The 57,671-nt window shown below is 61.3% G+C and carries 48 protein-coding genes, 1 pseudogene and 1 riboswitch (1 of these 50 running past the window's edge); of the genes and pseudogenes, 17 read left to right on the top strand and 32 right to left on the bottom strand.

Features of this window, described 5'->3' with window-relative positions; genetic code table 11:
* The 7 genes from FFR93_RS22230 to pobA all read right to left on the bottom strand — a co-directional run.
* A protein-coding gene (locus tag FFR93_RS22230) for a VCBS domain-containing protein (RefSeq protein WP_138394812.1) crosses the window boundary here: on the bottom strand, positions 1–619 show its 5' portion. 209 nt of this gene lie to the left of the window's left edge; the window shows 619 of its 828 coding nt (coding positions 1–619); it begins with the start codon at positions 617–619; its stop codon lies beyond the left edge, outside the window.
* A gap of 304 nt (positions 620–923) precedes the next feature.
* Positions 924–1,640 carry an ABC transporter ATP-binding protein gene (locus FFR93_RS22225; RefSeq protein WP_138394811.1) on the bottom strand — a complete coding sequence of 239 codons (717 nt, stop codon included), beginning with the start codon at positions 1,638–1,640 and terminating at the stop codon, positions 924–926.
* Entirely contained in the window at positions 1,621–2,385 is a 765-nt protein-coding gene (locus tag FFR93_RS22220; RefSeq protein WP_138394810.1) for an ABC transporter ATP-binding protein, read from the bottom strand. Before FFR93_RS22220 ends, FFR93_RS22225 begins: the two co-directional genes overlap by 20 nt.
* Positions 2,382–3,383 carry a branched-chain amino acid ABC transporter permease gene (locus FFR93_RS22215; RefSeq protein WP_138394809.1) on the bottom strand — a complete coding sequence of 334 codons (1,002 nt, stop codon included), beginning with the start codon at positions 3,381–3,383 and terminating at the stop codon, positions 2,382–2,384. Before FFR93_RS22215 ends, FFR93_RS22220 begins: the two co-directional genes overlap by 4 nt.
* A gap of 1 nt (position 3,384) precedes the next feature.
* Positions 3,385–4,248, bottom strand: a complete 864-nt coding sequence (locus tag FFR93_RS22210; RefSeq protein ID WP_138394808.1) for a branched-chain amino acid ABC transporter permease — start codon at positions 4,246–4,248, stop codon at positions 3,385–3,387.
* Positions 4,249–4,314: 66 nt separating this feature from the next.
* Entirely contained in the window at positions 4,315–5,487 is a 1,173-nt protein-coding gene (locus FFR93_RS22205; RefSeq protein WP_138394807.1) for an ABC transporter substrate-binding protein, read from the bottom strand.
* 183 nt (positions 5,488–5,670) lie between these two features.
* The gene (gene pobA / locus FFR93_RS22200) at positions 5,671–6,843 is read right to left on the bottom strand and encodes a 4-hydroxybenzoate 3-monooxygenase (protein WP_138394806.1); all 1,173 of its coding nucleotides are present in this window, start codon (positions 6,841–6,843) and stop codon (positions 5,671–5,673) included.
* A gap of 118 nt (positions 6,844–6,961) precedes the next feature.
* Here pobA and FFR93_RS22195 point away from each other — a divergent pair, with 118 nt between their 5' ends.
* Positions 6,962–7,852, top strand: a complete 891-nt coding sequence (locus tag FFR93_RS22195; RefSeq protein WP_138394805.1) for a helix-turn-helix domain-containing protein — start codon at positions 6,962–6,964, stop codon at positions 7,850–7,852.
* 47 nt (positions 7,853–7,899) lie between these two features.
* Here the strand turns inward: FFR93_RS22195 and FFR93_RS22190 are convergent, their stop codons facing one another.
* The 5 genes from FFR93_RS22190 to FFR93_RS22175 all read right to left on the bottom strand — a co-directional run bounded on the left by FFR93_RS22190 (position 7,900) and on the right by FFR93_RS22175 (position 14,390).
* A complete protein-coding gene (locus FFR93_RS22190; protein WP_138394804.1) occupies positions 7,900–10,284 on the bottom strand; it encodes a phosphoketolase family protein in 2,385 nt (794 codons plus the stop codon).
* Between the two features lie 71 nt (positions 10,285–10,355).
* Positions 10,356–11,534 carry an acetate/propionate family kinase gene (locus FFR93_RS22185; RefSeq protein ID WP_138394803.1) on the bottom strand — a complete coding sequence of 393 codons (1,179 nt, stop codon included), beginning with the start codon at positions 11,532–11,534 and terminating at the stop codon, positions 10,356–10,358.
* Between the two features lie 263 nt (positions 11,535–11,797).
* Positions 11,798–13,366, bottom strand: coding sequence for a bifunctional diguanylate cyclase/phosphodiesterase (locus FFR93_RS22180; RefSeq protein ID WP_138394802.1), 1,569 nt, complete (start codon positions 13,364–13,366; stop codon positions 11,798–11,800).
* Positions 13,366–13,599 carry a hypothetical protein gene (locus FFR93_RS40980; protein ID WP_171049237.1) on the bottom strand — a complete coding sequence of 78 codons (234 nt, stop codon included), beginning with the start codon at positions 13,597–13,599 and terminating at the stop codon, positions 13,366–13,368. The genes FFR93_RS22180 and FFR93_RS40980 overlap by 1 nt, the downstream gene beginning before the upstream one ends.
* A gap of 236 nt (positions 13,600–13,835) precedes the next feature.
* Positions 13,836–14,390 carry a histidine phosphatase family protein gene (locus FFR93_RS22175; protein ID WP_064708847.1) on the bottom strand — a complete coding sequence of 185 codons (555 nt, stop codon included), beginning with the start codon at positions 14,388–14,390 and terminating at the stop codon, positions 13,836–13,838.
* 55 nt (positions 14,391–14,445) lie between these two features.
* A riboswitch (cobalamin riboswitch) is annotated at positions 14,446–14,596 on the top strand.
* Positions 14,597–14,621: 25 nt separating this feature from the next.
* On the opposite strand from FFR93_RS22175, the gene FFR93_RS22170 reads away from it, so the two are divergent.
* Genes FFR93_RS22170 through FFR93_RS22160 form a run of 3 tightly spaced genes read left to right on the top strand, consistent with a single transcriptional unit; the run spans position 14,622 to position 16,201 of the window.
* Positions 14,622–14,831, top strand: coding sequence for a CbtB-domain containing protein (locus FFR93_RS22170; RefSeq protein ID WP_138394801.1), 210 nt, complete (start codon positions 14,622–14,624; stop codon positions 14,829–14,831).
* A 12-nt stretch (positions 14,832–14,843) separates the two neighbouring features.
* Positions 14,844–15,578: a CbtA family protein gene (locus FFR93_RS22165; protein WP_138394800.1), complete on the top strand. Its 735-nt coding sequence runs from the start codon at positions 14,844–14,846 to the stop codon at positions 15,576–15,578.
* Between the two features lie 53 nt (positions 15,579–15,631).
* Positions 15,632–16,201 (top strand): hypothetical protein, encoded by a 570-nt coding sequence (locus tag FFR93_RS22160; RefSeq protein WP_246569382.1) that lies wholly within the window; start codon positions 15,632–15,634, stop codon positions 16,199–16,201.
* Here the strand turns inward: FFR93_RS22160 and FFR93_RS22155 are convergent.
* A complete protein-coding gene (locus FFR93_RS22155) occupies positions 16,186–16,848 on the bottom strand; it encodes a sulfite oxidase-like oxidoreductase (protein WP_064708851.1) in 663 nt (220 codons plus the stop codon). The genes FFR93_RS22160 and FFR93_RS22155 overlap by 16 nt on opposite strands.
* Before the next feature lie 109 nt (positions 16,849–16,957).
* Between FFR93_RS22155 and FFR93_RS22150 the strand changes: the two are divergent.
* From FFR93_RS22150 to FFR93_RS22125, 6 genes and pseudogenes are all read left to right on the top strand, one after another.
* Positions 16,958–18,830, top strand: a pseudogene (locus FFR93_RS22150) (sensor histidine kinase).
* Complete coding sequence (locus tag FFR93_RS22145) at positions 18,827–20,161, top strand: sigma-54 dependent transcriptional regulator (RefSeq protein ID WP_138394797.1); 1,335 nt, start codon at positions 18,827–18,829, stop codon at positions 20,159–20,161. Before FFR93_RS22150 ends, FFR93_RS22145 begins: the two are co-directional and overlap by 4 nt.
* 228 nt (positions 20,162–20,389) lie before the next feature.
* Positions 20,390–21,373, top strand: coding sequence for a tripartite tricarboxylate transporter substrate-binding protein (locus tag FFR93_RS22140; RefSeq protein ID WP_064694452.1), 984 nt, complete (start codon positions 20,390–20,392; stop codon positions 21,371–21,373).
* A gap of 221 nt (positions 21,374–21,594) precedes the next feature.
* Positions 21,595–22,056 (top strand): tripartite tricarboxylate transporter TctB family protein, encoded by a 462-nt coding sequence (locus FFR93_RS22135; protein WP_138394796.1) that lies wholly within the window; start codon positions 21,595–21,597, stop codon positions 22,054–22,056.
* Between the two features lie 9 nt (positions 22,057–22,065).
* A complete protein-coding gene (locus tag FFR93_RS22130) occupies positions 22,066–23,571 on the top strand; it encodes a tripartite tricarboxylate transporter permease (RefSeq protein WP_138394795.1) in 1,506 nt (501 codons plus the stop codon).
* Between the two features lie 91 nt (positions 23,572–23,662).
* Entirely contained in the window at positions 23,663–24,853 is a 1,191-nt protein-coding gene (locus FFR93_RS22125; protein WP_138394794.1) for a M20 aminoacylase family protein, read from the top strand.
* Between the two features lie 146 nt (positions 24,854–24,999).
* Here the strand turns inward: FFR93_RS22125 and FFR93_RS22120 are convergent, their stop codons facing one another.
* The gene (locus tag FFR93_RS22120) at positions 25,000–26,772 is read right to left on the bottom strand and encodes an SLC13 family permease (RefSeq protein WP_138394793.1); all 1,773 of its coding nucleotides are present in this window, start codon (positions 26,770–26,772) and stop codon (positions 25,000–25,002) included.
* On the opposite strand from FFR93_RS22120, the gene FFR93_RS22115 reads away from it, so the two are divergent.
* From FFR93_RS22115 to FFR93_RS22080, 7 genes are all read left to right on the top strand, one after another.
* Positions 26,729–27,958 carry an NAD(P)/FAD-dependent oxidoreductase gene (locus tag FFR93_RS22115; RefSeq protein WP_246569381.1) on the top strand — a complete coding sequence of 410 codons (1,230 nt, stop codon included), beginning with the start codon at positions 26,729–26,731 and terminating at the stop codon, positions 27,956–27,958. The two genes, FFR93_RS22120 and FFR93_RS22115, sit on opposite strands and share 44 nt — an antisense overlap.
* A gap of 640 nt (positions 27,959–28,598) precedes the next feature.
* Positions 28,599–30,140 (top strand): UbiA family prenyltransferase, encoded by a 1,542-nt coding sequence (locus FFR93_RS22105; protein WP_138394791.1) that lies wholly within the window; start codon positions 28,599–28,601, stop codon positions 30,138–30,140.
* A gap of 9 nt (positions 30,141–30,149) precedes the next feature.
* Positions 30,150–30,581, top strand: a complete 432-nt coding sequence (locus FFR93_RS22100) for a GtrA family protein (RefSeq protein WP_138394790.1) — start codon at positions 30,150–30,152, stop codon at positions 30,579–30,581.
* Between the two features lie 7 nt (positions 30,582–30,588).
* Positions 30,589–31,911, top strand: coding sequence for an FAD-binding oxidoreductase (locus FFR93_RS22095; protein WP_138394789.1), 1,323 nt, complete (start codon positions 30,589–30,591; stop codon positions 31,909–31,911).
* Positions 31,908–32,657 carry an SDR family oxidoreductase gene (locus tag FFR93_RS22090; protein WP_138394788.1) on the top strand — a complete coding sequence of 250 codons (750 nt, stop codon included), beginning with the start codon at positions 31,908–31,910 and terminating at the stop codon, positions 32,655–32,657. Before FFR93_RS22095 ends, FFR93_RS22090 begins: the two co-directional genes overlap by 4 nt.
* Positions 32,654–34,291: a hypothetical protein gene (locus tag FFR93_RS22085; RefSeq protein ID WP_138394787.1), complete on the top strand. Its 1,638-nt coding sequence runs from the start codon at positions 32,654–32,656 to the stop codon at positions 34,289–34,291. The genes FFR93_RS22090 and FFR93_RS22085 overlap by 4 nt, the downstream gene beginning before the upstream one ends.
* A 47-nt stretch (positions 34,292–34,338) precedes the next feature.
* Positions 34,339–35,871, top strand: coding sequence for a hypothetical protein (locus FFR93_RS22080; RefSeq protein WP_246661360.1), 1,533 nt, complete (start codon positions 34,339–34,341; stop codon positions 35,869–35,871).
* On the opposite strand, the gene FFR93_RS22075 is transcribed toward FFR93_RS22080, so the two are convergent.
* The 18 genes from FFR93_RS22075 to FFR93_RS21990 all read right to left on the bottom strand — a co-directional run bounded on the left by FFR93_RS22075 (position 35,850) and on the right by FFR93_RS21990 (position 57,256).
* On the bottom strand, positions 35,850–37,019 hold the full coding sequence (locus FFR93_RS22075; RefSeq protein WP_138394785.1) for a glycosyltransferase family 87 protein: 1,170 nt from the start codon (positions 37,017–37,019) through the stop codon (positions 35,850–35,852). The two genes, FFR93_RS22080 and FFR93_RS22075, sit on opposite strands and share 22 nt — an antisense overlap.
* A gap of 520 nt (positions 37,020–37,539) precedes the next feature.
* On the bottom strand, positions 37,540–39,327 hold the full coding sequence (locus FFR93_RS22070; RefSeq protein WP_138394784.1) for an adenine deaminase C-terminal domain-containing protein: 1,788 nt from the start codon (positions 39,325–39,327) through the stop codon (positions 37,540–37,542).
* On the bottom strand, positions 39,324–40,244 hold the full coding sequence (locus FFR93_RS22065; protein ID WP_138394783.1) for a nucleoside hydrolase: 921 nt from the start codon (positions 40,242–40,244) through the stop codon (positions 39,324–39,326). Before FFR93_RS22065 ends, FFR93_RS22070 begins: the two co-directional genes overlap by 4 nt.
* 4 nt (positions 40,245–40,248) lie before the next feature.
* The gene (locus tag FFR93_RS22060; RefSeq protein WP_138394782.1) at positions 40,249–41,274 is read right to left on the bottom strand and encodes an ABC transporter ATP-binding protein; all 1,026 of its coding nucleotides are present in this window, start codon (positions 41,272–41,274) and stop codon (positions 40,249–40,251) included.
* Entirely contained in the window at positions 41,267–42,046 is a 780-nt protein-coding gene (locus FFR93_RS22055) for an ABC transporter permease (protein WP_138394781.1), read from the bottom strand. Before FFR93_RS22055 ends, FFR93_RS22060 begins: the two co-directional genes overlap by 8 nt.
* A complete protein-coding gene (locus tag FFR93_RS22050) occupies positions 42,043–42,870 on the bottom strand; it encodes an ABC transporter permease (RefSeq protein WP_138394780.1) in 828 nt (275 codons plus the stop codon). Before FFR93_RS22050 ends, FFR93_RS22055 begins: the two co-directional genes overlap by 4 nt.
* Before the next feature lie 62 nt (positions 42,871–42,932).
* Entirely contained in the window at positions 42,933–43,955 is a 1,023-nt protein-coding gene (locus FFR93_RS22045; RefSeq protein ID WP_138394779.1) for an ABC transporter substrate-binding protein, read from the bottom strand.
* A gap of 1 nt (position 43,956) precedes the next feature.
* Complete coding sequence (locus FFR93_RS22040) at positions 43,957–45,000, bottom strand: LacI family DNA-binding transcriptional regulator (RefSeq protein ID WP_138394778.1); 1,044 nt, start codon at positions 44,998–45,000, stop codon at positions 43,957–43,959.
* Between the two features lie 167 nt (positions 45,001–45,167).
* The gene (locus FFR93_RS22035) at positions 45,168–46,604 is read right to left on the bottom strand and encodes an efflux transporter outer membrane subunit (RefSeq protein WP_064708874.1); all 1,437 of its coding nucleotides are present in this window, start codon (positions 46,602–46,604) and stop codon (positions 45,168–45,170) included.
* Positions 46,605–46,754: 150 nt separating this feature from the next.
* Entirely contained in the window at positions 46,755–49,865 is a 3,111-nt protein-coding gene (locus tag FFR93_RS22030) for an efflux RND transporter permease subunit (RefSeq protein ID WP_138394777.1), read from the bottom strand.
* A gap of 47 nt (positions 49,866–49,912) precedes the next feature.
* A complete protein-coding gene (locus FFR93_RS22025) occupies positions 49,913–51,124 on the bottom strand; it encodes an efflux RND transporter periplasmic adaptor subunit (RefSeq protein ID WP_138394776.1) in 1,212 nt (403 codons plus the stop codon).
* Between the two features lie 157 nt (positions 51,125–51,281).
* Complete coding sequence (locus FFR93_RS22020) at positions 51,282–51,884, bottom strand: TetR family transcriptional regulator (protein WP_064712057.1); 603 nt, start codon at positions 51,882–51,884, stop codon at positions 51,282–51,284.
* A gap of 106 nt (positions 51,885–51,990) precedes the next feature.
* Positions 51,991–52,935, bottom strand: a complete 945-nt coding sequence (locus FFR93_RS22015; protein ID WP_138394775.1) for a phosphoribosylaminoimidazolesuccinocarboxamide synthase — start codon at positions 52,933–52,935, stop codon at positions 51,991–51,993.
* Positions 52,936–53,020: 85 nt separating this feature from the next.
* Positions 53,021–54,763: an SLC13 family permease gene (locus FFR93_RS22010; protein ID WP_138394774.1), complete on the bottom strand. Its 1,743-nt coding sequence runs from the start codon at positions 54,761–54,763 to the stop codon at positions 53,021–53,023.
* 142 nt (positions 54,764–54,905) lie between these two features.
* Complete coding sequence (locus FFR93_RS22005) at positions 54,906–55,619, bottom strand: phosphoribosyltransferase (RefSeq protein WP_138394773.1); 714 nt, start codon at positions 55,617–55,619, stop codon at positions 54,906–54,908.
* Entirely contained in the window at positions 55,616–56,419 is an 804-nt protein-coding gene (locus FFR93_RS22000) for a pseudouridine synthase (protein ID WP_138394772.1), read from the bottom strand. The genes FFR93_RS22005 and FFR93_RS22000 overlap by 4 nt, the downstream gene beginning before the upstream one ends.
* Before the next feature lie 152 nt (positions 56,420–56,571).
* A complete protein-coding gene (locus tag FFR93_RS21995) occupies positions 56,572–56,778 on the bottom strand; it encodes a hypothetical protein (protein WP_064708881.1) in 207 nt (68 codons plus the stop codon).
* A gap of 139 nt (positions 56,779–56,917) precedes the next feature.
* Positions 56,918–57,256 carry a hypothetical protein gene (locus tag FFR93_RS21990; RefSeq protein WP_064708882.1) on the bottom strand — a complete coding sequence of 113 codons (339 nt, stop codon included), beginning with the start codon at positions 57,254–57,256 and terminating at the stop codon, positions 56,918–56,920.
* Positions 57,257–57,671: the final 415 nt, after the last annotated feature.

The following is a 57,671-nucleotide window of genomic DNA, read 5'->3' as shown; positions in this document are numbered from 1 at the left end:
GGACGTTGTCATAGTCGGACGTTCCGTTCGCGACTTCGAACTGCTTGATCTGGAAGGGGCCGCCATCGGCCGAGTAGATCGGCGTCCAGAAGACGCCGCCCGACAGGTAGTGATTGCCGTCGGTCTCCTCGCGCACGGCCGCGTCGTCGCCGTCACGCCAGGCGCCCCAGTCGAAGCCCTTGTAGCCTGTCGGGAAGTCGTGATTGCCGACGTCCTCGAAACTGACGAAGACATCGCCGCGTTCCGGCAGATCGACCGCGATGTTGAGCAGCCCGAAGTCGGTTGCGCCCTTGCCGTCGGAAATCTTGAAGTTGAACTGATCGACGAGTTGATCTCCAGGCCCGAGCGCCGCCACCTCCGGCTTTGAATAGTCGAGCGCATAGGTGTAGCTACCGTCGGAGCTGATGGTGAGCGTGCCGTATTTGCCTTCGATGATCGTCGTCGTAGCGGGATCGTCCGCATCCGCCGGCTGCTTGATCCGCTGTCCGTTGACGAAATTCAGGCGCAGCTGATCTCCGTCGGTATCGTAGGAATTCTCAAGAATGTCGCCGCTGATTGGATCGTTGATATCGAAAACAGGCAAGTATACGTCGCCTGCGAACGGCTTGTGATTTGCCATCTCTCCCTCCCGTCTAATGTGTTGTCGGACTATGCAACTCTATCGAGTGTCTGGCAACGAAAAATGACCGGTCCGGCGATCAACTCTACAGGTCAGATCGCGTGGATCCAGATATCTGCAGCTCACTAGTCAAACACAGAGATCGCTGCCGATTATTTCGCAAGGATAAATCGACGGCGGGATAATAATGCCGCGTAACCGATGACGTCATCATGACGATATATTGTATCTGTTGTTCTGCGCTCCTCGCAGACTGAAGCTGAACTTGATTTGATCGGCAGCGCCGATCGTTCTTCAGCGCATGTCAATGAAGGCCGCCGACGCCGAGCAGGCGCTCAAGGGCCTGCTGATCTCTGGCCAGAGTTTCCGGCGTTCCCGTCCAGGCCAGCCGCCCTCGTTCGAGGATGATGACTTGATCGGCAAAATCGAGCGCGCTCTGAATGCGCTGCTCGACAAGAAGGATGGTCATATCGCCTTTTTTGGCAAGATCGGCGAAGGCGGCCATCAGTTCCTCGCAAATGACAGGCGCAAGGCCCTCGAGCGGCTCGTCGAGCAGCAGAACGGAAGGCAGGCCGAGAATGGTGCGGGCCGTTGAAAGCATCTGCTGCTCGCCGCCGGAGAGCTGGTTGCCGAGGTTGCGGCGGCGCTCCTTCAGTCGCGGGAACAGGGTATAGGCTTCCTCCAGCGCCGTCTTCGGCCGCCCCTTCAGGCCGACGAAAAGGTTCTCTTCGACCGTCAGCGTCGGAAAGACGCAGCGTGTCTGAGGCACATAACCGAGACCCTTACGGGCGCGCGTTGCGCTCGGTGCTGCGGAGACATCCGAGCCGCCGAGGCGGATCTGGCCTTCATATCTCCTGGTCTGGCCGGCAAGGGTTGCCAGGAGCGTGGTCTTGCCCATGCCGTTGCGGCCGAGCACGGCAAGGCGGGCGCCTGCCGAGACGGAGAGGGAGATACCTTCGAGCACCCGCGTCGGCCCGTATCCGGCCGAGAGATTGTCGACCTCAAGCGACAGGGCTGGCATTGGCATAACTCCCGAGATAGGCCTCGCGCACGCGCGCATCCTTGGTGACGTCGGCTGGCAGGCCATCGAAGATGATTGCGCCCGCCGCAAGTACGATGACGCGTTTGGCGAAGCGGAAGACGAGATCCATGTCGTGTTCGATCATCAGCACGGCGAGATCGCCGGGAAGGTCGGCAAGCGCCTGCTCGATGCGGCCGGTATCACTCTGCGGCACGCCGGCAGCCGGCTCGTCCAGCAGCAGCACCTTCGGCTTCAGCGCCAGCGCCACCGCGATTTCGAGCAGCCGTTGCTGGCCATAGGCTATCTCGCTCACCCTGCGATGCATCAGCGACGCCAGCCCGAGTTTTCCCAAGAGTTCTTTGACCTCTGCCATCACCTCAGGCATCGCGAGGAAATCTCCGAACATCCGCTTAGTCTTTCCGTCGCGTTGAAGGACCGCAAGTCCCACATGTTCTGCGGGTGTCATGTCCTGGAAAAGCCGCGTCACCTGAAAGGATCGCACGAGGCCGCGCTTGACCCTCCCGATCGCATCGATCCTCGTCACCGCCTCGCCGCCGAGGCGAACCTCGCCGGAGTCCGGAGAAAGATTGCCGGTGACGAGGTTGACGAAGGTGGTCTTGCCGGCGCCGTTCGGACCGATCAGCGCGATGCGATCGCCCGGCGCCATCGCCAGCGAGACATCGTTGGTGACGGCCAGGCCGCCGAAGGCTTTCCTGAGGTTGGAGACTTCGAAGACCGGGCTCATGCGCGCGCTTCCTTCCGGCGGCTGACGAAGGCGGCAGTCGTGCCGAACAGGCCTTTCGGCGCAAACAGCACGACGGCGATCAGCAGCGCCCCGACCATGGTCAGCCAGTGGAAGGGATTGGCGGCGGAGACGTAATCCTCGAAGAGTATGAAGATGACGGTGCCGGAGAGTGCGCCGAAGAGGGAGCCGGTGCCGCCGAGCACGAGCATGACCAGCGCCTCCGCCGATTGGGTGAAGGACAGGCTGTCGAGGCCAACGACCTGGGTCGAGATTGCATTCAGAGCGCCGCCGACACCGGCAACGGCGCCGGAGATGACGTACATCCTGATGAAGGCCGCCTTCGGCGAGCCACCCATGGCGCGGATGCGCAGCGGATCTTGCCGGATGCCGCGGCAGAGCATGCCGAAGGGCGAGCGGACCAGCCATCGCAGCAGCACGAAGACGATCAACAGCAGTGCCATTCCGAAGAAGAAGGCGGTTTGACTGTAGAGGTCGAATTCGAAAAGCCCGAAGATCGGGTCCGGCGCGATGCCGGAAAGCCCATCACTGCCTCCCGTCCAGGACGAGGCCTTGTTGGCGAATTCATGGAAGAGGTGGATGAGGGCGATCGATAGTACGAGCTGCGGCAATCCATGTGCGCGCAGGATGATTGCGCCCGACAGCAGTCCGCCAATCGCACCGGCAGCAACGCCGGCAAGCATCATCAGCAGCGGGTCGTTAATGCCGTAATGCGCCGATAAGATCCCGGCGGCATAGGCGCCGGAGCCGAAGAGCGCGGCATGGCCGAGCGTGGCGACGCCGCAATAACCGGTAACAAGGTCGAGCGACAGGACGAGCAGGGCGATCGTGATCATCCGCGTCAAGAGCGCGAGATTGTCGGGTAACGCGAAGTAGCCGATCGCGCCGATGGCCATGATGGCTGTTATTCCGACGAGATCGCCGCTGAAGCTGCGCTGATGCTGGACACGTTCGTTTTCGCTGTTCATGACAAGCGCCATCTCATTTCATCCTTCCGGCAAGGCCGCGCGGGAAGACGCAGATGATGGCAATCACGGCGAGGTAGAAGAAGAATTCACCGAATTCCGGCATCAGATATCGTCCCGTCGTGTCAATTGCTCCGAGCAACAGGCAGGCGATCAGCGCTCCCGGAATGGAACCAGCGCCGCCGACCGAAACCACGACCAGGAAGGTGACCATGTATCGCAGCGCGTAATAGGGTTCGACCGGCAGGAGTTCGGCCCCGACCACGCCGCCGAAAGCGGCAAGCCCGACTGCGACGGCAAAGCTCACCGCATAGATGATTTCGGTACGCACGCCGAGTGCCGCAGCCATCGCCGCATCATCCACGGAGGCACGCAGTTTGACGCCGAAGCTGGTTCTCTCGATTGCGAACCAGAGCGCGAGTGCAACGGCGAGGCCGCAAAGGATCGCGAAAAGCCGGTGAATGGGAATAGTGCGAAAGCCGAGATCGGCAGAGCCCTGCAGGGCACCGGAAAGCGGTATGGTTTTCAGCGTCGGTCCCATTGCGTAGTTTGCAATGCCAATGATGCAGAAGGTGATTCCGATGGTCATCAGCACCTGGGTCAATTCAGGGGCGCCATAGATGCGGCGGTATAGAAAACGCTCGAGCGGGATCGCGATGATGATGGTGGCGACGACGGCGGCGACGACCGCGACCGCATAACCAAGGCCGAGGTCGCGTGCGGCATAGGAGGCTATATAGCCTCCGATCATGGCGAAGGCGCCGTGCGCCAGGTTGACGACACGCATCAGCCCCATGGTGACGGATAGTCCGATCGATATCACGAAGAGCACCATGCCATAGGCAAGCGCGTCGACGGCTATGCTGAAGACTGTCTGCATGGAAATACCCACTTCAATGCAACGCGCCTCTGATGTCCAAGCCCGCCGCAGGTTCTGAGGCTCGATTTATTTGGCCGCCGCAAGGCCCGGATCGCCCTGCTTCTCGAACGTCTGGATTTCCTTGTTGATGTAGGTTCCGTCATCGGCCTTGGTGACTTCGCGCAGATAGATGTTCTGCGTGATATGGCGGCTTTCCGGATCGATCGACACCGGACCGCGCGGGCTTACCCAGGCAAGACCCTTCACCGCATCGACGGCCTTCTCAGCATCCTGTTTGCCGCCGGTCGCCTCGATCATCTTGTAGATGACATACATGCCGTCATAGGCGCTGACCGAGGGGAAGGAGAGTTCGGCTTTGTTGCCAATCGCCTTGGCGGCAGCCTCGACGAAGGCCTTGTTCTCCGGGGAGTCGTGGGAAACAGCATAGTGGAACGTCGTCTGGATACCGAGTGCGGCATCGCCGAGGGCGGGCAGATCGGATTCCTGCGTCAGGTCACCAGGCGCGAAGAACTTGATGCCGGCGGCCTTTAAGCCGTTCTCGTTATAAGCCTTGACGAAGCCAAGCGTCGTCGGGCCCGATGGCAGGAAGGCGAAGACGCCCTCGGCGCCGGAATCCTTGATGCGCTGCATGATCGGGCTGAAGTCGTTGGTCGCGAGCGGCATGCGGATCGCCTCGACTACCTCACCGCCGGTCTTCTCGAAACCGGCCTTGAACGCATTCTCGGCGTCGATACCCGGCCCGTAATCGCTGACGACCGAAATCACCTTCTTGACGCCGGCGTCGAAGGCAACCTTGGCGATCGGCGTCGAGGTCTGCCATGTTGTAAACGAGGTGCGTACGACGAGCGGGCTCTTGGTGACGATCGCCGAGGTGGCGGCGTTCATGATGACCATCGGCACGTTGCCCTGCTTCAGGATCGGCGTCACCGCCATGGCGTCGGGGGTGAAATAGAAGCCGGCGAGATACTGGACCTTTTCCTTGACGATCAGTTCCTGCGCGAGTGCCTTCGATTGGGCTGGATCGGCCTGCGGCACGTCGCGATAGACGATCTCGACCGTGTCGCTGCCGACCTTGTTGCCGTTGACAGCCATATACGCGTCGATGCCGGCCTTGAAGTTCTTGCCCTGCAGCGCGAACGGGCCAGAGAACGGCCCGATGACGCCGACCTTGATGGTGTCGGCATAGGCGCTAGCGCCCATGGCGATAGCCGCCGCGGCGGCCAGAAACAGCTTCCTCATTCTTCTCTCTCCCTTTTCGGCGTACTCCAGCGCCGTATTGAATTTCAGGTTAGCTTGTCATGCGAAATGGTGATGTAAAATGAAATAAATCCCCAAACACATGATTTGCCGGTTATGGTTCTGTGTCGTCCTGAATGTCGCTGTTCACCGGCGTATCGCAGCTTTCTTCCCGCAACCTCCGTGTCAGAACGGCAATCCCACGTAGTTTTCCGCGAGCACCGTGGAGGCTGCACGAGAATGCGTGAGATAGTCGAGTTCGGCTTCCTGAATCTTCTGATCGAAATCGCCTGTATCGGGGAACCGGTGCATCATCGTCGTCATCCACCAGGAAAACCGCACGGCTTTCCATACGCGGGCGAGCGCCGTCTGCGAATATGCGTCGATGCCGCTGTCGGAGCCTTCGCGGTAATGTTCGAGGAGCCCGCGGAAGAGGTAATGGACATCGCTTGCTGCAAGGTTCAGCCCCTTGGCGCCGGTCGGCGGCACGATATGGGCGGCGTCGCCGACGAGGAAAAGCCGGCCGAAACGCATGGGCTCGGTGACGAAGGAGCGCAACGGCGCGATCGATTTTTCGAAGGATGGGGCGGTCCTCAATGCCTCGGCGTGATGAGCCGGTAGGCGCCGTCTCAACTCGTCCCAGAAGCGCTCGTCGCTCCAGTCTTCGATCTTCGCGTCGAGCGGGCACTGGATATAGTAACGGCTGCGCCTGGCCGAGCGCATCGAACAGAGCGCGAAGCCCCTCGGGTGGTTGGCGTAGATCAGTTCATGGCTGACGGGCGCCACCTCGGCGAGCAGCCCCAGCCAGCCGAAGGGATAGACCTTCTCGAAACTTCGGATCGCCTGTTCGGGAACGGCTCTGCGGCTTATTCCATGAAAGCCGTCGCAGCCGGCGATGAAATCGCAATCGATGCGGTGGCTGATGCCATCCTTCAGGTAGGTGACGAAGGGCGAGCCACCGTCGATAGCATGCGGAGCCACATCGGCGGCGTCATAGATTGAAACGGCGCCACAAGCTTCCCGCCGCTCCATGAGATCGCGCGTCACCTCGGTCTGTCCATAGACGGTCACGCGCTTGCCGCCGGTGAGTTCGTGAAGATCGATGCGATGGTCGCGCCCGTCGAAGGCCAGTGAGAAGCCGTCATGCGGCAAGCCTTCGGCATGCAATCTTGCTCCAGCTTTGGCCTCGTCCAACAGCCCGACAGTGCCTTCCTCCAGCACGCCGGCGCGGACGCGGCCGAGGATATAGTCCTTGCTCACGCGGTCGAGGGTGACGTTGTCAATTCCAGCTTCGGTCAAAAGCTGACCGAGCAGCAGGCCGGATGGCCCCGAACCGATAATGGCGACTTTAGTTCGCAAATGCTTCCTCCCTCGCATTTTTGCGTTTTGTTAGATTCTGCCCTGCCGCCATTGCCGCAACAATGGACATTCCGGCCGAAAAATTGCAATTATCGAACATTGGCGGGGGAGGCAGCCGATGAGCAGGCATATACCGACGTACGAGCTCTATGGCGAAAATACCGGGAGATCACCCGATTTTTGGTTGCATTGCGAAACAATCCGCTCCCGCAGCAGCCTGCATCAATGGGAGATTCGCCTTCATCGCCACGAGAGCTTCTTTCAGATATTGTACATCGAAGCCGGTTCGGGCGATGCGATTTTCGGCAAGAACAGCCATGCCATTCGTCCGCCCGCAGTCATCACGATTCCCCCTGGGCTCAACCATGGTTTTCGCTTCTCACGCGATATCGACGGCCTCGTGATCACCATCTTGAGATCCCATCTCAGCCATCCCCCGGGCGAGCGAAGCAGTCTCGGCGAGTGGCTGGCGATGCCGCATCTGACGCCGCTCGACCCGGATAATGCGGAGGCTGCCTACGTCATGCAGACGCTGAGGAGGCTGGGTGACGAATTCGAAAACCGCCGCGGTGGCCGCAACGAAGTATTGGGCGCCTATGTGGGGCTGGCGTTGCGACTGACGGCGCGGATTTCCCATGAGGGGGATACACATGAGCTTATGTCAAACGAGAACGAACGGCGGATGGACATGCTGAACGAACTCATTCAGCAGCATTTTCGATCGCACAAGCCCGCTTCCTTTTACGCCAAGGAACTTGGAGTTTCACCGACGCACCTCACCCGTATCGTCCGGTCGATGACAGGAAAAACCCCGCATGAGTTGATCGCCGGCAAACTGATCGAAGAGGCGAAGCGCCAGCTCGTCTTTGCGATCGGCAGCGTGCAGGAGATCGGATTTCGCCTCGGCTTTGCCGATCCCGCCTATTTCTCGCGCTTCTTTCTAAAATACACCGGCGCAACGCCACGGGTTTGGCGGACGAACGAAAAAGCTCGGCTTGAACGGGCATAGCGTTCCGGCATTCGGCTATGCCGCGTCGCGCGTCACTCGCAGATGTCTCACGCCGTCGGCCACGTCCAGTCCCGCACCTCCGGCATGTCCTCTCCGTACTCTCTGACGTAGTCGTAATGCTCCGCAAGCTTGCCGCGGAAGGCGGCGAGCGCGTCTTTCGCCTTCTCCTTCAGGCCCGGCACCCGCTCGATGGCTTCGATGGCGAGATGAAAGCGGTCAAGTTCGTTGAGGACAGTCATGTCGAAAGGCGTTGTCGTCGTTCCCTCCTCGACGAAGCCGCGGACGTGGATGTTCTCGTGGTTGGTGCGCTTGTAGGTCAGGCGGTGAATGAGATAGGGATAGCCGTGATAGGCGAAAATAACCGGCTTATCTGTGGTGAAGATCGCGTCGAAGGCCTCCTCGGAAAGGCCATGCGGATGCTGGTCCCTGGATTGCAGTGCTAATAGGTCGACGACGTTTACGGTCCGGATCTTTAGCTCGGGAATGGCCTTGCGCAGAAGATCGACGGCGGCGAGCGTTTCCATCGTCGGGACATCGCCGGCGCAGGCCATGACGAGATCAGGAGAGATTGTGTCGTCCTCGTTGCTTGCCCAGTGCCAAATCCCGATACCGGCTTCGCAATGTTTTACCGCTTCGTCCATCGACAGCCATTGCGGCTCCGGCTGCTTGCCGGCGACGATGACATTGATGCGGTCATAAGTGCGCAAGCAATGGTCGCCGACCCAGAGCAGGGTGTTGGCATCCGGCGGCAGGTAGATGCGGACGATGTCGGCTTTCTTGTTGGCGACGAGGTCGACGAAGCCTGGGTCCTGGTGGCTGAAGCCGTTATGGTCCTGGCGCCAGACATGCGAGGTCAGCAAGTAGTTCAAAGATGAGATCGGCTTCCGCCATTCGAGTTCGCGCGTCACCTTCAGCCATTTGGCGTGCTGGTTGAACATGGAATCGATGATGTGGATGAAGGCCTCATAGCAGGAAAAGAGGCCGTGCCGGCCGGTCAAGAGGTAGCCCTCGAGCCATCCCTGGCAGAGATGTTCCGAAAGTACTTCCATGACGCGTCCATCGCGAGAGAGATGGACATCAAATGGTTCGATATCCTCCATCCACACACGGTTCGTGACCTCGAAGACGCTGCCAAGGCGGTTCGACTCCGTCTCGTCGGGGCCGAAGACGCGGAAGTTTGCCGCCTCTGCGTTGAGTTTCATCGTGTCGCGCAGGTAATGGCCGAGGATCTCCGTCGACTGGGCCACGACGCTGCCGCGCTTGACCACGTCAACCGCATATTCGCCTATATCGGGAACATTGAGTTCCCGGCGCAGCAAACCGCCATTGGCATGCGGATTGGCGCCCATGCGGCGGTTGCCGACGGGCGCCAGTGCCCGCAGATCGGTTTTCAGCCGGCCATCGGCATCGAACAGGTCTTCGGGATCGTAGCTCCGCATCCAGTCTTCGAGAATCTTGCGATGACTTTCGTTCTCGCGGCAATTGGAGACCGGCACCTGGTGGGCTCGCCAGAAGCCTTCCACCTTCTTGCCGTCGACTTCCTTCGGCCCGGTCCAGCCCTTGGGGCTGCGCAGCACGATCATCGGCCAGCGCGGGCAGCCCTTCGCAGCGCCGCTGCGGGCTTGCACCTGGATATCGCGGATGCGGTCGAAGATCTGGTCGAAGGTCGAGGCCATCTGCTGATGCATGTCGCTTGGCTCGTGGCCGTCGACGAAAAACGGCTCGTAGCCGTAGCCTTCGAAGAGACGTCGCAGGTCGTCGTCACCCGCCCGGCCGAGAATGGTCGGATTGGCGATCTTGTAGCCGTTCAGATGCAGGATCGGCAGAACGGCGCCGTCGCGCGCGGGATTCAGGAACTTGTTGGAATGCCAGCTGGCGGCCAATGGCCCGGTCTCTGCCTCTCCGTCTCCGACGACGCAGGCGACGATCAGGTCGGGGTTGTCGAAGGCAGCGCCAAAAGCATGGACGAGGGCGTAGCCGAGTTCGCCGCCTTCATGGATCGATCCCGGCGTTTCCGGCGCCGCATGGCTCGGGATGCCGCCGGGAAACGAGAATTGTCGGAAGAGCTTGCGCATCCCTTCAGTGTCTTCGGAAATATCGGGATAGATTTCGCTGTAGGTACCTTCGAGATAGGTGTTGGCGACCATGCCAGGCCCGCCGTGACCGGGGCCGCACATGTAGATGATATTGAGATCGTGGGCGCGGATGAGGCGGTTCAGATGCGCATAAATGAAGTTGAGGCCCGGTGTCGTGCCCCAGTGACCGAGCAGGCGGGGTTTGATGTGCTCGGGTTTCAGCGGCTCGCGCAGCAGCGGATTGGCGAGCAGGTAGATCTGGCCGACCGAGAGGTAGTTGGCCGCCCGCCAATAGCGGTCGATCAGGGTGAGTTCAGCATCGGTCAGGGCGGCGGCGGTCGAGACATGCTTTTCCATGGGCTTCTCCCGTTCGAAAACGCTTTCAACGTCAATTCTAGCCGCCGGCGCCGGCGCGCCATTGATCTGGATCAGCGGGCGCGAAGAACGGACAGCGCCTCATCGGCGATCACCTGTTCTTCGTCCGTGGCAATGACATGGGCGGCCATGCGGCTTTCCCTGGTGCTGATCATGAAACCATTGGCGGCATTGGCTTTCTCGTCGATCGAAAGGCCGAGCCAGGACAGCCGTTCCGCCACGCCGGCGCGGACATCCGGCTGATGCTCGCCTATGCCGGCGGTGAAGACGACGGCATCGAGGCCGCCGAGCGTTACCGCCATGCGGCCGATCTCGCCGGCAATGCGCAGCGTGAAGAGGTCGATCGCCTGGCGCGCTTCCGGCCGGCCGTCCTTCAACAGATAGCGCGTGTCGGCGCTGATGCCGGAAACGCCGAGCAGGCCTGAGCGGTGATAGAGCAAATCCTCGATCTCTCGCAGGGATCGCTTTCTCTCTCCTGCCAGATGCAGGATCACGCCGGGATCGAGCCAGCCCGGGCGAGTCGCCATCGGGATGCCGTCGAGGGTCGAAAAGCCCATGCTGCAGTCGCGGCTGATGCCGTCTTCCAGCGCGCAGAGGCTGGCGCCGCTGCCGAGATGGGCGACCACGGCCTTTGCCGCATGCGGTGCCCTGCGCGCAAGTTCGCCAGCAATGAACTTATAGGAAAGCCCGTGGAAGCCGTAACGCTTGATCCCCTCGTCATGCAAGGACCGCGGTATCGCGAGGCGGCGAACCAGATCGTCCTGCGTGGAATGGAAGGCGGTATCGAAGGAGGCCGTCTGCAAAAGATGCGGCTTCAGATGGCGGAGCGCGTGGATGAAGCGTAGCGCTTGCGGCTGGTGCAGGGGGGCGAGCGGGATCAGGGCTTCGATCCCCTCGATAGCGTCGTCATCTAGCGCGACGGCGCTCGTGAAGCGCTCACCGCCATGAACGACGCGGTGGCCGGCAGCGGCAGCGGCAGTCATATCGAAATGATCGGCGAGAAGCGTGAAGGTCTCGTCGATGACCCCGTGCAGATCGTCCGTCAGCTTCCCTTTGAGCGGCATGTCAACTCTCTGCGACCCCTTGGTCAGGCCGAGGGAGAGCGGTTCGGCGCGGAGATCGATGACGCCCTTGCCGAGGTGCCGTGCCTCGGCGCCCTCGATTGAAAAGACGCCGATCTTCACGGTCGATGAGCCGGCATTGAAGGTCAGGAGGAGGTCGGTTGATGACATGTCTTCAGAGACTCCGCACCGTCGTCACGATGGCCGAACTTAGCGCCGAAACTCCCGCTGGAAAGGCAGCGGCGGTCGCCGTCACTTCGACCGATCGCCACGCCTGCCAGCCTCGACCATGCACGTGCCGTCATGGGTGTAGACGGCACAATGACGGCAAGAGCTCCGGCCTGCAATGGCCGACCGGCACGCGGCATGCTGACGGTGCGTATGGGACGACCCGGACCGCAAAAGCTTGGGCCGTCTGCTGAATTGCGCGGGGGTCAGGCCGTGGATGCCAGATTGGCGTTACGATCGCGGATGAAGATGCTGGCCTCGTCGGCAGGCATCGCCTTGCCGAAAAGATAGCCCTGGCCGACGTCGCAGCCGAGTTGCAGCAAGAAGGCAAGCTGGCCGTGTTCCTCGACGCCTTCCGCAGTCGTCTTGATATTGAGGCTTCTGCCGAGGCCAAGCATGGCGCGGACGATCTTTTCCTGGCGTTCGTCGTCGCGATAGGTGGCGATGAAGCTTTTGTCGATCTTGATCTTGTCGAAGCGGTAGCGGGCGAGCTGGGCGAGGCTCGAATAGCCTGTGCCGAAATCGTCGAGGGCGATCTGGATGCCTGCGGCATGCAGCTCTTCGAGAATGACGGCGGCGACAGCGGGATCCTGTATCAGCGCGTTTTCGGTAATCTCAATTTCAAGGCGCTGTGGCGGCAGCCGGCTTGCGGAAAGGACCTTAAGGATGCGGGACGTCAACAGCCGGTCTTCCATCTGCACCGCGGAGACGTTGAATGACAGCATGACATGCGCCGGCCAGGTGAGCGCATCGCTGCAGGCCTGAGCAAGGAGATCCTCGAACAAGGCGGTGATCATCCCGGTTTCTTCGGCGATGTCGATGAAAACAGGCGGCGGAATGTTGACACCATCCTCGTCTATCCAGCGTGCGAGGGCTTCGAAACCGCAAAGCTGGCCAGTCTTCAGGTCGATCAGCGGTTGATAGAACGGCTTGATAGCTTTGGTGGCGATTGCGGCGCGCAGTCTGGCCTCCAGGGAAGCGCGCTCCGTTACTTTGTCCTGCATCGAAGTTTCGAAGACGAGATAATGGTTGGGGCCGCGTGATTTGGCCTCATACATGGCGAGGTCAGCACGATGGGCGGCGTCTCCCAGCGGTTCGCTGCCCTCGACCCATCGATCGTAACCGACGCTGGCGCCAACTTCTACGGCAAATCCGTCGATATGAATCGGTCGGGTGACGGCCTGGATCAGCAGCTTGGCGAAACGTTCCTCGCGCTCCGCCGTCAGAGCGAAGGCAACGATGATGAATTCATCACCGCCGAACCGGTAGACGCAATCGGCATTGCCGAGCGCGCAGATGCGTCTGGCCACTTCGATCAACAATACGTCGCCGCCCTTGTGGCCGACAAGATCGTTGACTTTCTTGAAGCCGTCGAGGTCTACGGAGAAGATGGTGACGCTGTTGTCCCATTCCTCGATTTCGTCGTCGTTCCTGACCGGCCGTGAGAGAATTTTGCGCTCGAAGGCGTATCGGTTCGGCAGCTTAGTCAGGTGGTCGTGAGTTGCCGTCCAGTCGGCCTTCGCCTGGGCGGCGACCCGCAGTTCCATTTCCTTGCGCAGATCGGCAATACGCAGGACCGAATAGATGAAGCTCATGGCGCCGGCGATGCCGAGCCCCAGAACGAGCTTGTCGGCGCCGTAGTTGCCGAATGCGGTCATGAAGGAAACCAGGCTGTCGTCGAACTGCAGCAAGGCAGCGAGGAGCCAGAGGGTTATCCCCAAACCGACGATCGACATGCATTGCCTTCCGGCCCTGCTCTGGAAAAACACCGGCATTATGCCTTCTCCATCTCCACCCGCGCCGGGATATCACAAAAATCTGAAATGTTCGTTGAAACTAGAAGGCGAATTATCAGAGGGGGCAGTTTGAGGTTGGCCGTCGGCAGCGTTGCAATGCAGCCAGGATCGGCACCGACGCTGTTTCGCCGGTCCCGTTCAGGAGAAAAATCTTGCTGCAGGTTCAGGCCGAAAAGATGCCCAGAAGAACGAAGGCGAGCGTGCTGACGCATCGCTCGCCTTTTCTCGTGCTTCAGGCGGTGACGATCAACAGCGGAACGCTGAGGATGAGACCGGCCAGAAGCGTGAACGTGGCGACGCGCATCAACCGCAGGCGCCGCGTACGCTCTCCACTCCAATCATATGCCATTCTTCCATCTCCTTGGGACAAGGAAGTAGTCCCCGCAAAACCGGGTTCAACAGGGATGACGCGATTTGCTTGTGCAAGGCTGGAGAAAATAAGGAATCTCTAATGCTGGAAGCGCAAACACCAGCGGCTTCCATTGCTTGTCATGCGAAGGATGGCGAGTGGTTCGACGTCGGTCAGCCAGAAGGAGGAGGGCGGCGCCTGAAGCACATGCGCGACGGCCGCCCGGATGACGGCCGCATGGCTGACAGCGATGACGTGACCGCCCTGCTCGGACTGCGCCTCCATCCAGCCAGCGACGCGCTTCCGCAGGTCAAGAAGGCTCTCGCCGCCATGAGGGGCCGCCTCCGGCTCGGTCATCCAGGCCATGAGGTTTTCCGGCTCTTCCGACTCGATCGCCTGGATCGACCTGCCAGCCCAACGACCGTGATCGCAGTCGCGGAGCGATGGGTCTATCCGCCCTTCGAGAAGGAGCGCGTCGGCCGTCTGGCGGGCGCGCAAGGCGGGGCTGGTGACAATACGATCCGCGTGAGGGAGCGCAGCGACCCTGGCTGCTTCTTCCACTGCCTTTTCTTCCAACGGTTCGTCGAGCGGAAACCGGGCCTTGCGGTTCGCCGCCGTCGCGCCGTGGCAGATCCAGGTGAGGCGCGTATTCACGGTTGTTCTGATCTCCGAGGATGGAATGGGGACGGCCTTTGCCGCTTCGTGAAGTTTCGTTGACAGTTTCTTCGGCGTGCAGATATAAACGTGCTGTTGCGGGTTTGGAAGCCGGTGGAAATCCGGCGCGGTCGCGCCACTGTGACCAGCGTGTCGAAAGCTCATCGCGCTGGAAGTCAGACCCTGCCGCACAACACTCTTTCGACTGAACGCGTCATTCCGGAGGAATACATGTCTGACACCACTTTCGCGCCCGTCGCTGCGCCGACTCCGATCCCCGCCGGCGATATCCTTCCCTGGGGGATTTTCGGCGGTCTGCTGATGCTGATCGTTCTTTATTTCGTCGGCACCGAGGAAGGCGCGATGGCGCTGTTCAACGGCATGTATGTGCACGAATTCGTGCATGATGCCCGCCATCTCCTCGGCTTTCCCTGCCACTAAGGGAATACTGACATGGTTGGAAACCTTCTGCTTCGCGGCATGCTCGCGGGCCTGATTGCTGGTATCCTCGTTTTTGTCTTCGCCCATACCGTCGGCGAGCCGCTGGTCGATGCGGCGATCGCCTTCGAGGAGGCTAACGCTCAGGCGGCGGGCGAAGCTGCCGAGCCTGAAATCGTCAGCCGTGCCACGCAGGCCGGTCTCGGCCTTTTCACAGGCGTCATGGCCTACTGCATCGCCGTCGGCGGGCTTTTCTCGCTCACCTTCGCTTTCGTGCACGGCCGCTTCGGCAGGCTTTCGCCCCGCGGCACCTCGGCCGTCATCGCCCTTGCCGCCTTCGTGGCGGTCGTTCTGGTTCCCGGCATCAAGTATCCGGCCAACCCGCCGGCGGTCGGCAGTTCCGATACGATCGGTGTCAGGACCGAACTGTTCTTCCTGATGATCGTCGTTTCGCTCGCCTCGCTGATTGCGGCGATCGCGCTGTCGCGACGCCTTGGCGAGCGCTTCGGTCTCTGGAACGGCGCGATCATCGCCGGCATCGCCTATCTCGTCTTCATCGGCGCGGTTCTCTATCTGCTGCCGCCGATCAACGAGGTGCCGGAGAATTTCTCGGCCACGGTGCTCTGGCGGTTCCGCGCGACCACGCTTGGCATGCACGCGATCCTTTGGGCAGCGCTCGGCCTTGTTTTCGGAGTGCTGGCAGAACGGCATCTTGTCGCCAAGAGCGGACTGCGGCCGGCGCTCCGGTGATGCGGCGTATCGGCAGGTTTGCTTTTCTCAGTCTCATCGCAAGCCTGTTGCCAATGTTTATCGGAAGTGCTCTTGCCCATGGGGGCAGCTCTGGCGGCACCCATGCCGGCCTCGAGATTCCGGCAATTTCCCACGGCGAAATGGCGGTCATTTCGGATTATCGCAGCAAGATCAGCATGCTGGCATCACGGGCGGCCGATACGAACGAACCGTTCCGGCGTGTCCTGAACTACGCGGAAATTCAGTATTCCTACTGCCTCTGGGGACAGATGCCGGGGAGCGTGACGGACGAGCAAAGCCCGTTCAACGAATGCGCCCACGCCTATCTCGCGGCGACGAAAGCCGTGCTGATGGCGATGCGTGAGATGCCGCGCGAGGCGGCCGCGGCGGGCGAAATCATCTCGGCCATCGACGCCGAGATGGCGGGCCGCGGGCTTGCCTTCATCACCTGCCAGTTCAGCGGCGAGGCCTTTAACACCGCCAATATCGTCAAGCCGAATTGGAGCAGGGTGCCGCTTCATCCTGCCAGCATGGCGTCACTGACGGGGCTGGCCGCTCTGTTCGGTCTCGCGGTGCTTGCGCTTCGCCACGTCCTGCGGCCGAAGGCTCAGTCGTCGGAATAGCGCTGCTCGCGCCACGGATCACCATACATGTGGTAGCCGTTCTTTTCCCAGAAACCGGCTTCGTCAGCGGCTAGCAGTTCGATGCGGCGCAGCCACTTGGCGCTCTTCCAGAAATAAAGATGCGGCACGACGAGGCGCATCGGCCCACCGTGCTCCGGTGTCAGCGGTAGGCCTTCCCAGGAGGTCGCCAGGATCGCGTCCTCGGCAGCGAAATCGGCAAGCGGCAGATTGGTGGTATAGCCGTCGTAACTTGTCAGCATGACGAAGGCTGCTTCCGGATTCGGCATGGCGCGGTCGAGCAGATCACGCGTCGAAACGCCGTTCCATTTGTTATCGTAGCGCGACCAAGTAGTGACGCAGTGGATGTCGCTGACCCTGGTGCTCTGCTCGATGGCCTGAAAATCGGCCCAGGCAAGGGTGAGCGTCGTTTCGACCAGGCCGCGCACTTCAAGCCGCCAGCTCTCGGTGGAAATGACCGGCTGCTGCCCGAGATCGAGCACCGGCCAGTTCTTGACGAGGTGCTGGCCGGGCGGCAGGCGTTCCGTGTCCGGCCTGCTGATGCGGCCGGTCAGGAACTTGCCCTCGGACGCCCAGCGGCGCTTGGAGTTGGTGAGCTTGCTGTCGGCGGGCGTCTGGTCGTCGCTCATGAGCGGGTCTCCTTGCGGCGCAGCAATAGGACATCCGTCCCTGCCGAGTGTCAAGTTTTGGCGAGCCCTTGGAAATCCTCGCTTGCCTCATTAAACTGAGGCGTCGGGCATGCCTTGCTGGGGAGTGAAGGCAGAAGGGAGGAGCGGATCTGTCTTCGAGATATCGTGCCATCGCGGCGCTCATGTTGGTGCCGCTCGCCATTTTCGCCTTCTTCACCTATGGAAGCGCGATTGCGACGCGCGCCTATATGCAAGAGGCTTCCGCCCAGGCGGGAACCGCGCTGCGCCTTGCCGTCTCGGCACTCAGTGGCCACCTCAACCGCTACGAGGCGCTGCCGGCACTGATCGCCGATCACGACGATATCAAGGAGCTGGTCAGCGCGCCCGACGATACGGCGTTGCGTAATGCGGCCAATCTCTATCTCAAGGAGATCAACGGGCTTCTGAAATCCTCCGACATCTATGTGGTGAAGCCGGACGGGGAGACTATCGCGGCGAGCAATTATGATGGACCGGGAAGCTTCATCGGTCAGAATTTCAACTACCGGCCCTATTTCCAGGAAGCGATCGAAGGGCGGCAGGCGCGGTTTTACGCCCTCGGCACCACGTCGCTGAAGCGCGGCTACTATTTTTCGGCGCCGATCAGGGTCGGCGCGGATATTCGCGGCGTCATCGTCTTCAAAGTCGACATCGACATGATCGAATCCTCCTGGAGCGGCGGCGAATACAAGATCTTCGTCTCCGATCCCGAGGGTATCATTTTCATGTCCGGCAGTCCGGAGTGGCTCTATGGCGCGATCCTGCCGCTGACGGCCGATCGTATCGCCCGCACTGAGACGTCGCGGCGCTATGCCAATGCGGAGCTGACGGCGCTGCCGGTGACGCGTCATCGCTTCGAGGCGCATGATCTGATGACGCTTGCGAGCGACCGGGGCGCAAGCGAGTATCTGATGCTGTCGCATTACATGCCTGCGGAGGACTGGACGGTGAATGTGCTGATGGAGACCAGCTCGATCCGCACCCAGGCGCGCACCGCGCTTGTCGCCGTCTTTCTCATCCTTTGCATCGCCGGGCTTGCTGTAGCGGTCATTCGCCAGCGGCGGGCGCGGCTGGCCGAGCGCATGCAGATGCAGGCCGAAGCGCGCAACGAACTCGAGCGGCGGGTGGAGGAGCGCACGGCCGATCTTGCCCGGGTCAACAGCCGCATCGAGGAGGAGATCGCCGAGCGACGGCTGACCGAGCAGCAGCTTCGCCAGACGCAGGCCGATCTCATCCAGGCAGGCAAACTCGCCGGGCTCGGGCAGATGTCGGCTGCGCTTTCGCATGAATTCAACCAACCGCTTGCCGCCGCCAAGACCTATACGGACAGTGCTTCGGTGCTGCTCGACCGCGGCCGGATGGAGGAGGCGCGAGACAACATAAGGCGGATCAGCGGGCTGATCGACCGCATGGCCTCGATCAGCCGGCACCTACGCAACTTTGCCCGCAAGCCGAACGAGAAGCTTGGGCCGGTTTCACTCGACGAGGCGATGCGCGACACGCTGGAGATCATCGCCTGGCGGCTGAAGGCGGCGGACGCCGAGCTCCGGCTCGATCTCGGAACGCCGCCGCCGGTCGTGCGCGCCGGTTCGGTGCGGCTGCAGCAGGTGCTGGTGAATGTGATCTCCAATGCCGCCGATGCGGTAGAAGGCCTGGATGACAGACGCATCGAGGTTTCCGCCTTCGAGGAGACCGGCAAGGTGGTGCTGACGGTGCGCGACCACGGACCGGGCGTGCCGGCGGCAATCGCCGAGCGCATCTTCGACCCCTTCTTCACGACCAAGGGTGTGGGCAAGGGGCTCGGCCTCGGGCTTTCGATCTCCTATAATATCGTCAAGGATTTCGGCGGCAGCCTGACCACCGCTAATCATCCTCAAGGGGGCGCTGTGTTCCGCATCGAGCTGCAATCGGCGGCTGGGCTGATGCCGGAGGCGGCGGAATGAACGAGGCCAAGATCCTGCTGGTTGACGACGAGGAGGAACTGCGCCACTCGACGGCGCAGGCGCTGGAGCTCTCCGGCTTCAGCGTCGAGACCTTTTCGAGCGGCGATCATGTGCTGGAGCTGATCGGCTATAGCTTTCCCGGCGTCGTCGTCAGCGATATCCGTATGCCCGGCATGGACGGCATGACTTTGATGCAGAAGATCCGCGAGATCGATCAGGAGGTGCCTGTCATTCTCGTCACCGGCCACGGCGACGTACAGCTTGCGGTGAAGGCGATGCGCGAAGGCGCCTATGATTTCATCGAGAAGCCGTTCACGCCTGAGATGCTCGCCGGCGTCATTCGCCGGGCGATGGAGCGGCGTGGCTTGGTGCTCGAAAACCGGCTGCTGAAGGCGGTCGCCGGCAAACGCGATGACATCGAGGCGCGGTTGCCGGGGCGCACCCAGGTTATGGTGGATCTGCGCTATCGCATCCGCGCGATCGGCGCCAGCGATGCCGATACGCTCATCGTCGGTGATACCGGGGCGGGCAAGGAAGTGGTCGCTCGCGCGCTCCACGATATCAGCGCCCGCGCGAGCCGGCCATTTATTGCGATCAATTGCGCCGCGCTGCCGGCGAACCTCATCGAGAGCGAGCTCTTCGGCCACGAGCCCGGCGCTTTTCCCGGCGCTGTCAGGCCCCGCTACGGAAAGTTCGAGCATGGGCGCGGCGGCACGATCCTGCTCGACGAGATCGGCTCCATGCCCTTCGATCTGCAGGCGAAGTTCCTGCGGGTGCTGCAGGAGCGGGTGATCTCCAGGCTCGGATCGAACGAGGTCGTGCCTCTCGACGTGCGCTTCATCGCGACGAGCAAGGTGGATCTGGAAGCGGAGGTAGCCGCCGGCCGCTTCCGCGCCGATCTTTTCTACCGGCTGAACGTCGCGACGCTGCACGTGCCATCGCTCTCGCAGCGGCGGGCGGACGTTCCACTGCTTTTCCTGCAGCTGGTGCGGGAGGCCGCCGCCCGCTATGGCCGCGACGAAGTGGCGGTGCCGCCGGAGGTGATCTCCGACATTGGGCAGCGCGACTGGCCCGGTAATGTACGCGAACTCAGGAACGCTGCCGATCGTCTGGTGCTCGGCCTCGATAACGGCGGACGGCAGGCTGAGGAGGCGACCGGGCTTGCGGAACGGGTCGCCGAATTCGAGCGAGGGGTGATTGCCAGCGCCCTGGTGGCGCATGGCGGCAGCCTCAAGCCGGTCTATGAGTCGCTCGGCATTTCCCGCAAGACCCTTTACGAAAAGATGCAGAAATACGGGCTGGACAAGCGGATGATGATCATCGACAGCTAGGCTGCTTGGCTGGCTGCGCAATTCTTCGGGCTGCGATGGGTGGATTTCCACCCATCGCAGCAGCCGTTTGTTTCCAAATCGACCCATGCTGCATCGCACTGTCGCATAATTGTCTTGCGAAAGCGGTGGCAATGATTGCAGCTCGATTTTTTCCGGCGGCAAATAGGTGATCCGAACCGGCGCGGAGGATGTGTCGGCGGGCTTGCTTGTTTCATCAGGGAGGAAACGATGAAAATACTGAAGGCCATGCTCGGCCTGACCGCGGCTGCCGCGGTCTCTCTTCTCGCCGGCGTCGCTTCGGCGCAGACCTATCCCGAACGGACCATCACCATGGTCGTGCCCTTCGCGGCCGGCGGCCCGACCGATACGGTTGCACGCCTTGTCGCTGAATCCATGTCGAAGGATCTCGGCCAGCAGATCGTCGTTGAAAATGTCGGCGGTGCCGGCGGCACGCTCGGCGCCGGCCGCGTGGCGAACGCCGATCCCGATGGTTACACCATCCTTTTGCACCATATCGGCATGGCGACCAGCGCCACGCTCTATCGCAAGCTCGCCTACGACACACTCGGCGCCTTCGACTATGTCGGCCTCGTCACCGAGGTGCCGATGACGATCGTCGCGCGCAAGGACTTCGAGGCGACCGACCTCAAGGGACTGATCGACTACGTCAAGGCCAACAAGGATAAGGTGACGGTCGCCAACGCCGGCATCGGTGCGGCCTCGCATCTCTGCGGCATGATGTTCATGAGCGCCATCCAGACGCCACTCACGACCGTTCCCTACAAGGGAACCGGCCCTGCAATGACCGATCTGCTCGGCGGCCAGGTCGATATCATGTGCGATCAGACCACCAACACGACGAAGCAGATCACCGGCGGCACGATCAAGGCCTATGCCGTGACCTCGCCGAAGCGTCTTGACGTGCTGAAGGACGTTCCGACGGCTGTCGAAGCCGGCCTGGCCGGCTTCGAAGTCGGTATCTGGCATGGCATCTACACGCCGAAGGGCACGCCGGCCGAGGTCAACGAGCGCTTGTCGAAGTCGCTGCAGGTGGCGCTGAAGGATCCGAATGTCGGCGCCCGTTTCGCCGAGCTCGGCACCGCGCCGTCTTCCGACGCCGATGCAACGCCTGCTGCTTTGAAAGCCAAGCTCGAAACCGAGATCGCCCGCTGGAAGCCGGTGATCGAGGCTGCCGGCGAATACGCCGACTGATGATCAAATCCTCGTTCGACGTGCCGGACGAGCTTCTCACCCTAATCTCTCCCCACGCGCGGGGGACGGGATTTGCCACGAGCAACGGCGGCCGAGGTGGGAGGTTTGCGGTGTGTCCCCTTCTCCCCGTTTAAGGGGAGAAGGTGCCGAGAGGCGGATGAGGGGGGGCTAGCTCCTTTGTGACGGCGTCACGTGAACCATCTCCAACTCCAGGAGACACCATGAAATCCATCAGTTTCGATACCACCAATGCGATCTGCGGCGCGCTTTTCATCGCGACCGGCGCCTTCTTTGCCCTCCAGTCGCTGGGGCTCGATCTCGGCACTGCGTTGCGCATGGGTCCCGGCTATTTCCCGTTCATCCTTGCCTGCGCGCTGATACTTCTCGGCGCAATCATCTTCATTCAGGCGCTGCGGGTAGAGGGGGAGCCTGTCGATCCCTTCGCCTGGCGCGGCATGCTCTTCATCCTGCCGGCTCCCGTCTTCTTCGGACTGACGGTGCGAGGGCTTGGATTTGCGCCGGCGTTGTTCTTCACCGCCTTCATTGCCTGCTTCGCGTCGCGCAGGATGAACGTGGTGTATGCGGTCATCCTGTCGCTGCTGCTGACGATCTTTTCGGTCGCTGTTTTCAGCTATGGGCTCGGGCTGCCGTTCGAGCGTTTCGGCCCCTGGGTCCGGTTCTAGGAGGCGATAGTGGATCTCTTCAGCAATCTCGCGCTCGGCTTCGCCACGGCGGCGACACTCGACAATCTTCTCTTCTGCCTGATCGGTGTCCTGCTCGGCACACTGATCGGAGTGCTGCCCGGCATCGGCGCTACGGCGACGATCGCCATGCTTCTGCCGATCACCTTCCAGCTTGAGCCGGTCTCCTCGCTGATCATGCTCGCCGGCATCTATTACGGCGCCCAGTATGGCGGCTCGACGACCGCTATCCTTATCAACATGCCGGGCGAATCCTCTTCCGCCGTCACCGCGATCGACGGCTATCAGATGGCGCGCAGAGGCAGGGCGGGGGCAGCACTCGCCATCGCGGCCCTCGGCTCGTTCTTTGCCGGTACGGTCTCGACCTTCCTCGTGGCGATCTTCGCACCGCCGCTCACTGATATTGCGCTGCAATTCGGCGCGGCCGAGTATTTCTCGCTGATGATCGTCGGTCTCGTCTCCTCGATCGCGCTGGCGCATGGCTCGGTCGTCAAGGCGCTGGCGATGGTGGCGCTCGGGCTGCTGCTCGGCCTCGTCGGCACAGATATCTATACCGGCACGCCGCGTTTCACGCTCGGCATCCGTGAATATGCGGACGGGCTGAATTTCGTGGCGCTCGCCGTCGGCGTCTTCGGGGTGGCGGAAATCCTGCGCAACCTCGAGGGCGAGTCGACACGGACGGTGCTGATGGCCAAGGTGTCCGGCCTCCTGCCCTCGCGTCAGGAATTCAAAGAGCTGATCGCTCCGGTCATTCGGGGCACGGCGATTGGCTCGGCGCTCGGCATCCTGCCGGGCGGTGGGGCGATCCTTGCTTCCTTCGCCTCCTACACGGTGGAAAAACGCCTGTCGAAGACGCCGGAGGAATTCGGCAAGGGCGCGGTCGCCGGCGTGGCGGGTCCGGAATCGGCCAATAATGCCGGCGCGCAGACCTCGTTCATTCCGCTGCTGACGCTCGGCATTCCGGCCAATCCCGTCATGGCGCTGATGATCGGCGCGATGATTATCCAGGGCATCGTGCCGGGACCGAACGTCGCTACCGAACAGCCGGCGCTGTTCTGGGGGATCATCGCCTCGATGTGGATCGGCAATCTGCTGCTCGTCATTCTCAACCTGCCGCTGATCGGGCTCTGGGTGAAGCTGCTGACCGTGCCCTATTACGTGCTCTTCCCCATCATCATGGCTTTCTGCTCGATCGGGGTCTACAGCGTCAACACCAACGTCTACGACCTCTATGCCGTCGCCTTCTTCGGCCTCATCGGCTACGTCCTGGCAAAACTGCGCTGCGAGCCGGCGCCGCTGCTGCTCGGCTTTGTGCTCGGGCCGCTGCTGGAGGAGAATCTCAGACGCGCCATGATCCTGTCGCGCGGCGACCCCACTACCTTCATCACGCGGCCGATCAGCGCCACGCTTCTGGCAATCGCGGTCGCTGTGCTGATCGTCGTCTTCCTGCCCAGCGTCAGGAAGAAGCGCGAGGAGGTGTTCGTCGAAGAAGCTTAAGGGTTGAACTCGCGGGCTGTTTGATGAACAAGGAATGATCTGACACGGGCGCCGTTCGGGCGCCCGTTTCGCATGAAGGACATTCAGGCCCATGAGCATCCCCGTCGGGATCAAGGACGATCTGCCGTTCCTCACCGCCTTGCGCCGCGATCTGCACGCCCATCCCGAACTTGGTTTCGAGGAGCAACGCACCGCCGGGATCGTCGCCAAAATTCTTGAGGAGGCCGGCATCACCGTGCATCGCGGGCTGGCCGGCACCGGCGTCGTCGGCACGCTGCAAGTCGGCAATGGCATGCGCAGGATCGGGCTGAGGGCCGACATGGATGCCCTCGCCATGCCGGAAATGGCGGAGCGGCCCTATAAATCGAAATCTCCGGGAAAGATGCATGCCTGCGGCCATGACGGCCATACGGCAATGTTGATCGGCGCCGCGCGGTATCTGGCGGCGACGCGGGATTTTTCCGGCACGGTGCATTTTATCTTTCAGCCGGCAGAAGAAGGCCGCGGCGGCGCAAAACGCATGGTGGAAGAGGGGCTTTTCCGGCTTTTCCCCTGCGATGCCGTTTATGGCCTGCACAATATGCCGGGGCTGTCGATTGACGAGATCGCCATCGTCGAGGGGCCGCAGCTAGCTTCCTCCGACAGCTGGCACGTCACTTTTCGTGGGGTCGGCACGCATGGCGCCAAGCCGCATCTCGGCCGCGATCCGATCACGGCAACCGGTACCTTCCTGTCATCGCTGCAAACGATCGCCGGACGGGTGGTCGATCCGCTGCAACCGGCCGTCGTCAGCGCCTGTTTCCTGCAGGCGGGTGACTGCAAGGCACTGAACGTCATTCCTGATATCGTCGAGATCGGGGGGACGGCGCGCGCCTATTCGCCCGAGGTGCGTGATCAGCTGGAAACTGAGATCGGCCGATTGGCGAGCGGATCGGCTGCCATGTACGGCATATCAGCCGATTATCGTTTCGAGCGGCGCATTCCCCCTGTCGTCAATGATGCGGATGCAGCCGCCCGGGCACTTGCCGCCGCCGGCACGACATTTGGCGAGAAGGTGCGGACAAGCTTTCCACCCTCGACTGCCGGGGACGACTTCGCCTTCTTCGCGGAGAACGCGCCTGGTTGTTATGCCTGGTTGGGGAATGGGCCGGCGGTCGATGGAGCGCTGCATCACAACACGGCTTATGACTTCAACGACGGGGCGCTTGGATATGGGGCAGCTTACTGGGCGGCGCTGGTGGAGCGGGAGTTGAAGCTTGAACAGGCATCCAATGCCGCGTAATCGCTGATTTGCGGCTGTGGCAATCACGTTCGATTGGCACGACTTATCGGAAGTGAGACGTCGTTCGCATGCTCGTCCCGATTGGCGGAAGCTCGGGGCTATTTCGCTTCAGCAGAGAAGTGGGGTGCAGGGTAAATGGACTGCCGCTAGTTGACCGGCCAGACAAACAGCAGCGCCGGCACGCTAACGAGAATGATCAACGCCGACAGCGGCAGGCCGAGACGCGGATAGTCGGAAAACTTGTAACCGCCAGGACCGAAGACGAGCGTATTGCATTGATGGCCGACAGGCGTGAGGAAGTCGCAACCCGCCCCAACCGCTACCGCCATCAGGAAGGCCTCCGGTCTGAAGCCTAGATTCGTTGCAAAGCTGGCGGCGATCGGCGCCATCACGAGAACCGTGGCGGCGTTGTTGAGGAAGGGTGTGACGGCCATGGCGGTTAGCAAAATCAGGCCAAGCGCACCCCATGCCGGCAGATTCATCGCCACCTCACCCAACCAGCCGGCGATCAAATCGCTGCCGCCGGAGGTGCGCAACGAATCCGAGACAGGAATGAGGGCTGCGAGCATCATCAGGATCGGGCCATCTACCGATTTATAGATATCGGCGAGTGGGATAGCCCGGAAAACAACCATGCCGAGGGCGGCTGTGAAGAAAGCCACCGGCACCGGCGCGAGGCCGACGGCAGTTGCCGCCATGGCGAGCGCCAGGATGAGAAGCGGAACGAAGGCGCGGCGGCGGGTGCCGAGCAGCACTTCTCGCTGGGCGAGTGGCAGAAGGCCGAAATCCTGCAGAAGAGCAGTCAGGCTTGCCCGGCTGCCTTGCAAGAGGAGCACATCGCCCGTGCTCAGGGTCAAGCTTCCCAGCCGTTCCTTGAGGCGTTCACCGCGCCGGCTGATCGCCAGAAGGTTGACCCCGCGCGTATAGGAAAGCGCCAGTTCTTTTGCCGAAAGGCCAGCGAGTGACGATTCCTGACTGACGATTGCCTCGAGCGAAATGATGTCCGCTTCCCGCTGGCCATCTTGCGGAAGAGGCTTGCCGGAGAGCTTCAGTTTCCCTTGGGAGACGATGCGGTCTATCGCTGCCGAGGGACCTTCCAGCATGACGATATCGTCATTGCGGAGTGTGAGATCGGGGAATGCAGCCATCCGGGTGCCGCCGCGCAGCACGGCCGTGGCTATGACCTCACCATCGCCGAGCTTCAGGAGGTCACTCAGTGCCTGCTCTAGCAGCGTCGACTGGTGCGTGATTGCGACTTCGCTCGTGTAGTTCTTGATCTCTATTGCATCTTCGATCGAGCTGTTCTGCTTGGTGCGGCTTGGCACCAACCAATGGAAAAACAAGAGAAAGGCGATGCCGACAACCGTTAGAATACCGCCTACAGGTGTGAAGTCGAACATGGTGAAGGAGGCTCCCGTCATCTCCTCCCGCAGCCGCGACACGACGATATTGGGCGACGTGCCGATCTGCGTCATAAGTCCGCCAAGCAAAGCAGCAAACGACATCGGCATCAGGTATTTCGATGGAGAGGCACCGGATTTTTTTGCCAACTGAAAGGCGACAGGCATCATGATCGCGAGCGCGCCGATATTTTTGATGAAAGCAGAAAGGATCGCCACTGCTATCATCAAGAGCGCGAGCTGCGCGTAAAGCGTGTTCAGGTTCGGGAAGAATCTCTTGATGGCCGAATCGACTATGCCCGACCGAGCCACGCCCGCGCTGACGATCAGCGCGCTGCCAACGATGACGACAATGTCGTCCGAAAATCCGGAAAACGCTTTTTCCGGTGGCACGATGCCAGTCGCGACCGCCAACACCAGCGCGCAACACGCGACAACATCATAGCGGAAGCGATCCCATATAAAGACCGCCATCATGAGCGCGATGACCGAAAATGCGATTATCTGCTGTGTCGTCATGCGGACCTGGGAAAGAGGCTGGGATGTCGCCGACAACCAAGCGGAGGAAGATGTTCAAAAACGCCGTAACGTAGCGCAAGTTCCTTGGCAGCACAGAACAGGCGCACCTCGAGATGCAGCGCCGACAGAAAAGCCGCATGAAACCCGACCATCACCACCTCTTGAGGTCTCGCGAGAAAGCTTCTGGAACTGTGGAGCCATGTTGTGGTTGGGGTGCCGAGCTTTGGAGGATGCCGAATCAATGAGAAGCGGATTCGTAGAGTTGGATGCCCTCGTTATAGGCGCCGGGCCGGGTGGGATGACGGCCGCTCTGTATCTGAAAAGGCTTAATCGGCGGGTTGTCGTCTTAGACTCGGGTTGCAGTCGCGCACTGCTTATTCCGCTCTCTCGCAATCATCCAGCCTTTCCCGAAGGGATCGCAGGAGCCGAGCTATTCAGGCGCATGAGAAAGCAACTGCGGAACCTCGATATCGAGATCGTGGCCGAGGCGGTATCGCAGGTGCGGCGGAGCGCCAATTCAGGCTTCATCGTCGAATTCGCCGGCCGCTCGATGATGGCTGAAAATGTCGTCCTTGCGACCGGCGTTGAGGACACGCTGCCGCCCATCGACCAAGCTAACGATCTTACCCGATCGGGACATCTTCGCTTCTGCCCGATTTGCGATGGTTACGAAATCGCTGGTCGACCGGTGGTGATCATTGGTGCGACGGAGCACGCGGCCTCCGAGGCGCGTTTCCTGGGGTCGTTCACGAACAAGATCACCATTGCGACCCTGGGCGAAAGGATGAACGTTACAGAAGCAACCATGGCCCGGCTGGTTGATGTTGGAGTCGCCATACGCTGCGAGAAGTTGATACACTGCTCGCGTCGCGAAAATGGTGCCGTTGACCTTGTCATGGAGGCCTCAGCAACCTTGGAAGGGGTGGTCCTCTATTCGGCATTGGGAATTCGCCCGCGCTCACAGCTGGCGGAGCAGCTGGGCGCTGATCTCGAGGACGAGATGCGGATAAGGGTTGATGCACATCAGGCCACGCGGGTCCCGGGACTATATGCGGTCGGGGACGTTGTCACCGGTCTCAACCAGCTCGGCGTGTCAATGGCCCATGGCGAAATAGCGGCCATTGCAATTCATAATCGTCTTCGGCGAATGGAAGAAAGCCGTCATTCGGCTCCCGGCCGGCGGTGAATCTTGGTTGTCATAACCACTCGGCGCGTTGCGCCGCAGTCATCGAAAACAAGGCGTTTGCCGGGTGACAGGCGATCTTGCTGATGTCGTTGTGGCGGTATGCGCCTTCCCTGAGCAGTTCGGAGGTCATTCAGCATATCGATCATGCGGCGATCACGATCGCCATCATCGCGACCGCACATGCCATACCCAGGAGGTTAAAACCCAGCGATATGACTCCGCGCATCTGTTGCCGGTGATGACGAGAGTGCTCGGCCGTGCCCAGCACTGCAACAGCTCCTCCCAGCATCCAACATGTCAATGTCAACGCACCGAAAAGCAGAGCAAGATTCATCATAACACTCAATCACAGCAATCTATACTGTCCTCGAACCGGCGCATCTCCGGTTTGTTCCCGCCTTCGATGCGTCATCCGATTTTGCGCAAAGCTCGAAAACTTGTCGGACGCGAACACGACAGGCTATGCCCTACTTGGCTGAGGATGCAATTATTCCGGGAACGTCTTGCATCGAGGGCGAAAAAATCAACCAATGATAAGCCTCTCCCAGGCGCCAGCAACTCACCCATTTTGATGATGGAACCAAACCGCTTAGCCGTGGTTCGGCGGGCTCTCACGGTTTCAAAGCATAAGGGAGATCCTTTGAACGAGCTGCATCATGAATTCCAGCTACGAAGAGATTTTCTGCCGAGAGCCGAGGAGGACGAGTGGCCTCAACCTGAGCCCGCGGCATTGCCGGTGGATAGTCCACCGGACCTGCAAAAACCGCTGTCGCCCCGCCCGTTAGTGGTTGATCTCGACGGCACCCTGGTGCGATCGGACCTCCTGATCGAGACGGCCTTCTCGGAGCTCAGCCGTCGGCCTCATTCGATCGTCGATTTCATCAGGTCGCTGTCCGTTGGAAAGGCGTGTCTGAAGCACCGCCTTTCGCAACCAGCGGATTTCGATCCGGCTATCCTTCCTTATGACGCGGAAGTGCTGAAGGTCATCAAGGGCGCACGGGAGGAGGGGCGTTCAGTTTATCTCGCTTCTGCAACCCACGAGCGGCTGGTTTGCGCGGTTGCCGACCACCTCGGCCTCTTCACCGGCTGGTTTGCAACGAACGAAACGATGAACTGTGTCGCCGAGGCGAAGGCGGCCAAGCTCGTCGCCGCCTTCGGGGAGGGTGGCTTCGACTATATCGGAAATGATCCGGCCGACTTGTCAGTCTGGCGCCATGCCGCAAAGGCTTATGCCATAAGGACATCGGCGGCGGTTGCGCGAGAGCTTTCGCGCCAGTGCGACAACGTCGAGCATCTTAGCCACGACAAACCGACATGGCGGATTTGGGCGCGTTCGTTGCGGGTGCATCAATACGTCAAGAACGGGTTGGTCTTTATCCCGCTACTGACAAATCAGCTCCTTACGCTACATAGCCTTGCGAATGCAGCCCTGGCTTTCGTGGCTTTTTCGCTTTGTGCCTCGGGCGTTTATCTCCTGAACGACCTGGTCGACCTGCAGGACGACCGGCGTCATAAAACCAAATGCCGCCGACCCCTTGCCTGTGGCGAGATCCCGCTGTCGCACGCCCTTTTGGCAATCCCGATCCTGCTTTTGCTGTCGCTTACGGTCGCCGCCATGGTGTCACCAGTCTTCGTGCTCGTACTCGCGGGATATTTCGCCTTGACCACCGCCTACTCTTTCTTCCTCAAGCGGAAGATGATCCTGGACGTGGTGGCTCTCGCCTCTCTTTACACCACGCGGGTGGTTGGCGGCGCTGCCGCCGTCTCGGTGTGGCCATCTCCCTGGCTGCTTGCCTTCATGATGAGCTGGTTCCTCTCGCTCGCTTTGGTGAAGCGATACACCGAGCTCATCTCGCGCCGCGCCGCGCACCTGCCGGACTCCAAGAGCCGCGACTACAGGAAGGCGGATATCGGTATGGTGGGTGCCCTGGCAGCTGGAGCGGGAATGAACGCGCTCACGTTATTTGCCCTCTATGCTGCAAGCGACAGCGCCCAAGACATCTACGCCCGGCCAGCAATGTTATGGCTGGCAGGACCGATCCTTGCCTGCTGGATCGCCCGCATCCTCATGCTCGCCCACCGGGGTCAGATGCATGACGATCCAGTAGTCTTCGCGATCCGGGACAAGGTCAGCCTCGCCACGATCGGCGCCGCCGGCGTACTTGTCGTTGCCGCGATGTGAGGTGGCCGAATGGCTCGTCAGTTTTCAGAGCGAGGCACTCCCGCGGGCATCGCAGCCCGCTACTTCGCCTTCGCCGTGCTCTCCACCGCCGCCAACTTTGCGGTCCAGGCTGCTGTCATGGAGCTGGCGCCGTCGCCGAGCCTCATGACTTCGATCCTCGCAGGTACCGCCGCCGGCTTCGGCTTGAAATACCTCCTCGACAAACGGTGGATCTTCTTCGACGGCTACACGTCGTACGGCGACGAGATGCTGAAAGTGGTGCTTTACGGCGTGTTCAGTGTCCTGACGACGCTCATATTCTGGGGCTTTGAAATTGCTTTTTGGACGATCTGGAAGACGGAGCTTGCAAAATACACCGGCGGAGCGCTCGGTTTGGCGATCGGCTATATCTCAAAATACACACTGGACCGGAAATTCGTCTTCAAACCAGAGGAGGCGTAACAAGCGCATGGAGGGCTGGGGACGTTATCCACGCCATGAGAGCCAGGCGATCGACTGTTGGCTGCCGGCAGCGCTCGCAGGTACCGTGGCCTCCCGGACGGGATTGATCGGGCGCGGAAATGGGCGCTCATACGGTGACGCGGCGATCGGCGAACACTCCACCTTGATGTGCCGTGGGCTGAGCCGGATGCGGAGGTTCGATCCCGCCAATGCGACGCTGACCGTGGAAGCGGGCGTCATGCTCTCGGATATTCTGCGCTCGTTTGTCCCGAGAGGCTACTTTCCGCCTGTGGTACCGGGCACGAAATTTGTCACCGTCGGCGGAATGATCGCCTCTGATGTTCACGGCAAGAACCATCATCGCGACGGCGGGTTCGGTGACCATGTCATCGAGTTCAAGCTGGTGGGCGCCGGCGGAGAGGTCCTCACCTGTAGCCGCACGCATAACCCCGAGCTTTTTTTCGCCACCGTCGGTGGTATGGGCATGACCGGGATCGTCGAGGAAGCGACGTTCCGCTTGAGGCCGATCGAATCCGGCTGGATCGCGCAAGAGACGATCGTGGCCGAAAACCTTGGCGAGGCGTTAAAGGCGTTGCAGCAGACCGAGGATGCCACTTATTCGGTCGCCTGGATCGATACCCTTTCCCAAGGCGCTTCCCTTGGACGCTCGCTGATCTTTGCCGGTGAGCACGCGACGCTGGACCAGCTCGCCGGCATGCCCGGCGCCGATCGCTTTGCAGCGAAAAACGCGGGGAGGTTTTCACTGCCGTTCGATCTGCCACAATGGCTGCTCAACAAAACTAGCGTAGCAGCCTTCAACGAGCTCTATTTCAGGGCGGGAGCGCGAAAGGCGGCCAAGTCGTCGCTGGTCCACTGGGATAGATACTTCTTTCCACTCGACGGCATCCTTGAATGGAACCGGCTTTACGGGAGGCGGGGCTTTCTGCAGCATCAGTGCGTGGTCCCTGCCGAGGACGCTCTGCCGGTCCTGAGCGGCATTCTCGACCGCTTCGCGCGTTCGGGAAAAGGCTCCTTTCTTGCTGTGCTGAAGAAGCTGGGGGGCGGGAACGGGCTGCTGTCCTTTCCTTCGCCGGGCTACACGCTCGCACTCGACCTTCCCGTCACGCAGGAGGTGTTCCGGCTGCTCGACGAAATCGACGAGCTGGTTGTCAAAGCAGGAGGGCGGCTCTATCTCGCCAAGGATGCACGACAGTCGCGACAAACATTCGAGGCCGGTTACTCTCGGTTGGCCGCGTTCAAAGAGCTGCGAAAAGTAACGGGCGCCGATCGGCACTTTAATTCCCGCTTGGCAAAGAGGCTCGGCATATGAAGGGGATCGGCAAGACACTGCTCCTGATAGGCGCGACGTCGGATATTGGCCGTGCGACGGCGCTGATCTATGCCGAAGCGGGATGGGACGTGCTTCTCGCCGGACGAAATCGCTCCGCCGTGCAACGCGAAGCCGACGACATCAGCGCGCGGACTGGCGCTAACGTCCTGGTTCACGAACTCGATATCCTCACTACAAGCCGCTTCGAAGATTTCGTGGGCGTCGTTTCGCCTCTGCCCGACACAGCGGTCTGCGTCGTTGGCGAATTGGGCGAGCAGTCTCGCGCCGAACGGGAACTCGAGCACGCCGCCATGATCATGCGGACGAACTTCGAAGGACCGGCGTTGCTTCTTGGTCTTCTGGCGGAAAGTTTCGCGGCGAGAGGATCAGGTACCATTGTCGGCATAAGCTCCGTCGCCGGCGATCGCGGGCGCGCGTCCAACTATGTCTATGGCGCCGCCAAAGCCGGGTTGACCGCCTTCTTGTCCGGGCTGAGGAACAGGCTGTCCGGCTCCGGGGTGCGCGTGCTGACCGTGAAGCCGGGTTTCGTTCGGACACGCATGACGAACGCGATGAAGCTACCGCCGCTTCTCACAGCCGAACCTCGGGAGGTCGCGCAAAGGATATTTGCTGTCGCCGAGGGCGGCAGGGGCGGCGACGTCGTCTACGTCAGACCGATATGGCGACCGCTCATGACGGTGATCCGGTCAATCCCCGAGCCAATCTTCAAGAGGTTGCGGCTGTGACGGAACCAGGCAACCACGCCGCTTTCGCGGCCATCGTAAAGGGAGCAGGCGCCAGCAAGAGGCCGGCGGCAACGATAAGGCGGGTGCTGTCGTCAGAAGGCGCGATCATCTTCTCAGCATTGGCCTGCGCCGTCATGCTTGCCCTACCCGGCAGGACCATCAACGCCGCCTTTATCAATGACGTGCTGATCTTTATCGACGGCGCGCACCGCATCACGTTCGGTCAGGTGCCGAACCGCGATTTTCACACGGCGCTCGGGCCGCTCGTCTTTTATCTTCCGGCTGCGGGATACCTGCTGTCGGGGAATTTCGGCGCTGCCATACCGCTTGGAATGGCTATCGTTGTCGTCGCCTTCATCCCGGCGATGATCCGGATCCTCGTGTCGCGTCTCAGTCCGTCATTGGCGGCCGCGCTCGGCATATTCCTCATTCTCATCCTCGCGGCGCCGATCAATCTCGGCAGTTCCATCTGGTATCCTTCCTTCGCGATGTTCTATAACCGCATCGGCTGGGTCGCGCTCGGCCTGCTGCTGGTGATGTATCTGACGCCGCAGCTCCAGCGCGGGCGAAACGATGCAGCCGATGCTCTTGCCGCCGTCTTTCTTCTGCTCGTCTCATTCTACACCAAGGCGACCTACGGGCTTGCCGGAACCGCCTTTCTCCTCGTCGTCATCCTCTTGGACCGGCAGCAGCGCCGCTGGACCGTGACTGCCCTGCTGCTGACGGGACTGGCCATGATTGCCATCGAGTTCGTCTGGCGCGGAACCGCTCAGCATATAGAGGATCTGCGGGCGGCGGCGCGTGTCAGCGGCGGCCACGATGTCGGCAGCATCCTGAAGAACCTGCGTGAGAACCTCTCCGACCTCGTCGTATTCGCCGCCTTCGTTTTGGTCGTCATCTGGCAAACCCGCAGCTCCCGAGATCTTCTCTTCTCTGGGTTCTGCATAGGCAGCGGCCTGGCGATCATAAATCAGAACGCCCACAGTTGGGGCATCATCACGCTCTACTGCGGCGCGGTCGTTCTGGCGCAGAGAGCCGCCTGGCGTCAGCAAGGCGATGAAGGGAGAAGGGCAGGGGGTTTAGCTCTTCCTGCCGGCGCTCTTTCGGTGCTCGCGGCCTTATTCCTGTCACCGCCGATCGTACATCACGCCGCGGCCCTCATTCTGCATACATCGCTTGCGGCGGACAAAGCTGGGCAATCTCTCGGGCTGCCGCATTTCGACGATGTTCGTGAGATCGATCCGCCTGGCGGCGAGCCTGACTTCATAAGGCGCTATCTCGACGACATCGTAACCGGGGGAGCGCTGCTGCAGGCATTGCCGGTACCGCCGGAGCGCGTTTTCGTGCTCGATTTCGTCAACCCTTTTTCAGCGGGGCTCGGCATTCGCCCGCCTGCCGGCGACACCGCCTGGTTTCACTGGAACCGCAATATCAACGAGAAAGCCTATATCCCACCGGAAGTGCTCTTTGCAGATGTAAAGATCGTCATGGTGCCTAAAACAGGAATCAACAGCCTGCCGCTGCAGGAGCTGTACGGCCCGTTTCTTTCGGCACGGTTCGAGGTCGTTCAGAAGACATCGGAGTGGACGGTCTACCAGTGGCGGCAGGTAAAGGCGCAAAGCGAGGTGCAGTGATTGAGACGGAAAGGTCGGTGGTGGTGGGAGACGGCGCGTCGCCCACGATGTCACGGTTGAGTTGGTCGCGGGCCGTCATCATTGGCGCGGGCGTCATTCTCGCCGGCCTTCTCGCTCTGCCCGGCCGAACGGTCACGACCAAGTACGTCAACGATCTCTTCGTTTTCCTGGATGGTGCTCATCGCATCGTGCTTGGCCAGGTGCCGAATGTGGATTTCCATTCGTCGCTCGGGCCGTTGACATTCTATATCCCCGCTGCCGGCTATGGCTTGTCGGGCAGTATGGGCGGCGCGATGCCGGCTGGAATGGCGATAGTGGTCTTCCTGCTTGCAGCTATTGCCGCGGAAATCGTGGGCAGCCGGATGCATAAGGTCTTCGGGCTGCCGCTTGCGATCTTCCTGCTCCTGATAGTTGCGGCTCCCGCAAATCCAGGCGAGCGGATAGGAGAGCTGACATTTGCCATGTTCTATAACCGGATTGGCTGGGCGTCGCTCGGCTTTCTGCTGGTGATGTATCTGCCCCGGTTGCCGGCAGCCGGCAATAGCAGGGCCGTCGATGCCGCATGCGCCAGTTTCCTTGTGTTGCTGATGCTCTACACCAAGATCACCTATGGCGTCGTGGGGCTTGCCTTTCTGTTGTTCATGCTTTTCGATCGTCGCCAGATCGGTTGGGTGAGTTTGGCGCTCGGGATGATCGCCGTCAGTAGTATCGCCATTGAAATCATCTGGCGCGGCGGGTTCAACTATCTTGCCGACCTGGGCCTTTCGGCCAAAAACAGCGGTGGCCTGCTGGCGTTGACCGCGCTCGGTCATTTGCTACGGAACAATCTCGCCGACCTTCTTGTCTATCTTGCGGTCGCGCTCATCGTTCTCAGCCTGTCGCCAGGTTACCGACATCTGCTCTTCGTTGCCTTCTGCGGCACGACCGGAATTCTCTTGATCGGGCAGAATTTCCAGGCCGTTGGTATACTGACACTTGGCGCAGGCGCAGTCATCATCACGGAAAGCCACTTTCGCGCCAAGCTGCTCTCCCGATACGGGACGGCGCGGTTCGCTCTGCCGCTACTCCTGGCGTTCCTGTTATTGCCCGCCGCCCTCGGCAACGCTGCATCGCTGGCAATTCATGCCTACTACACTGCCGGCGGCCGAGGCAAACCGATCCCGCTGCCGGCGTTTTCCGAGATCAGGCTCGTTGAGATTTGGAGCGCCGGCCAATACGAATATTTCGAGGGATACAACAGGACATTGGCTGACGCTTCGGCCGCCCTGTCGCAGCTGATGTCCGCTGGCGAGCGCGTCGCGGTACTCGATTTCGTCAATCCCTTCTCTGCCGGCCTGGGGCTGACGCCGCCCGTGGGCGACAGCGTCTGGTATCATTGGGGGCGAACTCTTGGACCGGATGATCATCCGCCCGCGGAAGAGATGTTCGCCGACGTTGACCTTATTCTCGATCCGAAATGGCCGATCGAGATCTGGACGGGCAACGGGCTGCGCGACCTTTATGCCCACTATATCGCCCGCCACTATGCGCTGGTGCGGGAAACGGCCGATTGGCGCATTTATCGCAGAAAGGCTTCCTGAGTCGGCGCAGCCTGTTGTTTCAGCTCCGCGGTGATAAGGCCGATCAGCATCAGCACCAGCGCCCAGGCGTAAATGGAACCTGCCGTGAGCTGATTCAAACGGGGAGCTCCGAAGTAACCGAGTATGACAGGGACCGGGATCACTAGGGCTGCTGCTGCCAGCCATGCCCACGGACGCTGCCAATGGTGCAACAGCACGGGTAGCAGGAAGAGCGTGTAGTGGATCCATCCGAGAGGCGAAGCCAGCAGGGACGCCAGCAGCGCGAAACCACTCACTACGATGACCGGCGGATGACGAAAGAAGGCCCAACCTGCTAGTCCAAGCAACAATAGTGCGGCAATGACCGTGCCTGCGGCCGGAACACCGGCGCGGGCCGCAAGGCCTGCAAACGACGCGTTGGTTAGAAAAACAGCCCGTTCGCCGTCTGTTGCGACGAGGCGCAGCCAATCGACGTAGATCTGCGGGCCGAAGACGACCAGCGGGATCGTGGCTATAACCGCCGCGGTAGCCACCGACACCAGACCCGGAAGGCGGTGGCCGGCAAGAAAGAGCAGCACCGGCCACACTGCAAAATTGGGCTTCATCGAGATCAGCAAACCGATCATGATGCCGGCGACGATGCCATCACCCTTTTCCAATCGAAGCCAGCCGGCTACCGCGAGTAGCACAAACGGCATATAGATTTGGCCAAGATAGAGCGTGTCCCAAAAGCCAGCCAGTGCAAACGCCCAGATCGCCAGCAGCGGGAGCTCCAAGCCGCCGCTATAGCGTCGCAGCAGCAAGACAACCGCAGCGACGTAGCTGGCGATAGAAATCATCCACCAGATGCGAAGTGATTGCACCGGCTCGAATATATCTAAGGTCTGGAACAGGAGTGCCGAAATCGGGGGATTGAGGTTTGGATTCCAGGATTCGAATCCAGGAAAGACGACATGCGGCGTGAGCGGCGGGTAGATGCCATAGGGATCCAGTCCTGCAGCGGCTGCGCGTCCCGACGCGACGAAGGCGCCGAAATCCCACAGGCCATGATCTGAAACGACACGCGGAATTTCTCCCTTGATGATCCGCAAGGACATGAGGGCAAGTGCTGCGGTCGCGGCCAGCTTGAGCAGCCTCCATCGCGGCCCAATGGTGGCATCATTGTCCATTTTGACGCCCTCTCAATGTCCCCGGAGCCTCATGAGCGGTGGCGGCATATGCTCTGGCTCTGCGTAATCGCTGCGGTCTCGTCACTCACTATCGATTTGTCGTTCACGTCGGGGAGTGGTCCGTAATGTTCAGTCTGTCTCCGACGCTTGCTAACTCCCTCTTAATGCGGATGTTCCCGGCTGGTCTGCAGCAGCTCGGCAGATCGTGGATAGCACGCGACTAGCATCTACCGCGGGAATCTTGCGCCGCCGCCGTACTGACTTTTGATAGCGACGAGGAGGGCTGGACGAAGCCGCTGAGCATCTTGCTGAAAGCTGACAACTAGAGCGGCTTAAGTCGGAACGGCAGTGCTGCACGAGAGATGATCGTACGACACTCACCGACCGGCGATGGTTAGGCCTCGTGAGGAGGCGACGGGCCGGTTGGCGCGTCGGCGCGGCGTTCTGCACGGCGGCGCACGCCCCCAGGGGATGAGGGGGTGCACGGCACCCCCCTCGCTTCTGGTGTGTGCGTCCCAGCTTACAAAATCGCCAGCACCGGGCTGTCCAGTACCTTCCCTGTCGCCACGTCGGCGATCCCTCGGTCCGTCTGGTGCGGACCGGCATTGCAGGCGAGTGTTGCCCCGAAGCAGGCTTTGAAGACGCGGTAGGGCGGTTTCCAGTCAACGATCTTGTCCATGGCCTTGCGGATATCGGAGAAGGCGAGGGCTGTGTCCCTTAGGGGCGCGTCGGTTACCAAGCCGGAAAGCGGCAGCGGCAGGATCGCTTCGATTGCGCCGTCCTTGGCGACCGCCATACCGCCGCCGGCTGCTATGACGGCGCTGGCGGCGAGCGCCATGTCGCGCACATTGCCGCCGAAGACGGTGAGGTTGTGGCTGTCATGCGAGACGGTGGTGCAGAAGGCGCCTCGCCACTCGCCCCAGCCGGTGAGGAAGCCGATCCGCGGGGCGCTGTCGGTCTTGCCGTGGCGATGGGTGACCGCGATCATCGCACTGCCGACCGGCGGTACGACGAAGCCGTCTCGGATTTCGGTTTCGGCTTCGCCCCATTGAGTGAAGCGTGGTCGGTCGATGGTAGCGACGCGGACGCGCGCGCCCTTGGCCGGGATGCGGAAATCATTCTCCGTCAGCGGCGGCAGCTTGACGGAATTGACGAGCGGCGCCGTATCGAGCGGCTGGATGGCCGCCTCCATGCAGCCATTGCGGGCGACGAGGCGGCCGCCCGATATGACCAGCCGCGCACGGAATTCCGTAAGGTTTTCGAAGAGAACGAGATCGGCCCGGCGACCGGCGGCGACAAGGCCGAGATCGGAGCGTTTCAGCCGCTGCGCGGCGTTGAAGGTCGCGGCACGCAGCGCCCATTCCGGTTTCATGCCGTAGCGCACGAGCCGGCGGATGACGTCGTCGAGGCCGCCGCCTTCATAGAGTTCATCGGGAAAGACGTCGTCGGTGCAGAGCGTGACGGTCGGGGGCAGGTGGCCGAGACCGTTCAGGACCTCGACGAATTCCTGCAAGAGATGGTCGTGAGAGCCGCGCAGCTCGATCGTCAGGCCGGCAGAAAGCTTGGCGGCGAGATCGGCGCCGGAGGTGAGTTCGTGGTCGGAGGTGACGCCGGCTGCCATGAAGGCGTTGAGGTCGGCGCCTGCGAGGCCGCGGGCATGGCCGCAGACGAGCTTGCCGGAGACAAGGCCGGCATTGACGATGGCACTCATGCGCGGGTCGCCGTCGATGACGCCGCGCATGTTCATGACTTCGGCAACGCCGCCCACCGCAGGCGAACGCAGCATTTCGGCGATGATGGTGGCATCGAAATCGGCGCCGGCAAGTTCCAGGCCCGGTGCCGACGGCACGCAGGAGGGGGCGAGCAGGATCATGCGCAGCGGCAGGGCGTGCGCCGCTTCGATCGCCCAGCGCACGCCGTCGAGGCCGTGAACGTTGCCGAATTCGTGCGGATCCCAGACGACCGTCGTGACACCGCGGGGCAGCACGGCGCTTGCATATTCGCCGGGCGTCACCATCGAGCTTTCGACATGCATGTGCGTATCGATCAGTCCCGGTGTCAGGATGCCGCCAGTCGCATCGACGATTTCGACGGCATCCGCTCGGCTTGCCGGGGCATGAACGCTTGCGATCAGTGCGCCGACGAGACCGATATCGGCCTCGCGGATCAGGCCGGTCACCGCATCGAGCAGCCGACCGCCAGTGATGACCAGGTCGAAGGGAGCATCGCCGCGCGCGGCAGCAACGGCGCGGGCACGCAAGCCGGGATCGTTGAGGTCGAAGGGTTCCTGACGAGGGATGGTGTTCATTTTCGGGCCTCGTTGATCAGGGCGCCGAGAATGATGGCGCGCGCCTCGTCCGAATCGATGTCGGCGGCGAATTGCGCGTTGAAGGTCGCATGCGTGGCGCGGGTTTCGACGACTGTGCGGCCACGGGTGAAGGCGCCCTGCAGTTCGACGTCGACGCGCGCGGATCGGAAAATTACGACATCAGGGGCGACGAAGGCGACGGCGGCGGAGGGATCATAGATCGCCATGCCGGGACGGCCGCGGCTGGTGCCGATATTTATGTAACCGGCGAACAGGTCGGCGATCAGCTCGGCATTGGCGCCGCCGGCATTGCGCACCGACTCGGTATCCTCAGGTCGCGCCAGCACCCGGCGGCAGAGGTCGAGATCCACCATCCGCAGCGGCAGGCCATGGGCGATGACGATCGCGAGCGCCTCGGGATCGGCAAGCGCGTTGAATTCGGCGGAGGCGGTATGATTGCCTGACGTGATGCCGCCGCCCATCCAGACGAGGTCGGTGATGCGGGCGGCAAGATCGGGGCGCGCAAGGGCCAAGGCGGCGATATTGGTGAGGGGTCCGAGCGCCAGGATGCGGTGTGGCCCGCTGCCTTCGAGCCAGCGGCAGAGCGCGGTGAAGGCATCGCTGTCGGCAAGGGCAGGGGCATCCGGCAGGCTCTTGCCTGCTGTCGGGATGCCGGTTTCGCCGAGGATCGCCTGGGCGGTTTCGAGCTTGCCGAGAACGGGCGCAGCACGGCCGGTGTGGATGGGAAACGTCCAGCCGAAGGCGCTAGCGGCGCCGGCGGCATTCATCCTCACTTGCGGCAGCGGCGTGTTGCCGAAGACCAGTGAGATGCCGTCGATCTCATATTCCGACTGCACCACCACTAGAATGGCGGCGATGTCATCGAAGCCCAAGTCGGTATCGATCCACACGCCCATAATGTCACCCGAAGCGTTTAAGGTTGGCCGCGCCGGCAACCGGCAGATCGAAGGCGAGCGCACTGCCGATCCCGTGTACCGGCAGGCTTGCGTCGATCTCGGCCTTGATCGGCCCAAGCGTTGTATCAAGCAGATATTCGCGGCTGTTGCCGGCGAATGACGTGCCGCGAACCGTGCCGTGGAACGGACCAGCGCCAAGGATCACCGAGCGCGGACGCCAGGCGAGGCCCGCCGAGGCTTGTGGCGGGGGACCGGAAAGCGCTATCGGGCCATTCGGCGTCATCAGCTTTCCCTCGTTCAGCGCAAAGACATTCTCGAAGCCGACGAAGTCGGCGACGAAGGCGGAGACCGGGCTGTTATAGATCTCTTCCGGTGTACCGATCTGCTCGATCCCGCCGTTCACCATCACGACGATGCGGTCGGCGAGCGCCAAAGCCTCCACCTGATCGTGAGTGACGAAGATCATGGTAACGCCGCTCTCCTTCTGCACGCGTTGTAATTCCGCACGCATTTCCAGGCGAAGGCGGGCATCGAGATTGGAAAGCGGTTCGTCCAGCAGCAGCACCTTCGGTTCCATTACCATAGAGCGGGCGAGAGCCACGCGCTGCTGCTGACCGCCGGAGAGTTCGGCGGGTTTGCGGCCGGCGAAGGTGCTAAGGCCGACGGATTTCAGGCCGGCGCCGACGCGGGCATCGAGATCCGTCCCCGAGATGCTCTTGAGGCGCAGTCCGAAAGCGACGTTCTCATAGACTGTCAGATGCGGGAAAAGGGCATAGGACTGGAAGACGAGGCCGACGGCGCGTTTGTTGGCGGAGACGCGGGTTATATCGGCGCCGTCGAGGCCGATGCGTCCGGAAGCCGGCGGCAGAAGGCCGGCAATGGCGCGCATCGTCGTTGTCTTGCCGCAGCCGGAGGGGCCGAGGAGTGCAACGAGTTCGCCCTTGCCGATTGAGAGGTCGAGATCCCTCACCGCGACCGTATCGCCATAGCTGAGCGTCAGCTTGTCGAGTTGAAGATAGGCATCAGACATAACGCGAAAATCCCAGGAAGCGTTCGGCGAGGAAAACGATGCCGATCGAGAGGAAGGCGAGGAGGGCGGAGAGAGCCGCGATGGACGGGTCGTAGGTGGTTTCCATGTAACCCAGCATGTCGATCGGCAGTGTTCGTACACCCGGACCGGAGAGGAAGAGCGAGACCGGCACCTGATTGAAGCTGGTGACGAATCCGAGAATGAAGGCGGCCAGGATGCCGCCGCGGATATTCGGCATAACCACGCGGAAGAAGGCGCCGAGCCTGGAGGACCCGAGCAGGACGGCCGCTTCCTCTATATCCGAACGCAGATTGTCGAGGCTGGCCGAAACGACGCGCACGGCATAGGGCAGCACGAGGGCCGCATGGGCGAAGAACAGGGCGAGCGTGATGTTGAAACCGAAGGGCACGACGAGATAACGCAGCAATGCCAGGCCGACGATGATGCCGGGAACGATGATCGGCAGCGAGACGATGGTGCGGACGGTTTCGGCCGCGGGCAGCCGGTAGCGGGAGAGGGCATAGGCGGCCGGGATGCCGAGGACGAGCGAAGCAAGCGTTCCGAAGACGGCGAGGAACATCGACATGGCGAAACTGTCGCGGAAGCTTTCGATGGTGAAGACCTTTGTCACCCAGCGCAGCGAGAGGCCCTGCGGCGGGAAGGCCAGCATATCGCCTGCCGAGAGCGAGGCGACGATGATGATGAGGAACGGGCCGATCAGGAAGACGAGGAGCAGGAAGAGAACGACGGGCGAAAAGAGGCGGATGCTCATCTGCGGCTCCTCGCCGTCGCAAGGCGTTTCAGCAGGATGTTGGCGGCAAAGCTCATGACGATCAGGATGAAGGCGATGACGCTTGCCGATACGAAATCATTGGCTACAGACACCTGCTGATACATGAGCGTTTCAAGCATCAGCACCTTGGAGCCGCCGAGAATGGCGGGGGTGATATAGGCGGTGAGCGAGCCGGTAAAGACAAGCGTGCCGCCGATGACGAGGCCCTCGCGCGTGAGCGGCAGGACGACCTTCCAGAAAACCTGGAACCAGTTGGCGCCAAGCACGCGGGCAGCCGGGATCGCATCCCTCGGCATGTTTTCGAGCGCACTGATCAGCGACAAAATCATCAGCGGCAGGAAGAGCTGCAGGAGGCCGATGAAGACGGCGGTTTCGGTAAAGAGCAGCCGCAGCGGCTCGGGACTAAAGCCAAGGCCCGTTATCACCTCATTGACGATGCCGGTGCGGCCGAGAATGACAATCCAGGCATAGGTGCGCGCCACCGGCGAGATCATCAGGGGCAGGGTGACGAGGCCGATCATGCGGCCCTTGCCCTTGGGTGGCAAGTTGACAATGGCAAAGGCTGCCGCATAGCCGATGACCGCTGAGACAGCGGTGACTTCGAGGCCGAGCCGAAAAGAGCGGAGGAAAACCGTGCGGTTCAGCGTCTCGGAAAAGAAACCGGTATAGGCCGAGAGTGTCCACCCGCCACCTGTCCGAAAGCCTTCCGACAGCAGGATCGCGACGGGTAACAGGAAGACCAGCGTCGCAAATACGGCTGCCGGCAGGGCGAGCGCCAGGGCCTCTGCGCGGTTCTGGAACATGAGATGCCTTTCCGAGAGAGGAGGGCGGTCCCGCAGGCACGGGGACCGGTTTTACAGGCAGCCTATTGGCCGACCTTTTCGTTCCACGTCTTCAGCCAGCCGGCGCGATTATCGAGGGCAATGGCTGACGGGATGAGCTTGAGGCTCTTGGCTGTTTCCTCGCCATAGGTGAGGTTGTTGGCGGCCGCTTCAGAAAGCTTGACCTCGCTATTGGCGGGGCTGTCGGTCAGCTTCTCGGCGGGCTTGGTCTGAGTGTCGGTCGAGAGCCAGAAAACCATGAACTGCAAGGCGAGATCTTGATTCTTGGAACCCTTGGTCAGTACCAGCACGTTCATGCCGCCGGTCTGGCCTTCCCGGGGCGTCGCCCATGCGACCGGGACGTCGAGTTTGGTGAAGCCAGCCCAGGAAAAACGGCCGATCGGTGCTGCCCAGATCTCCTCCTGCTGCATCAGCTGAACGAGCTGCGAGGATTTTTCGTAGAAGGTGACGATGTCGTCCTTTTTCTCGCCGAGCGCCTCGATCGGTCCCTTCAGGTCGGGAGTATCCTTGCCGAGCGCCAGGCCCAGCATGTGGAGCGCCGGCGGGCCCTGGTTGGTCGTGACATTCGGGAAGGCGACATGGCTCACATATTCCGGCTTCAGGAGATCGGCCCAGGATTCGATCTTCATCTTGTCGGAGCGATAGGCGATCGAGGTGGCGTAGAAGGTATAGCCGACGCTCATGCCGTCGCCGTTCGGATCCTTGGCGACGTCGTAAAGCTTGGAGAAATTGGTAAGCTTCGCGGTATCGATCTTGTCGATCAGGCCGGCGCGCGATGCGGCGAGCGCATCCGCCATCGAAACGGCGGCGAGATCGACGACGGGATTGGCCTTGTTGGCCTCCATTTTGGCCAGGCGCTCTACGCTGTTGCCGGTCTCGACAACCAGCTTGCAGCCGCATTGGGCTTCGAAGGGGTCGTAGACCAATGCCTTGAAATCGTCCTGCGCGAAGGCATAGACGGAAATGGTCAGCGTCCGTTCCGCGGCAGCTGCGCCAAGCGGTGATAAGGCGGTCAGCGCCGCCGCGGCCATGAGAGCTCTTTTCATCCTACGTGTTCTCCATCTCTGAGGTTTTTGATGCCGGGTTCGCAGGCCCGGATGATTGGCGGGCAACCAGCTGCATGGCGACGCGGTCGGTCTCCGCGGTAACGAGCATGCCCTCCCGCAGGCTGCTCGTCCTTATGCTATTCACCAGGGCCGACACGGCAATGCCGGCGATCCTGTCCATGTCCATGCGGACCGTCGTCAATGATGGCGTGACGACCGGTGACCAGACGAGGTCGTCGAAACCGGTGACGCTGACATCGGCGGGAATGTTGATGCCCGCCTGCTGCAATTCCGTCAGCGCACGCAACGCCTGCAGGTCGGAGAGCGCTGCGAAGGCGGTGAAACCCTGTCTGGCTTTTTCCGCCAGGCGGAGGGAACAGCCATTGCCGCCATCCCGCTCCAGCCTGTCGATCCAAAGCGTCTCGGCATGCATTCCCGCCCGCAGGGCGGATCGGATACCGCCGGCGCGATCGTTCTGAACATTGGATTCATGGTTGTTGCCGATGATGAGAATGCGCTGGTGGCCGAGATTGGCGAGATGTCCGGCAATTTCACGACCGCCCTGCCAATGATCGGCGGCAACGGTATTGCCGGGCGTCGAGGCAGTGTCGATGACCGCGACCGGACAGGCGGCGGCGGAGATGCGGGTGGCGCGGCGGGGAATGATGACCATGCCTTCGACGCCGCGCTCGACGAGCCGATTGATCGCCTCGGTCTGCGCGGCGACATCGCCGCGGGAATCGGCAATCAATACGCCGTACCCTGCGGCGGAGGCAGCGAATTCGATCGCCTGCGCAATCTTCGGGAAGAGCGGATTGGCAATATCGGGCAACACCAGACCAAGAACGCCACTGCGGCCGGTCCGCAAAGCCCGGCCTGCCTGGCTCGGGACATAACCGAGTTCGGCCGCATGCTCGCGGATTTTTTCGATCAGTTGGCCGGAGACCCTGCCTTTCCCGGAAAGGGCATTCGAAACGGTGGCGACGGAAACGCCGAGTGAGCTCGCGATCCTGCTGAGGTTTGGTCCCGGGCGCGGTGAAGCCATAATCGATGACGCTTGATTAATCGTTTAACCAGGCATATCTCAGCTCGTTTCGCTTGTCCAATCCAAATTCAACTTCGAGGCTATTATTGTGGGCGAATTCGATGTGCCAAAAAAACCCCGCGAGACGATCGCGGGGTTCAGCATTTTCCAGAAAGGCGGCCGGCCGATCAGCTCTTGGCCTTTACCGCCACGGTCTTCACCGGCGCAGTGACCTTGCCGCCGGGCGCGTAGCCGCCGCCGACCGCGATGTTCAGCGACACATAGTCCTTTGCCATCTGCTGGACGGCCTGGGCAAGGCTTGCCTGGGCAAGTGAAACCTGGCGCTGCGCGTCGAGAACGTCGAGCAGCGAAGAGGCGCCGTCCTTGTAGGACGCGGTCGACAGTTCGAGCGTTTCCTGCGTGGTCTTCACTTGGGCCTGCAGGGCTGCGACCGTGCGGGCGTCACGCCGGACAGCGGCGAGTGCGTTCTCGACCTGCTCGACAGCGGTCAGTACCGTCGATTTCCAGTTGAGATAGGCGGTGGCAGCATTGGACTCCGCCGACTTGACGTTGGCGCGCAGGCGGCCACCGTCCAAGATCGGCAGGTTGAGAGACGGACCGAAGGACCAGCCGGTCAAGCCGCCATGGATGCCGCGCTGGTTGATGTAGGACGGCGAGATCGAGCCACTGAGCGAGATGCTCGGATAAAGCTGCGCTTCGGCAACACCGATATTGGCCGTTGCGGCGGCGAGATCACGCTCCGCTACGCGAATGTCGGGACGGTTGCGGATCAGATCTGCCGGAATGCCGGAGTTGATGCCGCCGCGGAATACCGGCTGACCACGGCCCTTCAGCAATTCATCGACGAGAGCCGAGGCCGGCAGGCCGAGCAGAGTGGCGATGTGATGTGCTGATATGCGGATATTGGTTTCGAGGCCGGGAATTTCGGCGAGCGTCGACTGAACGAGACCTTCGGCCTGGACGACGTCAAGACGTGAGGCGGCGCCGGCTTCAAGCTGGAACTTGGTCAGCTCGTAGGTTTCCTGACGAGATTTCAGGTTGGCCCTCGAAAGCGCCAGGCGCTGCTGATAATAGCGAACGTCAATATAGCTCGAGACGAGATCCTGCACGAGGGTCAGCTTGGCGACATCGGCGGATGCGTATGCGGAATCGAGCGAAGCGAGCGCGCTTTCGGTGCTGCGCTTGTAAAGGCCGAAGAGATCGAGCAGCCAGCTCAGCTGGACGTCGCCTGCACTGGTGTTGCGCGTGTCGAACTGCGTGCGCAGCTCGCCCGTCTGGCCGCTGATCGTGTGCGACGCGCCAACGTTGAGGTTCGGCAGGCCGCCCGCGCCGGCGACGGTGACGTTTGCGGAAGCCGCATTGATGCGTTCGATCGCCTGCTGGACAGTCAGGTTCTGGTCGAGGCCGGCCTGGACATAACCATTCAGTTTGGGGTCGTTGAAGGCGGTCCACCAGGCTGCGGTAGCAACGTCACCAACACTCTTGGTTCCGCCTTCTCCGAATTTGGCGGGCAGCGGCATTTCAGGAGGAGCATGATCCGGGCCCACAACGCAGCCCGACAATAATAAAAATAATGCCGGTGTGGCAAAACGAAGAGATACCATTCATTTCTTCCTGTACTCGAGCAAGTCAATTCTTGTCCGAAGCTTCATGCTTCACTATCGCCGCCGCGCCTCGTCCTACCACAAACACACACACCGAAGCAGTCGGGCGCAATGTAGCAATCGGAACAGCATTATCACAGTGCATTTATATCACACTGATGCCGCATTTTTGCCGCGTGTGGCAAAGATGCGTCGTATGACCACGAAAAAGGACGGCACGAAGAAAATTCCAAGCAACGTCGCCGCCAGCATACCGCCGAGAACGCCGATGCCGATGGCGTTCTGCGCCGCCGAGCCCGCGCCCGCCGCGACCGCCAGCGGCACCACGCCGAGAATGAAGGCGAGCGAAGTCATGATGATTGGCCGCAGGCGTAGCCGCGCCGCTTCCAACGTCGCTTCGAAAAGCCCCATGCCGCTTTCCGTGCGATCCTTGGCGAATTCGACGATCAGGATCGCGTTCTTCGCCGCCAGGCCGATCGTGGTGAGCAAGCCGACCTTGAAATATACATCGTTCGCCTGGCCGAAGAGCGTTGCCGCCGCCAGAGCACCGAGAACGCCGACAGGCACCGCCATGATCACCGAGAAGGGAATAGACCAGCTTTCGTAGAGCGCTGCCAGGCAGAGGAAGACGACGAGAACCGAGATCGCGTAGAGCATCGGCGCCTGCGAGCCGGAAAGGCGCTCCTGATAGGAAATGCCCTGCCAGGCAACCGTGTAACCGCCGCCGAGTTGCTCGGTCAGCGCTTCCATTTCGTTCATGGCGTCGCCGGAGGACACGCCGGGGGCAGCGGCACCATCGAGCGGAATGGCGCTGACGGCGTTGAATCGGGCAAGCGAAGGCGCGCCCTTTACCCACTCAGTGCGGGTAAAGGCGGAGAAGGGGACCATTTCCCCGTCATTGTTGCGGGCATACCAGTGATCCAGATCGTCCGGCTGCATGCGGAAGGGCGCGTCGCCCTGCACATAAACCGGTTTGATCTCTCCGTTCAGCGTAAAGTCGTTGACGTCGCGGCCGGTGAAGATGATCGACAACATCGAATTGACCGAGGAGATGTCGACGCCCATGGCGCCGATCTTTTCCTGATCGAGCACGATCCGCATCTGCGGCTCGACTTCCTTGTTGCTGCTGCGCAGGGCCACGACTTTACCCGAGCTGTTGCCCATCTGGATCAGCCGCTTGGAAGCGGCCGTGAGAGCATCGTTGCCATGGCCACCCGTATCGACGAGATACATTGAAAAACCGCTCGACACGCCAAGGCCCTGAATCGCCGGCGGCAGGAGCGCGAAGACCTGTGCCTCGCGCATTGCAAAGAAGCTGCGAAGCGCCCGGTTGACTACCGACTGGGCGCTCAGATTTGGATCGGTACGCAGCGAGAAATCCTTGAGCTTGGTGAAAACGATGGCGCTGTTCTGGCCGGAACCGCTGAAGCCGAAGCCGAGGGCGCCGAAGACGGATTCGACGGCATCCTTCTCATTCTGGCGATAGTAGTTTTCCACCTTCTCGACGACCGCCTGGGTCTGCTGGGTGGTCGAGCCTGGCGGCGTGGTGACGATGGTCAGCAGCACGCCCTGGTCTTCCTGCGGCAGGAAGGAGCTCGGCAATCGGGTGAAGAGATAGGCGCAGCCGACGCCGACGAGAAGGAAGACCAGCATGACGCGGATCGGCCGCTTCAGGAGATAGCCGATGGTCCTGACATAGCCGTTGGTCGAGCGCGTGAAGTTGCGGTTGAACCAGTCGCCGACGCGGTGTTTTCTGTGTTCGCTGACCGGCTTCAGCATCGTGGCGCAGAGCGCCGGCGTCAGCACGATGGCGACGAGCGCCGATAGCAGCATGGCCGAGACGATGGTGATCGAGAACTGGCGATAGATGATGCCGGTCGAACCGCCGAAGAAGGCCATGGGAATGAAGACGGCGGTCAGCACGAGCGCAATGCCGACGATGGCGCCGGTGATTTCGCCCATCGACTTTTCCGTCGCTTCGAGCGGCGAAAGCTTCTCTTCGGACATGATGCGCTCGACGTTTTCGACGACGACGATCGCGTCGTCGACGAGAAGGCCGATCGCAAGCACCATGGCGAACATCGTCAACGTGTTGATTGAATAGCCGGTGGCCGCCAGCACTCCGAAAGTGCCAAGCAGCACCACGGGAACGGCAATGGTCGGAATGAGCGTTGCGCGCAGATTCTGCAGAAAGACGAGCAGCACCACGAAGACGAGCACGATCGCCTCGATCAGCGTATGCACGACCTTCTCGATCGACAGTTCCACGAAGGGTGTCGTGTCGTAGGGATAAGTGATCTTGACGCCATCCGGCAGAGTGCGGCCGATGACGTCGAGGGCAGATCGCACGCGGGCGGCAGTATCGATGGCGTTGGCGCCGATGGCGAGGTTGACGGCAAAGCCACTCGAGGGCAGGCCGTTGTAGCGGGAACTGCCGCCGTAGCTTTCCTGGCCGATCTCGATGCGCGCGACGTCGCTCAGGCGCACGGTCGCCCCGTCTTTTTCGACCTTCAGGATGATGTGCTCGAAATCAGCGACGGTGGTCAGCTGGCTCTGCGCGGTGATGGTGACGTTGAGCTGCTGACCGGGAATCGTCGGCTGGGCGCCGAGCGAGCCGACGGAGACCTGGGTGTTCTGCGCCTGGATCGCTGCCGTGACGTCGCTCGGCGTCAGCTGGTATTTCAAGAGTTTGAAGGGATCGAGCCAGATGCGCATGGCGTATCCCGAACCGAAAACGTTGATGCTGCCGACGCCTTCCAGGCGCTGGATCTGATCCTCGATCGAGGTCGACATGATGTTGCCGAGATCGACCGAACTGCGCTTGCCGTCGGTCGAAACGAGCGATCCGACGAGAAGGATGCTCGAGGTCGAGCGCGTCACGCTGATGCCGGCATCGATGACGTCGCCCGGAAGCTGCGACTGAACCAGCTGCAGCTTGTTCTGCACCTGCACCTGGGCGATGTCGGGATCGATGCTGGTTCCGAAGGTGAGCTGGATGCTGGCCGAACCGGTCGACGAGGTCGAGGTCATGTAGGTGAGGTCGTCGAGTCCGGTCATGCCGTCTTCGATGATCGTCGTCACTGATTTTTCGACGGTCTCGGCGCTGGCGCCGCGATAGGTAGCGTTGATGCGCACCGTCGTCGGTGCGATGTCGGGATATTGCGAGATCGACAGGATGAAGATCGCCAGCAGGCCGGCGAGCATGATGGTGATCGCAATGACCCAGGCGAAAATCGGACGTCGGATGAAAAACTTGGCCATCTGTTGTTCCTGTGCGGCTGAGACGGTGACTTGCAGGCTCGCAGCGATTACTTCGCTGCGGGCTTCTCAGCGTCACCGGCCGCGGTCTGCTCGGCCGGCACGACCACGCCGTTGTCGTTGATCTTCGTCGGGACCGGCGTCACCGGCATGCCCGCCGTGACCGACTGCAGGCCGGTGACGATCAGCTGATCGCCGTCCTTGATGCCTTCGGTGACCAGCCAGGAATTGTTGGAGGGCGAACTGTTTTCGAAGGCGCGGGTTTCGACCTTGCCGTCGGCGGAAACGAATTGCGCAGTCAGCCGGCCGTTGGCGTCACGGCTCGTCGCCAGTTGTGGCAGCGCGTAACCGGTCTCGGCGCCGAGCTCGACCGTTGCGCGGACATACATGCCAGGCAGCACGATACGATCGGGATTGGGAAAGAGCACACGGATGATGAAGGTGCCTGTGGTCTCGCTGACCACTTGCTTGGACATGTCGAGCTTGCCCTGCTGATTATATTCCTTGCCGTCTTCGAGGATCAGGTGGAAGGCGACGTTCTCTGCGCCCTTGATATCGCCGGCGGCCATCGCATCGCGCAGCCTGAGCAGGTTGGTGCTCGATTCCGTCAGGGAGATATAGATCGGATCGAGCTGGCGGATCGTCGTCAGCGCCGTCGTCTGGTTGGCCGAAACGACATTGCCGACATTGTAGGTGGTCTGGTCGATGATGCCGTCGAAAGGCGCGACGATCTTCGTATGGTCGAGATCGATCTGTGCGGCGGAAAGGGCCGCTTTTGCCGACTCGACTTCGGCCTTGGCCTGGAGAAGCGTCGTCCTGGCCGTCTCGTATTCGATCTGCGTGGCGCCGCTGCCGACGAGCCGCTGGTAGCGCTCGAGATTGCTTTCGGCGCTCGGCACACTCGCCTCGGCCTTGGAAATGGCTGCCTTGGCCTGCTCGACTGCGGCGGCGTATGGCGCATCCTCGATCTGATAGAGAAGGTCGCCCTTCTTGATTTCGCCGCCTTCCCTGAAAGCTATCTCGCGGATGATGCCGCTCACCTGCGGCCGGATATCGGCCGTCTGGAAGGCTTCGGCGCGACCGGGAAGAATCGTCGTGATCGGGAAACTCGCCTTCGTCAGCGCGATCACGCCTACGGGGGTCGCCTGCTGCGCGGCTCCTGCGCCGGCATTTCCCGCGGGCTTGCTGGCGTTGTCACTGCAGGCGCCAAGCAAAGCGCCGGCCATCAGGGCCGAGGAGATGAGGAGGACACGACGTATCATTCTGATTTCCCTCATGCGGTGGCAATCGCCGCTCGATCCACGGGCTCGGATGAACCGAGCACAGGCTTATAAAAGCGTCTGGATTGAGGTGGCTTCAAATACCATCATCCGAGTCTAAGAAAAGCTTTACGAAGTGACGTATGTTACCAATCGTCACTTAGCAAGCGCTTTTTTGCAGTGCGGCATCGACGAAGCAGACGATATCTTCGGCGCGGTGCACCAGCGTTTCCTTATCCTCGCGTGCAATCAGGATCGGGTGCAGTACGCAGGCCAAAACGTCTGCGACGGTGCGTGCCGCACTTTCGGGATTGCGACAATGATAACGCCCGTCCGCCACGCCCTCGCGGATAATCTCGCCAAGTTTCTCCTCGATCCGCGCGCGATAGCGCTTGCCGGCCTCGAGTTTGGCCTCGATTGTCGAAAGCACCATTTCGAAAATGTAAGGGTTTTTCTGGATGTCCTGCAGGTGGCTTTCCAGCAGGCGCAGGACGAAGCGGAGCAACTGCTCCTTTGGGGGCAGCTTCTGGTCGAAGGCGGCGAAGCGATCGGTGGCATTATCGAGATGTCGTCCGGCGATTGCATCGACCAGCGCCACCTTGGAACGGAAATGCTTGAAGACGTTGGCGGGAGACATATTGAGCGCGCCGGCGATGTCGGCGATCGACACCGCGACGAAGCCGCGCTGGCGAAACAGTATCTCCGCCATCGAGAGAATATCCTCCCGCGTTTCCTCGGCCTTGCGCCTCGGCCTTCTTGCCATGCGTCCCCCGCCGGGCCGAACCCGGTACCTTTTTTCCCATGCTAGCGCGATTGAGCGAGGGCTGCCAAGCCGATGCTTATCCTGGCAGCACTCGTGTATTGGCTTATCAGGTGAAATAGGGGGCGAGGTTGTCGCGAACACGAGCAAGCGGCGTCTTGCCGCTGTCGTCCGGAACGAAGCGCTCGCCGGTAATCGCCTCATAGGCCCTGATGTAAACGGCCGAGGTCTGCTCGATCAGTTCAGTGGGAATCTTCGGGATCTCGTCCTTATAGGGATCGCAGCGCTCCGCCACCCAGGCGCGGACGAAATCCTTGTCGAAGCTTTCAGGACGTTTCCCGGCAGCGAAACTTGCCGGATAGCTTTCGGCCAGCCAATAGCGGCTGCTGTCGGGCGTGTGGATCTCGTCGGCGAGAATGATGTCGCCGTCATTGTCGGTGCCGAATTCATATTTGGTATCGACGAGGATAAGGCCACGTTTGGCCGCCATCTCCTGCCCGCGAGCAAAGAGGGCGAGCGCGTATGCCGACAGGGTTTTCCACTGTCGACTTGTCAGAAGGCCGCGCGTGATTATTTCGGAAGGGGTCAGCGGTTCGTCGTGGCCGCCGTCGAACTCCTTGCTGGTCGGAGTGATGACCGGTTCGGGCAGGACTTGATTGTCGCGCATGCCGTCGGGCAAGCGTATGCCGTACATCTCGCGCTCACCTTTTTTGTAGAGCGTCAGGATCGACGTGCCGGTGGTGCCAGCGAGATAGCCGCGCACCACGATTTCGACGGGCAGGATATCGAGCCTCCTGCCGATGACGACATTCGGATCGGGATAGTCGAGAACGTGGTTCGGGCAAATATCTTTCGTCGCCTCGAACCAGTAGCGCGCCGTTTGCGTCAGCACCTGGCCTTTGTAGGGAATGCAGGTCAGAATGCGGTCAAAGGCGCTCAGCCGGTCGGTGCTGATAATGATGCGGCGTCCGTCCGGAAGGTCGTAATTCTCGCGCACTTTGCCGCGATAGTAGTTCGGCAATTCCGGGAAATGGGCTTCGGAGAGGATTCGCACGGCGCTCGACTGTCCTTGTATTTAGCTGAAGGCTACCTGCTCTAATTTCATTACCGGCGAAGTTCAAGCCAGCCGAAGTATCGCATCACAGCCAGAACAGAGCCAGGAGAAACAGAGCGAGGCCGTAACCTCCGAGGGCAAGGGGCCAGCCGGCGCGCAGGAAGTCGCTGAAGCGGTAGCCGCCGATGCCCATTGCCAGCGTATTGTTGTGATGACCGAAGGGCGTCAGAAAATCGAGGGAGGCGCCGACGGCTACTGCAATCAGATAGGCGTCCGGCGCATGTCGCCCGAGCCTCGCAAATTCGAGTGCGATCGGAGCCAGCACGATTGCGACTGTCGCATTGTTGACGAAGGGCGTCAGCACCATCGCGAGGAACAGGATGAGGGCGATGCCGGAAAGCGGATGATTAACCGGCAGGATGAGGCTCAGCCAACCGGCAATCGCTTCGGCCGCCCCGGTGCTTGCCACTGCCTGCCCGATCGGAATCATCGCTGCGAGCATGATGATGATCGGCCAGTTGAGGTCGGCCATGGCCTGGCGGATGTTGAGATGATTAAGCAGGGTGAGGGCGAGCACGACGCAGGCAAAGGCGATGTCGGGACGGAGGCCCACCGCCGAGGCAGCGACGCCGCAGGCAAACAGCGCGAAGGGCCGCCAGGAGAGGGCGGCCGGTTCGGCTGGAACTGTCGGAGCAAGCGGCAGGCACTCGCTTTCCTCCAGCGCTTCGGCAATCGCCTGATGTGGCCCCTCCAGCGTCAATATATCGCCGATCGACAGCTGCAGATCGAGGAAACGGCCTTCGATGCGCGAGCTACGCATGGAAAGAGCAGTGACTGCGATTCCGCGATGGTGGAAGACTTCGAGCGAACGGACGCGCGAACCCACCAGCGTGCTTTCGGGCATGACTACGGTTTCGACTCGGGTAAAGTCGGGCGGCAAGCCGTCCGGATGAGCATCGGTAACCAGGGCCTGTGTGGCGGCAAGGCCGGCAAAGACGCTGTCGGCGCCCTCGGCAAGCAGCACGTCGCCAGCGTTGATTACCGACTGGTCGAGCGGGCCAAATACGAAATTGTCGCCACGGATCAGCGCGTGCGGTTTGATGCCGAAGCGGGTCGGACATTCGGAAAGCCGTACGCCGATCAGAGGCGAGGCATCCGGGACGCGACGTTCGACGACGATGCGACGCGTGCCCTGGACGAGCGTTGCCGGTACTGGGTCAGGTTCTGGAAATAGCTGTCGGACCCGAATGGCGAAGAGCAGGATGCCCGCAATTGCGACCGGCAGCCCGACATAGCTGAAATCGAAGAAACGAAAACCCGCACCGGACGCCTTGGCAAGCGCATCGCTGACGAGCAGGTTGGCCGGCGTGCCGATCAGCGATACGAGGCCGCCGAGCAAGGCGGCAAATGAGATGGGCATGACGAGCTGACGGCGGGGGATTGAGAGCGCCACGCCGAGCCGCAGCGCCACCGGCAGCGTAATCGCAAAGGCGCCGATATTGTTCATAAAGATGGAAAGAATGCCAGCAAGCGAGGAAGCACCTGATATGACTTTGAAATTCGACGGTCTTGCGCTCGCGATCCGCGCGGCAAGGTTGTCGAAGAGTTTGGCGCGCGCCAGCACCTGGACGATCAATAAAATTTCGATGACGGTGATAACGACGGGGCTGGCGAAGCCCGCAAAGATTTGGTCGGCCGGATAAAGTCCGAGCGCATAGCCTGCGAGCAGGCCGGCAATCGCAATTACTTCGATGCGTATGCGCTCGAGCGAGAAGAGAACGAGCATCGCCAGCAGAAGGATCAGCAGGGATGCTTGCTCGAATGACATGGGCGGATCCAGTGCTTCATCGATGGAGGCATGTCGCCGTGCCGGAACCGCTGCATGTTTCCGGGGGGACAGGCCATGGGCGGACTGTAGTCGTTCCTCATCTGCTGTACAGAGGCGCGAGCCGGCAAAGGTCGAACAATCCTCATGTCTTCGGTCGAGCGGAAACCTGCCACCGGCCCGCGGCATTTCGCTCTAGCATGGGCGTTGCGAAGACACCGAAGACGCGCGCTGCCCATTGCTGCCCGGCGGCTGCGAGGCTGTCGCGCCAGCGCTCCGATTGCAGCATGGCCGCGCCGAGGACGACGGGTTCGATGCCGCAGGCCGTCAGCAGACTAAGGCCCGACACGATCGATGCGCCGCTGGAAATGACGTCATCAATCAGGGCGACGCGCCGTCCGGTCAGCAGCGGCAACATGCGCGGGTCGACATAGAGGCGCTTGTCTTGTGTCGGCGTGGTGATCGAAGACAGCGGAACGGAGAGTTCTTCGCGGTACCAGAACTTGCGCGAGGTGCCGAGCGGGATGTAGCGGCGGTGACCGAGCTTCTGCGCAACGGCGGCTGCAAGCGTCAGGCCGAGTGTCGGCAGGCCGGCGATGACGTCGATGCGCATAGGCCTGATCTTTTCGGCGAGACTTTCAGCCAATGAGTCTAGCACGGCGAAGCTCGCCTGGTTGACAATCAGTGACGCGAGAGCGCGATCACCATCTGCCAACAGCCGTATCGGCAGGCGTAGCTGGCGGCCGTCTTCCAGCGTGGCGACATAGAAGGAGGTGAATTCCCGATCGTCGGGAAAGGTGCCGGGCGGATGGATCTCCTGCCAGAACTCATGCGCCGCGATCTCCGTCACATGGGTCAACGTCTCACCCTTTCCATGCCTGCTCTTCGGCGCAGCGCCTGCAATTCTCCCTCAGTCAGCGCACGTACCGCGCCTTTTGGAAGGTCGCCGAGTTCGAGCCCGCCGATTGCGACCCGCACAAGGCGCAAGCATTCGGCGCCGAGCGCCTCCAGCATGCGACGGATCTGGCGATTGCGGCCTTCATCGAGCTCGACCTCGATCCATGAGTTCCTGTCGCCCTGGCGCAGGCGTCGGGTGGTCGTTGCCGTCAGCAACTCGCCGTCATGACGGATGCCGGATGTCATAGCGGCAATTTCCTCGTCATCCATGAGCCGGTCGATCTGGACATGATAGGTTTTGGTCACATGGGTGAGCGGATCGAGCAGGATCTGGGCGAATTCGGTGTCGTTGGTGAAAAGCAGCAGGCCTTCGCTCGCCTTGTCGAGCCGGCCGACCGGAGAAAGGTGCGGGATGTCGAAATCCTTGAGGCAATCATAGACCGTCGGCCTGCCCTCGGGATCATGGCGGGTCGTGACGAGCCCGCGTGGCTTGTTGAGCATCAGATAGATTTTCGCCTCAGCGGCGACGGCAAGTCCGTCGACGCTGATCCTTGCCGTCGACAGATCGACCCATGCAGAGGCATCGCTGACGATGCGGCCGTCAACGGCGACGCGCCTTTCGGCGATCAGCCGTTCGGCCTGAGTGCGGGAGCAATAGCCAAGCTTGGAAAGGGCGCGCGGAAGAGTGGCCCGCTTGCCTGCGGTCTCGGCGGCAGGCTTCAGCCGCTCGCGCGTCTTATGTGATGGGCGCCGGTCCCTCATCTGCCATCCCTATCTGCCTCGATGCCGCTTCTTTGGCATGAACGGCACGACGATGCCAGCGTGACAACTGTAAACCGAGGGGATCAGAGCGCTGCAAAACCGTGTCAGCGCTTCGTATAAAGCGCCGTCAGGGCGAGACGAGGTAGGCAGCTTCAGCGGCAGGCCATGAAGCCTGCTAGTTCCTTGCGGCTGACGACGATGCCGGCAGCAGCCTTCACTGGGTCGGGATGGGTATAGGACAGGCTTGGCATTTCTGGCAGGTCGAGCGCCTGACGCATATTCATGATGCCGACCGCATAACGGCCGTTGACGCCGTCGGCGCTGACTTCAATGATGCAATTGGCCCTCTTGTTTTCCATGGTCGTCCTCCCATTCGTTTTTATGTTCTCATCACTCTCATTAAAAATTGGTTTTTCTGAGACATAAGCGTTTACGCACCCAGTCGAAAAATGGATCGACGGGCGCGTAAAAGAGCCGGCTTCGAGGCTGATTGAGCGCTCAATGCCACCAATGGCGAGGCTGCGGCTGCGAGTTGCCGGAAAGCAGATAGCCGGCGAGGAAGCCCAGCGCCCCGGCAAGAACCAGCGCGGTGGTCGTTGCGGCGGCATGCTCGCGGGCGGCGCCGGCGGCGGCTGCCCCTTCGGCCCGGATTTGAGCGACGGCGTTCTTTGCGCGGGGCAGGGCTTCATCGTAAGCCTTGCCAGCGCGGCCGCGCACTTCGTAGTAGGCCTCAGCGCCCTGGGCGGAAATCATTTTCTGTAGGCGAGAGACTTCCTGCTGGAGCGCAGCGATGTCCTTGCTGACAGATGCTCTGATATCATCGGTGTTGGCAGCCATATCGGTCTCCTTCCTTCAATGGGAAAGACAACACCTCAAACGGTGATAGGTTCCGAAATTGCAGCTGCTGATTTGTGACGGCAATTTAAAGCTCGCCGGCTGGTGAGGCCTTAATCCGCCATTAACCATAAATTGGCTCAAGGCGCTGTTTTCACGCGATCTTTCGTCGGGTGCGAAGGGCGTTTCGATGATTTTTTGACCGACTGATAAAGAAATTTCCGGAAATCTGCTGTGGAAACACCGCCTGTGGATAAAGCGAGCGAAGAAAATCTCAGCCGAATCAGTCTGTTACAAAAATGTCAAAAAACTTTTGTGATGGCAGTTGACTTGGAAAAGGGGATAGTTCTATAAGCCCACTCACTGACGAGGGCGGCGGCGCTGCTGGCGACGAAGTCTCTCGTTCTGAAGAAACTCA

This window comes from Rhizobium sp. MHM7A (assembly GCF_005862215.1).
Lineage (GTDB): Bacteria > Pseudomonadota > Alphaproteobacteria > Rhizobiales > Rhizobiaceae > Rhizobium > Rhizobium bangladeshense.
This window is presented reverse-complemented; position numbering and strand designations above follow the sequence as displayed.

Bases quoted from the DNA above. Each gene is read 5' to 3' on its own strand.
- FFR93_RS22225 (WP_138394811.1), bottom strand. From the start codon at position 1,640: ATGCCAGCCCTGTCGCTTGAGGTCGACAATCTCTCGGCCGGATACGGG.
- FFR93_RS22220 (WP_138394810.1), bottom strand. From the start codon at position 2,385: ATGAGCCCGGTCTTCGAAGTCTCCAACCTCAGGAAAGCCTTCGGCGGC.
- FFR93_RS22215 (WP_138394809.1), bottom strand. From the start codon at position 3,383: ATGGCGCTTGTCATGAACAGCGAAAACGAACGTGTCCAGCATCAGCGC.
- FFR93_RS22210 (WP_138394808.1), bottom strand. From the start codon at position 4,248: ATGCAGACAGTCTTCAGCATAGCCGTCGACGCGCTTGCCTATGGCATG.
- FFR93_RS22205 (WP_138394807.1), bottom strand. From the start codon at position 5,487: ATGAGGAAGCTGTTTCTGGCCGCCGCGGCGGCTATCGCCATGGGCGCT.
- FFR93_RS22195 (WP_138394805.1), top strand. From the start codon at position 6,962: ATGAGCAGGCATATACCGACGTACGAGCTCTATGGCGAAAATACCGGG.
- FFR93_RS22190 (WP_138394804.1), bottom strand. From the start codon at position 10,284: ATGGAAAAGCATGTCTCGACCGCCGCCGCCCTGACCGATGCTGAACTC.
- FFR93_RS22185 (WP_138394803.1), bottom strand. From the start codon at position 11,534: ATGTCATCAACCGACCTCCTCCTGACCTTCAATGCCGGCTCATCGACC.
- FFR93_RS22180 (WP_138394802.1), bottom strand. From the start codon at position 13,366: ATGCCGGTGTTTTTCCAGAGCAGGGCCGGAAGGCAATGCATGTCGATC.
- FFR93_RS40980 (WP_171049237.1), bottom strand. From the start codon at position 13,599: ATGCGTCAGCACGCTCGCCTTCGTTCTTCTGGGCATCTTTTCGGCCTG.
- FFR93_RS22170 (WP_138394801.1), top strand. From the start codon at position 14,622: ATGTCTGACACCACTTTCGCGCCCGTCGCTGCGCCGACTCCGATCCCC.
- FFR93_RS22165 (WP_138394800.1), top strand. From the start codon at position 14,844: ATGGTTGGAAACCTTCTGCTTCGCGGCATGCTCGCGGGCCTGATTGCT.
- FFR93_RS22160 (WP_246569382.1), top strand. From the start codon at position 15,632: ATGTTTATCGGAAGTGCTCTTGCCCATGGGGGCAGCTCTGGCGGCACC.
- FFR93_RS22155 (WP_064708851.1), bottom strand. From the start codon at position 16,848: ATGAGCGACGACCAGACGCCCGCCGACAGCAAGCTCACCAACTCCAAG.
- FFR93_RS22145 (WP_138394797.1), top strand. From the start codon at position 18,827: ATGAACGAGGCCAAGATCCTGCTGGTTGACGACGAGGAGGAACTGCGC.
- FFR93_RS22140 (WP_064694452.1), top strand. From the start codon at position 20,390: ATGAAAATACTGAAGGCCATGCTCGGCCTGACCGCGGCTGCCGCGGTC.
- FFR93_RS22135 (WP_138394796.1), top strand. From the start codon at position 21,595: ATGAAATCCATCAGTTTCGATACCACCAATGCGATCTGCGGCGCGCTT.
- FFR93_RS22125 (WP_138394794.1), top strand. From the start codon at position 23,663: ATGAGCATCCCCGTCGGGATCAAGGACGATCTGCCGTTCCTCACCGCC.
- FFR93_RS22115 (WP_246569381.1), top strand. From the start codon at position 26,729: ATGAGCGCGATGACCGAAAATGCGATTATCTGCTGTGTCGTCATGCGG.
- FFR93_RS22120 (WP_138394793.1), bottom strand. From the start codon at position 26,772: ATGACGACACAGCAGATAATCGCATTTTCGGTCATCGCGCTCATGATG.
- FFR93_RS22100 (WP_138394790.1), top strand. From the start codon at position 30,150: ATGGCTCGTCAGTTTTCAGAGCGAGGCACTCCCGCGGGCATCGCAGCC.
- FFR93_RS22095 (WP_138394789.1), top strand. From the start codon at position 30,589: ATGGAGGGCTGGGGACGTTATCCACGCCATGAGAGCCAGGCGATCGAC.
- FFR93_RS22090 (WP_138394788.1), top strand. From the start codon at position 31,908: ATGAAGGGGATCGGCAAGACACTGCTCCTGATAGGCGCGACGTCGGAT.
- FFR93_RS22080 (WP_246661360.1), top strand. From the start codon at position 34,339: ATGTCACGGTTGAGTTGGTCGCGGGCCGTCATCATTGGCGCGGGCGTC.
- FFR93_RS22075 (WP_138394785.1), bottom strand. From the start codon at position 37,019: ATGGACAATGATGCCACCATTGGGCCGCGATGGAGGCTGCTCAAGCTG.
- FFR93_RS22070 (WP_138394784.1), bottom strand. From the start codon at position 39,327: ATGAACACCATCCCTCGTCAGGAACCCTTCGACCTCAACGATCCCGGC.
- FFR93_RS22065 (WP_138394783.1), bottom strand. From the start codon at position 40,244: ATGGGCGTGTGGATCGATACCGACTTGGGCTTCGATGACATCGCCGCC.
- FFR93_RS22060 (WP_138394782.1), bottom strand. From the start codon at position 41,274: ATGTCTGATGCCTATCTTCAACTCGACAAGCTGACGCTCAGCTATGGC.
- FFR93_RS22055 (WP_138394781.1), bottom strand. From the start codon at position 42,046: ATGAGCATCCGCCTCTTTTCGCCCGTCGTTCTCTTCCTGCTCCTCGTC.
- FFR93_RS22050 (WP_138394780.1), bottom strand. From the start codon at position 42,870: ATGTTCCAGAACCGCGCAGAGGCCCTGGCGCTCGCCCTGCCGGCAGCC.
- FFR93_RS22045 (WP_138394779.1), bottom strand. From the start codon at position 43,955: ATGAAAAGAGCTCTCATGGCCGCGGCGGCGCTGACCGCCTTATCACCG.
- FFR93_RS22040 (WP_138394778.1), bottom strand. From the start codon at position 45,000: ATGGCTTCACCGCGCCCGGGACCAAACCTCAGCAGGATCGCGAGCTCA.
- FFR93_RS22035 (WP_064708874.1), bottom strand. From the start codon at position 46,604: ATGGTATCTCTTCGTTTTGCCACACCGGCATTATTTTTATTATTGTCG.
- FFR93_RS22030 (WP_138394777.1), bottom strand. From the start codon at position 49,865: ATGGCCAAGTTTTTCATCCGACGTCCGATTTTCGCCTGGGTCATTGCG.
- FFR93_RS22025 (WP_138394776.1), bottom strand. From the start codon at position 51,124: ATGATACGTCGTGTCCTCCTCATCTCCTCGGCCCTGATGGCCGGCGCT.
- FFR93_RS22020 (WP_064712057.1), bottom strand. From the start codon at position 51,884: ATGGCAAGAAGGCCGAGGCGCAAGGCCGAGGAAACGCGGGAGGATATT.
- FFR93_RS22010 (WP_138394774.1), bottom strand. From the start codon at position 54,763: ATGTCATTCGAGCAAGCATCCCTGCTGATCCTTCTGCTGGCGATGCTC.
- FFR93_RS22000 (WP_138394772.1), bottom strand. From the start codon at position 56,419: ATGAGGGACCGGCGCCCATCACATAAGACGCGCGAGCGGCTGAAGCCT.
- FFR93_RS21995 (WP_064708881.1), bottom strand. From the start codon at position 56,778: ATGGAAAACAAGAGGGCCAATTGCATCATTGAAGTCAGCGCCGACGGC.
- FFR93_RS21990 (WP_064708882.1), bottom strand. From the start codon at position 57,256: ATGGCTGCCAACACCGATGATATCAGAGCATCTGTCAGCAAGGACATC.